Here is a 57,244-nt window from a genome sequence, read left to right on the forward strand (position 1 = left end):
CTGCGCGCGCTACCGACCGCGACCACTGTCGAACACTTCGAGGCCCTCCTGCCCTGGAATCTCAAGGCCGAGCATCTGATCACGGCGTAGCGAACCCGGGAAGAATGGGGTTTGTGGAGCGCTTACATTCAAATGGCGCTGGCGCGTGGTCACCGCTGGTTGGCGATGCTGGAATCCGGGGAGGCAGAAAGCCTGACGGAGGTTGCCGAGCGCGAGGGTATGGATCGGGCTTACGTGAGCCGGATGGTTAACCTCACTACGCTGGCGCCGGACATCGTGGCCGCCATCCTAGATGAAACGCTACCGTCAGAAGTGACGCTGTTTGATCTGGCATCGGGGACGCCGCTGCTATGGGATGAGCAGCGGGCGCAGATTCAGTCCGTGTGCCGCGTTGTCAGTCTCGCCGAGCCAGACGATTAATCTCATCTTGAATCGATGCGCAGCTCGCCATGACTGTTTCAAAGGTGGGCTGTTCAAAAGCCAGAAGTCCATCTTCCAGCATGGCTGCGTAGTCCTTCTCAAGCGCGTCCAGTGACGACCCCTGCGGGATCAACCGGAGATAACCCGAGGTCGCCTGGAAATAATCGACCTTGCCGCCGTCGACATCTTTCTCAGCGAAGAACATAGACTTGTGTTCGGCCACCTGCCGCGCCAACTGGTGATCGCTGGCCGCTGAAGCGAAGTGCGTCGTTTTGGCCAAAGCGGCGAGGTCATACCAGTGGCGTGAATAGCGATCTCCTCGCAGCCGCCCTTGCAGGCAGTACACGTGAGCCGCCGTCGCTTTCTCCCAAAAGGTACGCTCTGCCGCCATCACCAGGGGCTGCGCTGCCGGAACTGTCACCCCGTCAATGAGCGGGGCGATGTCGCAGGCCACGTGATGTCGCTGATGGGGTTCGCCGGTGGCTCGCGCACCAAACTCCAACTGGATCGTAGCTGCGGCGTAACCTGTTCCCTTCTTGGCCGCCGGATAAGTGATGATGAGCTTGTCACTGTCTTTGCCGGCCAAGCTCAGCTCGGCTTGCAGCCCGCTGGCCACCAACGCCTGCTCGATGACGGGTTGAACAGTTTGTTCAATCCATTGCGGCAAGCGGCTGCGCACCGCACTGGTGATCTTTTTCTCCTGGCTTGCTGACGCCGGGATGGGATTGCCATCGCGCAATAGATCCGACACCAGTTCGCGGATGTCGTAAGTCAGATCGATGTCTTCAGAGAAGCGGTCAATGACCTTGTACACCTTGGACAGCGACGTGCCGCCCTTGAAGGTCAGGCTATCGCCCAGCGGTGAGTCGTAGATTGCGGACAAGGCCCAGACGACCCAGATGTCTTTTTCCAGCAGGTGTGCTGGCCTGCCACTCCGACCTGCGGCCACCTCAAGGGCTTCGGACTGGTCTGCGGAACTGAGTTCAAACCAGGATTCAGGCATGTTCGCTGACCTCGCTCACCGCGCGTGCCATCCAACTGGGCAGGACGGCTCGAGCAGAGCGCATCGCAGCCCATTCCGCTGGCGGTAGCTTGGTGTGCAGCACCTTCAGTGCCGAGGATGCTTGCTCCGGGCCCAGCCAGGAAAGGGCACGGATCGCCATGCCGGCCGGACGCGCACCCAGAACCAGCTGCCACCGATTGCCATGCTTGAGTTCAACGGTACGATTGCCGAGCTGCAATTTGCGCGAGCGCCCCGAAGTCAGGAATACCTCACGGGTCGGCACCTGGGTGGTTAAACCCAGTGCGTTGGCTTCGGTGGCTCCGTTGGCAACGATCAACTCGCCGCTGGCCGACTCGATGGCCTTGACCACGGCTTCGGTCGAGGGGGGGCGTGCACCAAAGCGGCTGATCACCGGTGCGGCGTAGGCGCCTCGCCCAATGCGCATCAGCTTGCCTTCGCGTGTCAAACGGGTGAGGGTCTGATCCACCGCAGCTCTGGAGGCCAGATGCAGAAACTCTTTGGCTGACAGCAAGCCGCCTTCGGGCAAGGCTTGTGCAGCAGACAAGATGGTTTCAGCGAGATGGCTCATGGTCAGACTCCGTTTGTCAGAAGTGTATATCTACTTCTGACAAACTGCAAACAACAGATGAGTGCATGGCGGTGCTGGCCAAGGCCGAAATCACAGATTGCTTACCGATGCCAAAAAACAACCGTTTGATCAATCAACGCGCAAGCTGTTGATTTACATAGGTTGCTGGCGTGTCGCCTGCGGACTTCGGGCAGTTTTGAGCCGGACAGAAAGGAGAGAGGAATGGCCCGGAGAGAGCGCCATGTGGCCAGAGGGAAGCTGGCAGCCGGACTGTCGAAGTCCGCAAACCTACTCAGCGTTCCGCGCTAGTTCGCGGGGTCTGGCGGGAGCACATAAGAAAAAACCCCAACCGAGAGAGGTTGGGGTTTAAATATTGGTGGCCAGGGACGGAATCGAACCGCCGACACGCGGATTTTCAATCCGCTGCTCTACCGACTGAGCTACCTGGCCAAAGAGGTCTGCATTGTAGCTGCTGGCTTGGTTTCGTCAAGGCTCTTTTGCATTTTTTGCTCTTTTGCATTTTTCCTGCACGATTACGCCAGCGCATCATGCCTGCTTTCGATCGTCGCAGCGTGCAGCATGAACGCAAGCGAGATGGACGACGATGTGGGCCGTGCCGACCCGAATGCTGCGCTCCCGTGAAAAACTCGATAGGGCACTCGCGCAGGTCGTCACCCGGCAGGATGAAAGACCTGCATTGCACTTACGTTCAGACAACAAGCTGTTCAATGACAGATTGTGCGTGAGAAATGTCTGCTGACTCAGACCAGCGCGTCGACATCACCTTGCACCAGCGGCGGCGCCTGCAGGTGGCTACGCGGAAACACGATGCGCGCGAGCGTACCTTGCCCTGCGGGATTGGCATCGAGGGTGACGCTGGCGCGGTGCAGCTCGGCGATTTCGCGCACGATCGGCAGTCCGAGACCGGAGCCATCCACACCGCTCCCCAGCACCCGGTAAAAGCGCTCGAACACCAGCTCGCGATCAGACTCCGGGATGCCGGGCCCGCTATCTTCGATCTCGAGCACGGGCGAGCCGGCAAAACGCGTACGCACCGTCACATGGCCGCCCTGTGGCGTGTACTTGATGGCGTTGTCGACCAGATTTCTGACCAGCTCGCGCAGCAACACCGGATTGCCCTCCACCTGCAACTCGACCTCACCGCCTTCCGCACCAAGATCGATGTTCTTGGCCTGCGCGCGCGGAAACAGATCCAGTGCCACTTCGCGCACCACCGCGCCCAGGCTGACCGGCTCGACGGCGTAGAGCTTCTCGAAGCTCGCCTCGGCGCGTGCCAGCGACAGCAACTGGTTGATGAGGTGGGCAGCGCGCTCGGTGCTTTCGGCGATGTGGGCCAGGGACAGGCGCAGCTGCTCAGGATCGGTCTCGTGCAAGGCGAGCTCGGTCTGCATCTTGAGGCCGGTCAGCGGCGTACGCATCTGATGCGCGGCGTCGGCAATGAAGCGCTGCTGCGCCTGCAGGTTCTCCTCGAGCCGCATCATCATGTCGTTGAAGGCGATGATCAGCGGGCGCACCTCCTCCGGCACGCTCGCCGGCGGCACCGGCGACAGATCGGTGGGGCGCCGCCTGCGGATCAGGCTTTGCAGGCGGTTCAGGGGGGCGATGCCGCGCGACAGACCAACCCACACCAGCACGACCGCAAGCGGAATGATCGCGAACTGCGGCAAGAGCACGCCGGTGACCACTCGCGAGGCCAGGTCACTGCGCTTGTTGCGCGTCTCCGCCACCTGTACCAGCACCAGTGGCGAGCCCACGCCTTCGTCCGGACGCAGGAAGAGATAGGCGACGCGCGTCTCCTCGCCATGGATGATCTCATCGCGGAAGCGCACCTCCTCACCGGTGGCAAGGTAGGGCGGCATTGGCCGCGGGATGTCGGCGTCGCCGGTGATGGTGGTGCCGGCATCATCGGCGACCTGGAAATACAGCACATCGTCCTGGTCGGCGCGAAACAGCGCCCGTGGGGGCGCCGGGAACTGCACCACCACCTGCCCATCAGCCAGCGTCACCAGCCGCGACAGCGCGCGTACGCCATCGGCCAGCGCGAGGTCGTAGGGCTGGTTGGCGATGTTGTCGGCGACGTTATGGGTGACGATGATGGAGATCGGCCACAGAAACAGCAGTGGCGCGAGCATCCAGTCGAGGATCTCCCCGAACAGCGAGTTGGGTGGCCCGCTACGCCTTGCACCGACCGTTGTCTTCTCAGACTTTCGACGTCGGGGCAACATCCGAGCTTTCCAGGCAGTACCCCAGCCCGCGCACAGTCACGACGCGCACCCCGCTGTCTTCCAGCTTCTTGCGCAAGCGGTGGACGTACACCTCGATCGCATTGCTCGAGACTTCCTCGCCCCAGCCACACAAATGGTCCACCAGCTGGTCCTTGCTCACCAGCCGCCCGACGCGCAGCAGGAACACCTCGAGCAAGCCGATCTCACGCGCCGACAGCTCAAGCACCTGCTGGTCCACCTTCACCACGCGGTCAGCCTGGTCGTAGGACAGCCGCCCCAGCTCCAGACAGCGCGCCTGACCCGTACCGCGTCGGGTCAGCGCGCGTACGCGGGCTTCGAGCTCGGGCAGGGCGAAGGGCTTGGTCATGTAATCATCAGCACCGGCGTCCAGACCACGCACACGGTCATCGACGCCATCCTGTGCGGTCAGGATGAGCACGGGCATGCCCGACTTGCGTGCACGCAAGCGCTTGAGCACCTCGATACCGGGCAGTCGCGGCAGGCCGAGGTCGAGAATGAGCAAATCATAGGGCTGAGACGCCAGCGCGGCATCGGCATCGGCACCGTTGTCGACGTGATCAAGCGCATAGCCGCCGCGGCGCAGCGCGCGGCAGATGCCGTCGCCAATCACGGGATCATCTTCAGCGAGGAGGATTCGCATGTGACTCCGGACGTAAGTTGAATGTCAGCACACCTGCCTGGCGTCGGCCCTGCCATTGTTCTTGTGCTCGACCCTGGGCCACGCATCAGGGTCTGATTATCCCATGCTTTCCGCCCCCGTCGGCAGCACGCCGACCACCGGCGTAAACGATCAAGGCCCCGCTTCAGCGGGGCCTTGATCGTTTCATTCAGGCTGCAGCCGCGCTGTAGCGAGGCTGCAGGCAGGACATTACATGCCCATGCCGCCCATACCACCCATGCCGCCCATGCCACCCATGTCAGGCATGCCGCCCATCGGCTTGTCTTCAGCCAGTTCGGCGATCATGCAGTCGGTGGTCAGCATCAGACCCGCCACGGAAGCGGCGTTCTGCAGCGCGGTGCGGGTCACCTTGGTCGGGTCCAGCACGCCCATCTCAACCATGTCACCGTACTCGCCGGTGGCAGCGTTGAAGCCGTAGTTGCCCGACCCCTCGTTGACCTTGTTCACCACCACGCTCGGCTCGTCGCCCGCATTGGCGACGATCTCACGCAGCGGCTGCTCCATCGCGCGCAGCACGATCTTGATGCCGGCGTCCTGGTCATGGTTGTCACCCTTCAGGCCGCTCAGGGCAGCGCGCGCGCGCAGCAGTGCAACACCGCCGCCCGGGACGATGCCTTCTTCCACTGCAGCGCGGGTAGCGTGCAGGGCGTCCTCGACACGCGCTTTCTTTTCCTTCATCTCGACTTCGGTCGCAGCACCCACCTTGATCACTGCAACGCCGCCAGCCAGCTTGGCCACGCGCTCCTGCAGCTTTTCACGGTCGTAGTCGGAGGTGGTCTCCTCGATCTGCACGCGGATCTGCTTGACACGGGCCTCGATGCGCTCGCCCTGGCCAGCACCGTCGATGATGATGGTGTTTTCCTTGCCCACTTCGATACGTGCGGCTTGACCCAGATCTTCCAGGGTGGCCTTTTCCAGCGTCAGACCGACTTCCTCGGCGATGACCTGACCACCGGTGAGGATGGCGATGTCTTCCAGCATGGCCTTGCGACGGTCACCGAAGCCCGGAGCCTTGACGGCGCAGGTCTTGAGGATGCCGCGGATGTTATTGACCACCAGGGTGGCCAGCGCCTCGCCTTCGACGTCTTCAGCGATGATCAGCAGCGGACGGCCGGCCTTCGCGACTTGCTCGAGCACCGGCAGCAGATCACGGATGTTGGAGATCTTCTTGTCGAACAGCAGCACGAAGGGCTGCTCGAGGATGGCAACCTGCTTTTCCGGATTGTTGATGAAATAGGGCGACAGGTAGCCACGATCGAACTGCATGCCTTCGACGACGTCGAGTTCATTGTTCAGCGACTTGCCGTCTTCAACGGTAATCACGCCTTCCTTGCCGACCTTGCCCATCGCGTTGGCGATGATGTCGCCGATGTCGGCGTCGGAGTTGGCCGAGATCGAACCGACCTGGGCAATTTCCTTGTTGGTCGAGCACGGCTTGGAGAGCTTCTTCAGCTCTTCGATGGTGGCGACGACGGCCTTGTCGATGCCGCGCTTGAGGTCCATCGGGTTCATGCCGGCGGCGACGTACTTCATGCCTTCGCGCACGATCGACTGCGCCAGCACGGTGGCGGTGGTGGTGCCGTCACCGGCGATGTCGGAGGTCTTGGAAGCGACTTCCTTGACCATCTGCGCGCCCATGTTCTCGAACTTGTCCTTCAGCTCGATTTCCTTGGCGACGGAGACACCGTCCTTGGTCACGGTCGGAGCGCCGAACGAACGCTCGAGCACGACGTTGCGGCCCTTCGGGCCCAGGGTGACCTTGACTGCGTTGGCCAGGATGTTGATACCAGCGACCATGCGCTCGCGCGCGGAATCACCAAACTTGACTTCTTTAGCTGCCATTCTTCAGAACTCCAGAACTTGTTAGGTTAGCGTTTCAGGGTTGCAGGGAGGCTCAGGCCTCGACCACACCCATGATGTCTTCCTCGCGCATGACGAGGAGCTCGTCGCCTTCGACCTTGACGGCCTGGCCGGCATACTTGCCGAACAGAACCTTGTCGCCCACCTTGACGGCCATCGGACGCACCTTGCCGTCGTCGAGGATCTTGCCGTTGCCAACGGCCAGCACTTCGCCCTGGTCGGGCTTCTCACCGGCGGAGTCGGGGATCACGATACCGCTGGCGGTCTTGCGTTCGGCTTCCAGACGCTTGACGATCACGCGATCGTGCAGGGGACGAATCTTCATCGAGTGCTCTCCTATTTACAGATGAACGGATTGGGTTGCTTGGTGCGGGACAGGCCCGCTGAAAAAAATCGGGCTCCGGGCAGCGCTCTCGCCATCGCCCGAAGCTTGTTAGCACTCACTGTCGAGGAGTGCTAACACAGCGAGTACCAATAATAGGGACGGGGTAGGTGGATTTCAAGTGCGCAAACGATAAGTTTTTTTGCGGGACCCGAGCGCCACTACGTGCAGCCAATCAGGCCAGCGCCCAAAGCTGAAGCACAGAGGAAAAGTCCTGCGCTAACGCCTGATCGAAGAGCAAGGCCAGGCAGATTTTTCGGCACGAAACTCCGACCCCCTGCGAGTGGCCGAGGCCCGGATGCAGTCAAGTCTATGAATATTTCACTCGGAGTGTGCATTAATCACGCCAAAGAGCAGGTTTACCCCAGCCGGCTGGCTCGATTCCAGACGCATTTGAGCTCAAAATGGCGGGCTGTCCACTTTGGTGACAACCAGCGCTTCGCTTGACCCCATGCACGACGACCGCCGCCTGTTCTCCCCCTCCACCGAACGCAATCGAACGCACATCCTGCCTATCCTGCAGCGTGTGCTGCCCGCTGCCGCCGAAGTGCTGGAGGTTGGCAGCGGGACCGGAGAGCATGCGGTGTATTTTTGCGCCCACATCGCGGACCTGCGCTGGCAGCCCACTGACGCCGACCCTGCCGCGATCGACTCCATCCTGGCCTGGATCTCGCACTCCGCGCTCACCCGGATTGCCATGCCCCTCGAGCTCGAACTGCAAAGCACAAGCTGGCCGGTACAGCGCGCGGACGCAATCGTGGCCATCAACGTCCTGCACTACACCCCGTGGGCAAGCACGCCCGCGCTCTTTCGCGGTGCGGCACGCGTGCTGAGCGAGGATGGCATCGTGTTTTGCTACGGCCCCTATCTGCGTGACAACGTGCATACGGCGCCGTCCAACCTCGCTTTCGACAACTGGCTGCGCGAGATCGACCCGCGCTTCGGCGTACGCGACCTGGGCGCGGTTGAAGCCGAGGCACGCCAGCATGGCTTCTTTCTGGACGAGATCGTGGACATGCCTTCCCACAACTTCAGCCTGGTGTTTCGTCGCTCATCCTGATGTGCTCGGCCCGCCGTGCTGACCCAGGTTGTGCTGCCGCCAGAGGGCCACGAACACCCTCGCATCGGCCAGCCACGCACGGAAGTCCGCCTCGAAGGCGGTGATTTCCGCGCGTAGCTCGAGTTCCCCACCTGCCAGGGGATTCGGCCGCCGCACGCGCTGCGACATGCGCTCCAGCACCTCGCCAATGGCATCGATGTCCGCGTAGCGCTCCAACCAATGCTCGCGCGCCATCCACTCCAGCGCCGGGCGTGCGCGCTCAGGCAAGTCATCGCTACGATGATCGAGGTATTGATGGATGCGGGCGCAATAGTGCCCGAGCGCCTGCGGGTGATGCTGGCTCCAGTCACGAGCGAGCAGGTGGTCGTAGAAGATGTCCACCAGCACACCGGCGTAGCGTCGGCGGGCGAGCGACATGCGCGCACGGCTGGCGCAAAACGCAGGATGGGTCTCCGCGAAGACGTCGATCGCCCGGTGCAGGGCGACACCCTGCGCCAGGTCAGCCGGCAGCGCGCCGGGCAGCACCCCTTTTACCCAGTCGCCCACCACGCCGCCTACGATGAGGGCGGGCGTCTCTCCGGCGAGAAGGGCGTGGGCAAGAAAGTTCATGCGGTCGTCGCGGTGTGCAGGCGCGCGCTCAGAAGGCGATCGCTACGCCAAAATGCAGACGCAGGGCGCGCTCGCTGTGGCCCCAGGCGAGGTCAATCGCCAGCGGCCCGGCCGGACTGCGCCAGCGCGCACCGAGGCCGTAACCGGTACGCAAGTCGAAATCCTCACGCGAATCGGCTGCGTCACCGGCATCGACAAATACCGCCCCCCCCCATTGCGCGTCAAACCAGCGTACGTATTCCGCACTCATGGTGCCCAGATAACGTCCGCCCACGGTCGCCTCACCCTCGCTCACGCCCAGGCTCTGATAGGCATAACCGCGCACCGACTGCGCGCCACCGCTACGGAACAGGAAGTCCTGCGGTATGCCCTCACGTGCGTCCGATAGCGTCGCGCCAGCTTCAGCGCGCAGGATGAAGACATCGCGCTCGCCCACCGGCTGGTAGCGCACCGCACGCCCATACACGCGCACAAAGTCGCGATCGGCAAGGGCGATGGCAGCGCCCCCGCCGAGCTGGTACTCCAGCACGTAACCGCGCGTAGGATCGAGCAGGTCATCGACCGCGCGCTGGATCCAGGTCCAGTTGGCGGTGAGGGTGTTGTTCGAGCTGGACTGGGCGCCATCGGGCTGCACGCGCTCATGCTGCAGACGCAGCGCGAGCTGGGTTTCGATGTCGCCACGCACGACTTTTCGCGCCACCCCGAGCGCTTGCGCGGAGAGCTTGAGGCCTTCGAGATCGCTGCGGTCGATGAGGGCGCCAAAGCTGTCGCGGTGCCGTCCGGAGGGCGGCAGAAAGACGTCGGCGTAAGCGGACTGGCGGCGCTGTTCGAGACGCAGTCCGGTGCTGAGCTCCCAGCCACGCTGGCGTAGGTTGACGTCGCGGTAGCTGGCCTCGACGCGAAAGCCGGTGTTGGTGGACATACCGACGCCAAAGCCCGCACGCTTGGGCAGCGCCTCGCTGACCTGGACTTGCACCGGCACCGCTGCCGCCCGCGCTGGATCACGGTCGATGTCGACAATCACCGAGGCAAAATGCGGCGTGTTCTGCAGTCCGGTCTGAAAGGCGAGGAGCTTCTCGCGATCATAGGGCTCACCGACCTTCAGCTGGCTGTAGCGCTGGACCAGATCGGCGGGCAGCTCCTGCAGGCCGCTGACCTGAAGCTCACCAAGATAAAAAGCCGGGCCACTATCCACGGTGATGCTCAGGCGCGCTGAGGCCTTGTCGGGGTCGATCTCGGCCCGGCTGGCGACGATGCGTGCGGCGGCGTAGCGCTGCGCCGAAATCGCATCGAGCAGGTCCTGCTTGGCCGCGTCCCAGTCAGCCTGGCGAAAGGGCTTGCCGGTCGTGAGCTGCCAGCGTGCGCGCAGCAACTCGAGGTAGGCCTGCCCGCCCTCCTCCTGTGCGCTCGCGACCTCCCCTTCAAAAACGACCGAGACCGCATCAACGGTGGCGCGCGGCCCCGGCTCGACCTCCAGCACCCAGCGCCCCGGCGTGCTCCGATCGATGCGGATGCGCGGCGAGAAGTAACCCTCGGTCGCCAGCAGCTGTGCCATCTCACGCCGGGCGCGGCGCGCCAGCGCGCTGCGATCGGCAGCAGCCTCGGGCAGCACCACCGCCTCGCTGCGCAGCAGCCGCACATGACGCTCGAGCACCTCACGCACCTCCTCCGGGGCTTCGAGCTGCACGTCCAGCGTCGGCTGCTGCGCGAGCGCCGGTGGCGCAGCCTGCACTGCCACCACGAAGAGAAGGAAGACGAGACCGCGCCGAATCCGCATTGGGACTCGCACCGCGACGCGCTCAGGCCTCGCGGTAATAGTCGTTCACGCGCTCGACCTCTGCCCTTGAACCAAGTATCACCGGCACGCGCTGATGCAGCTTGTGGGGCTGCACATCGAGGATGCGCTCGCGACCGGTGCTCGCCGCACCCCCGGCCTGTTCGACCAGCATTGCCATCGGATTAGCCTCGTACATCAGGCGCAGCTTGCCACCCTGATGGCGGCACTTTTCGTCCATCGGGTACATGAAAATGCCGCCGCGGGTCAGCACACGATGCACATCGGCCACCATCGACGCCACCCAGCGCATATTGAAGTCGACCCCGCGCGGCCCAGCCTTGCCCTGTTGCAGCTCGTCGATATAGCGCTGCACGGGCTTCTCCCAGAAACGGGCGTTGGATGCGTTGATCGCAAATTCGCGCGTCTCTTCGGGGATCGTCATGAAGGGCTGGGTATAGATGAAGCTGCCCATCTCGCGATCGAGGGTGAAGGCATGCACGCCATGACCGATGGTGAGCACGAACATGGTCGAGGGGCCGAACAGCGCATAGCCGGCCGCGACCTGCTCGCGCCCCGGCTGCATGAAGCTCTCCTCGGTAGCACGCTGTTCGCTCGGCGGCATGCGCAACACCGAGAAGATCATGCCCACCGAAATATTGACGTCGATGTTCGATGAGCCGTCGAGCGGATCGAACAGCAGCAGGAAGCCCCCGGTCGGATAATCGAAGGGAATCTGGTGCACGGTCTCGACCTCTTCCGACGCCATCGCGGCAAGATGGCCGCCCCACTCGTTGGCCTGCAGCAGGATTTCGTTGGCGATGACATCGAGCTTTTTCTGTGCTTCACCCTGCACATTGTCGGTGCCTGCCTCGCCAAGCAGGCCAGCGAGCGCGCCCTTGGACACGTTGACGCTGATGGCCTTGGCCGCACGGGCAACAACCTCGAGCAACAGGCGCAGGTCTGCGGTCATGCGACCTGCGCGTTGCTGCTCGATGAGGAACTGGGTGAGGGTGACGCGACGCATGAGAAGCTCCATGAAGGCGATGAACGCTGGTGGACCGAATTATCCCGGTTCCGCGCGCTCGGTGCACGGCAAAAAGTCGAGCGGCGGTTTCACGTCACGCAGCGGGCCGTTATCATCGCCCCTCGGCGGCCGCGGAAAGCTCATCTTCGAGCCCTGCTCGTACCGTCGTTCTGTGAACACATCCCACCCCTATGCACGTCATGGTTCTGGGCGCCGGCGTCACCGGCGTCAGCACCGCCTGGTATCTGCAGCAGGCCGGTTTCGAAGTCAGTGTGGTCGATCGTCAGCCCGGTGCTGGGCTCGAAACGAGCTTCGCCAACGGTGGCCAGATCTCCATCAGTCATCCTGAGCCCTGGGCCAACCCGGCAGCGCCATGGCTGGTGCTGCGCTGGCTCGGACGCGACGATGCGCCGTTGAAGTTTCGCCCCACGCTTGATCCTGCGCAATGGCGGTGGGCGCTGGCCTTTCTGCGTGAGTGTCTGCCCGCACGCAGTCGCCGCAACACGGCGGCGATCGCCGCGCTCGCCGTGCACAGCGCACAGTGCCTGGCACGGCTGCGGGAGGCGAGCGGGCTCGAATACGAGCAGCGCACGCGCGGCATCCTGCATCTGTTCAACACCGCGGCGGAGTTCGCGCACGCACCGCAGCGTGTGGCACAGCTTGCGCAACTGGGTATCGAGGCCAGCGTGTGCTCGGCTGCGCAGTGCGTGGCAATCGAGCCCGCGCTCGCCGCGCGACAGCCTGCACTGGCCGGGGGCATGCATGCCGCCGGCGACGAATCGGGCAATGCGCACCTGTTCACACAGGCGCTTGCCGCGCGGCTGGAGCAAGCCGGCGCACGCTTTTACTGGAACACCCGCATTCAGAGCCTGCGCCGCACGGGCGCGCAGATCGAAGCCATCGAGGTGATCGACAGCACCGGGACCACGGCGAGCTTGCGTGCCGATGCCTACCTCGTCTGCCTCGGCAGCTACGGCACGCGCTTGCTGGCCGCGCTTGGGCTGCGTGTCCCCATCTATCCGGTGAAAGGCTATTCGATCACCGCGCCCATTGCCTGTGCCGAACGCGCGCCCGAGCTCAGCCTCACCGACGAATCCCGACGAATCGTGTGTTCGCGCCTGGGCAATCACCTGCGCGTGGCGGGAACGGCAGAGTTGAACGGTTTCGATACCGGCCTGCGCCCCGAGCGCATCCGACCGCTGACGGAATGGGCGCGCCTGAACTTTCCCGGCGCCATCGATGAGACGCGGGTCAGCGCCTGGGCCGGCCTGCGTCCGGCCACTCCCGGCAATCTGCCTTTGATCGGCAAGACGCCATGGCCGAATCTGTGGCTCAACACCGGCCATGGCACGCTGGGCTGGACCCTCGCCTGCGGCTCGGCCGCAGCCATTGCGGACCTGATGCGGGGTCAGCGCCCTGCGATCAGCTTTCCCTTCCGCGACTGAATACCGCCAGGGCCAGGCCGCATCCGGCTCAGGAGCAGGCGACCGGCTTCACCACGGCAGGGTCATGGTGTGCACCAAAACCGCCCGCGTCGACGTCATAGCCAACACTGTTGAGGTGAAATGCGAGCGCCGCATCCATGCCGTTTACATGATTGTCGAACCAGGCGGGCAGTTCTTCCACCAGGCGCTTGGCGAAAAAAAGATCGCCGCTCAGCACACGTTTGCGGATGTCGTGCAGCACGACGAGCACGCGCTCATGTTCGGCACGATGGCAGCCGGGGAAATCCACTGCTTCCATCCAGCGGTTTTCCAGGGTGAAGTGCGCTTCAGTGTGGGTGACGAAAGCGTCGTAAGCAGCGAGGAAGTCCTCTGCGTTGGCCTCGGCAACGCGGTTGTACAGATCGACAAACTCGCGGTGCGTGTCATCCATCTGCGCGAGGCCGTTTGCGAGCGTCTCGCTCCATTGCAGGCTGGGCATGATGTTCCCTATTTGACGACAGTCAGGTGCGAAGGGCGGGGGCGACGGGGCTTGCCCGCCTCATCGCGCGCAGGGGCGGTCTGCTCCCCCATCTCTTCAACGACGACAAGCTCGGCAGGAGAGCCCTCACGCGGCTCCGAGTCAAGGTCGGCAGCCTCACCCTCCTCGATCTCGAGCTCAGGCTCGAACGCCATGCCCTGCCCGTTCTCACTCGCATACAGGGCGACCACGTTCGCAACGGGAATCACCAGCGAATGCGCGACACCACCAAAACGGGCTTGAAAAGTGATGAAATCATTCGCCATCTGCATCTGACCGGTCGCATCCGGCGACAGGTTCAGCACGATCTGGCCATCGCGTGCGTAACCCGGAGGAATGCGGGTGTGCTCATCCACCAGGGCCGCGAGGTAAGGCGTGAATCCCTGATCGACACACCATTCCCAGATGGCGCGCAACAGGTAAGGCTTGGTCGATACGGTGCTCATGGGTCTTCCATCAGGCGATGCCAGGCGCAAGGCGCACGGCATCGCGGGTTTCACAATCAGCGACGCATCACCTTTTCAGAGGGGGTCAGGGCATCGATGAAGCCCTGCCGGCTAAAAATGCGTTCAGCGTACTTCATGAGCGGCGCTGCGGTTTTGGGCAGTTCGATGCCGTAGTGCTCAAGCCGCCACAGCAGGGGTGCGATGGCGACGTCTAGCATCGAGAACTCGTCACCGAGCATGAACTTCTGCTTGGTGAAGATCGGCGCGAGCTGGGTGAGTTGATCGCGCACATGCCCACGATTCTTGTCCACCCCCTTCTGATTGGCCTCGAGCGCCTCGAGATGAGCGAACAGTTCATGCTCGAAGGTGTGCAGCAACTGCCGCGCACGGGCACGCATGATGGGGTCGGGCGGCATCAGCTGCGGATGGGGGAAACGCTCGTCGATGTACTCGTTGATGATGTTCGACTCGTACAGGACGAGATCACGATCAACCAGGACCGGCACCCGGTTATAGGGGTTGATGACGGCGATGTCTTCGGGCTTGTTATAGAGATCGACGTCAATGACCTCGAAGTCCATACCCTTCTCGAACAGAACAATCCGGCAGCGATGGCTGAAGGGATCGGTCGTGCCGGAATACAGATTCATCATGGTGTTACCACTCCGGAGATACAAAAGCAAAAGCGCACCACGCGAAACCGCGTGGTGCGTCTGGGGTAGGACCGCTTCAACAGGCCTCGCGGCCAGTCGCGATTTCGATCAATGAATATCCTTCCAGTAATTCTTCTTCAGTGCGTACGCAAGAACGAAGAACCCGGCGAGGAAGATCAGCACAAACGTGCCGATCGACTTGCGCTTCTCGGCCACCGGCTCGCCCATCCAGACGAGGAAGGAGACCAGATCAGCGATCGACTTGTCGTACTCCTCGACCGACAGCTTGCCGGGCTTGGCGAGCGCCAGTTCGAAGTGCTTGGAGCCGTCAGCATTCTCGGTCACCGTGGCGACCTGCTCGCCCTGCAGTTCCCAGAGTGCGTGCGGCATGCCGACGTTCTCGAAGATGACGTTGTTCCAGCCCGTGGGGCGCGCGGGGTCGCGGTAGAACTGGCGCAGGTAGGTGTACAGCCAGTCAGCACCGCTGCCGTCGCCGGAGGCGCGCGCGCGCGCAATCACCGACAGATCAGGAGGCGGAGCACCGAACCAGGTCTTGCCATCGTCGCGCGTCATCGAGATCTTCATCAGATCGCCGACCTTGTCACCCGTGAACAGCAGGTTGTCGCGAATCATCTGCTCGGACAGACCGATTTTCTCGAGCTGGTTGTAGCGCACATAGGACGCACCGTGACAGTTCAGGCAGTAATTGACGAACAGCTTGGCACCGTGCTGAAGCGCCGCCGGCTCGGTACTCACCGGCGCCTTGTCCAGATGCAGCGTGGCTCCCGCACCGATGGCCAGCGCAGGCGCGAACAACAACACCGCCGCCGCGCGCTTGATGAAGTTGATCACTCGCATGTTCATTTGAAATTCACCCTTTCCGGTTCGGCCTTGCACTTGTCGATCTTGCTGTACCACGGCATCAACAGGAAGAACGCGAAATACAGCACTGAGCAAATCTGCGACACCAGCGTGCGGCCCGGGCTCACGGGCAGCACACCCAGGTAACCCAGGACGAAGAAGCAGATGACGAAGACGAACACCGCAAACTTGAAGATCGGGCCCTTGTAGCGCATCGACTTCACCGGGCTGCGGTCCAGCCAGGGCAGGAAGGCGATGATCACCACCGACGCACCCATTGCCACCACACCCCAGAACTTGGCATCCAGCCCGAACAGCGGATAGGTGACCGCGCGCAGGATGGAATAGAAGGGGGTGAAGTACCACACCGGCGCAATGTGCGGCGGGGTCTTCAGGGGATCAGCCGGGATGAAGTTGTTGTACTCGAGGAAGTAGCCCCCGCCTTCGGGCGCGAAGAACACCACCGCGCTGAAGAAGAACAGGAAGACCACCACGCCGACGATGTCCTTCACCGTGTAGTACGGATGGAAGGGGATGCCGTCGAGCGGGATGCCATTGGCGTCCTTCTTCTTCTTGATTTCCACGCCGTCGGGGTTGTTGGAGCCAACCTCGTGCAGCGCGATGATGTGCGCAGCAACAAGACCGATCAGCACCAGCGGCACGGCAATGACGTGGAAGGAGAAGAAGCGGTTCAGGGTTGCATCGGAGACCACGAAGTCGCCACGAATGATCAGCGACAGATCGGGACCGATGAGCGGAATCGCAGAGAACAGGTTCACGATGACTTGTGCGCCCCAGAACGACATCTGTCCCCAGGGCAACAAGTAGCCCATGAAGGCCTCCGCCATCAACGCGAGGAAGATCAGGGTGCCGAAGATCCAGATCAGTTCGCGCGGCTTGCGGTAGGAGCCATAGAGCAGGCCCCGGAACATGTGCAGGTACACGACGATGAAGAACGCCGATGCGCCGGTGGAGTGCAGGTAGCGGATCAGCCACCCACCCGGCACTTCACGCATGATGTACTCGACGCTGGCGAAAGCCACCGGCACGCCGGCGGCGTTCAGCGACGCGTCCGGCTTGTAGTGCATGACGAGGAAGATTCCGGTCAGGATCTGAATCACCAGCGCCAGCAGTGCCAGCGAGCCGAAGAAGTACCAGAAGTTGAAGTTCTTGGGTGCGTAATACTCAGTGAGGTGCCCCTTGATGGACGATGTGAGCGGAAAGCGCTCGTCGATCCAGTTGAGCACGGCCTGGGATTTGGTCGTCATCGCTTATGCCTTCCCGTCATCGCCAACAAGAATGGTGGTATCCGCGAGGTACTGGTGCGGCGGAATTTCGAGATTGGTCGGCGCCGGCATGCTCTTGTACACACGGCCCGCCAGATCGAACAGCGACCCATGGCAGGGGCAAAAGAAGCCACCCGGCCAGTCCGACCCCATGCCGCTCTCCGCACCGATCTTGAATTTCTCGGATGGGGAACAGCCCAGATGGGTACAGATGCCCACGGCAACCAGATACTCCGGGTTGATCGAACGATGCTTGTTCTTGGCGTAATCCGGCTGCTGCGGCTCCTCGGAGGCCGGATCGGTCACCTTGTCGTCGGTTTTTTCGAGCGAAGCCAGCATCTCTGGCGTCCGTCGCAGAACCCACACGGGTTTGCCACGCCACTCTGCCGTCATCATCTCGCCCGGAGCGAGCTTGCCCACATCCACCTCCACCGGCGCACCAGCTGCCTTGGCACGCTCTGACGGCGTCAGGCTGGCAACGAACGGCACTGCCGTTGCCACGGCGGCGGCACCGCCTACAGCGGACGTCGCCAGCAGCAGGGTGCGGCGGCCACTGTCCATCTTTTGATCAACGCTCATGACCCTCTTCCCAGAAAGGAAAACCAAAGACCCGGATACAAATAACCGGGAAATTATAGCGGAGACGCTGCAGCAGAGAAAGCGAAAAGGCCTGATCGCCAATTGGAACAAGGCTTTCCGCGTGCTGCAGACGCGGCGAAACGCAGCGCGGGGCGGCAGTTTTGCTGCATCGCATCAACGAAATCAGACTGTACGCCGCTCCACCAGAGCCTGCGCAATGGTGCCCGTATCCGTATGCTCGAGCTCGCCCCCCACCGGAACACCGCGCGACAAACGACTGACCTTGAGTCCACGCGCGGTGAGCAAACTGGCCACGGTGTGTGCGGTTGCCTCGCCTTCGTTGGTGAAATTGGTGGCGAGGATGACCTCCTGCACCTTGCCGTCGTGGGCACGTGCGATGAGCTTGTCCAGGCGCAGCTCGCGCGGGCCGACGCCATCGAGCGGAGACAGCCGCCCCATCAGCACATAGTACAGGCCGCTGTAGGACTGCGTCTGCTCGATCATCGCAAGATCGGCCGGCATCTCGACCACGCACAGCAGGGACGCATCACGGCGCGGGTTGGCGCAACGCTGACAGATCGTCTCTTCGCTGAAGGTGTTGCAACGCTCGCAATGGCGCAAGACCTCGAGCGCATGCGCAAGCGCCTGCCCCAGGCGTGCAGCGCCGCGCTGATCGCGCTGCAACAAATGGTAGGCCATGCGCTGCGCCGACTTCGGCCCGACGCTGGGCAGGCAGCGCAAGGCCTCGATCAGCTCATCGAGGCTGGACGGCAACATCCCCGCGCTTCCGTCAGAACGGCAGCTTCATGCCCGGCGGCAGGTTCAGGCCGGAGGTGAAGCCCGACATCTTCTCCTGGGTGGTGGCCTCGACCTTGCGCACAGCATCGTTGAGCGCTGCCGCAACCAGGTCCTCGAGCATTTCCTTGTCGTCCATCACCGAGTCGTCGATCGAGACACGGCGCACATCGTACTTGCATGTCATCTGCACCTTGACCATGCCGGCCCCGGCCTGACCCTCGACTTCGACCGAGGCGAGCTGATCCTGCATCGCCTTCATGTTTTCCTGCATCTGCTGAGCTTGTTTCATCAGCCCGGCGATTCCGCCTTTCATCATCTTGCTTGCTCCACTGAGGTTGATTGAATGGATTGGGAGAATACCAGTCGCCGCGCGCTCACAGCGGTTTCACGCTGCGCTCGGCGAGCGTTGCATCGAAGCGTTCGATGAGCTCGCGCACGAAGGGATCTGCTTCGAGTGCGGCCACGGCGTCAGCATGGCGCAGCTGGCGCTCGATCTCATCACGTGCCGCGGGCGTCTCACCGGCGATGTCGCCAATCGCGATATGAACACGGATCGGCTGCGCACAGGCGCTGCCGATCTGGTCCTGCAGACGATCAAGTGCACTGCGGTTCATGTCGAGCAGGTGGCGGTGTGCGCTGGACAGGCGCAGTTGCAGCTCGGCGCCATCGAGGTCCACCCACTCACAGTGCTGGGCGAGCTCGCGCACCATGCCCCCGAGCTCAAGCACGCGGATCAGCCCCCGCCAGTCGCCCATCGCCAGCAAGGCGGCCGCATCGGTGCTGCCCGCTGGCGCTGGCGGCGGCTTGTGCGCAGCGGCTGCAGCGGACGCAAGCGCCTCGACTTGCGCGGCCGGTTTGAGCCCTTGCGCCAACTCAGGCGCCGAACCGAGCTCGTCGGCAGCGGCTGCCTCCAGGTGATAGGCGTAAGCCTCGGCGGGCAGATCCTCCCACGGCGGCACGTCGTGATCACCGCCTGGCGCAGGCGGCTGCGCAGGTTTTTCCAGCACCGGGGATGAGGCGGGCGCGGCAGAAGCGCCGGCGAGTGCCTGCGGGTGCGCCACGGCGGGCGCAATTTCCGCCCCTGCGCGCCTGGGCGCAGGCTCGGCAGCAGGTGCGGCCCGGCGCGCGCTCGCAGCCGAAGAGTCGGAATGCTGGCCAGCACCTGGAGCGCCTGCCGGCACCACAGCCGTCATCCCGGGCCCCATGATCCTGGCCTGGCCACTGGCGGCGGGCGCCACTCCCGCACTGCCCAGCGCCGCCGGCGCCTCGGGGCGGAAGGCGTGCAGGCGCAGCAGGGTCATGCTGAAACCGGTGTATTCGTCAGGCGCCAGCGCGAGCTCGTCGCGCCCATGAATCACGATCTGATAGGCCAGTTGCAGGAACTCGGCATCGAAGGCAGCGGCGTAGCCGACGCTGCGCGCGCGCTCGAGTTCGTCGGCGATCGCCGTGGGCGCGTACTGCGCCAGCGCAATGCGATGGAACAGTGTCGCCAGCGCCTGCAGCGCCGCCTCGAAGGACAGGCTGCGGGCCTCCATGGCGTCAGCGACCGCGAGCAGTGCAGGCACATCGCCCGCGACGAGCGCATCGAGCACCGCATGCAGATGATCGTCACCGACCGTACCCAACATGTGGGTGACCTGCACCTCCTCGACTTTGCCCGCACCATGCGCGATCGACTGATCAAGCAGCGACAAGGCGTCGCGCATCGAACCGCCTGCGGCTTTTGCCAGGTGACGCAATGCGCCCGGCTCGAAGGACACGCCTTCCACCTGCAGGATGTGCGCGAGGTGGTCGACGATGAGGCTGGGCGGCATCTGCTTGAGGTTGAACTGCAGGCAGCGCGACAACACGGTCACCGGAATTTTCTGCGGGTCGGTGGTGGCGAGAATGAACTTGACGTGCTCGGGCGGCTCTTCCAGCGTCTTCAACATGGCGTTGAAGGCATGACCGCTCAGCATATGAACTTCGTCGATCATGTAGACCTTGTAACGCCCCTGCACCGGCGCGTACACCGCCTTGTCGAGCAGGGCCGCCATGTCATCCACACCGCGGTTCGACGCCGCGTCCATCTCCACATAGTCAGGGAAACGATCGGCGTCGATCGCGCGACAGGCGTCGCATGCGCCGCAAGGCTCGGGCGTGATGCCGGTCTCGCAATTGAGCGCCTTGGCCAGGATGCGGCTGATGGTGGTCTTGCCCACGCCACGGGTGCCGGTGAACAACCAGGCGTGATGCAGCCTGCCGGTCGCGAGCGCGTGCGTCAGCGCGCGCACGACGTGCTCCTGACCGATCAGCGTACCGAAGGACTTCGGCCGCCACTTGAGTGCAAGGACCTGATAGCTCATGGCGGGCGATTCTAGCAGAGCGATGCCCCTCATCCGCGGCGATCGAGTGCGTCGCCTCCAGGCTCTCACCACGCCTCGGCGCACGGTCGCAGACGAAAAAGCCGAAGGGCGCCCGATTCGAGCGCCCTTCGGCCTTGATCATTCAGTGTGGCGAGCCTGACCCCCGGCACTTGCAGGGAACGGCTGTGGCTGCTGCCTTCCGACCCTGACCAGATTCACCGCGCTGCAATGCGGGGAGACCCGCCACGGCCGGCATTGTAGCAGCATGCCGGCCGTGTGGGGCCCCTGATCAGCCCTGATCAGCCCTTGAGCTCGGGGAAGTCTTCCTCGAAGAACTCCAGCTCACCGCGCACAGCCTCACCTCGCGCCTCCTCCGCCTTGCGCAACTCGACGCGACGGATCTTGCCCGAGATGGTCTTGGGCAGATCGGCGAAGGACAGGCGACGGATGCGCTTGTACGGGGCCAGGCGTTCGCGGGTGAAGGCGAAGATGTCCTTCGCCAGCTCCTTGCTCGGCTGCTGACCCTCGACCAGGATCACGAAAGCCTTGGGCACCGCCAGACGCAGCGGGTCCGGGCTTGGCACCACCGCCGCCTCCGCCACCGCCGGGTGCTCGATCAGGACGCTCTCGAGTTCGAACGGGCTGATGCGGTAATCGGAGGCCTTGAACACGTCGTCGGCGCGACCAACATAGGTGATGTAACCGTCCTCGTCGATGCTGGCGACGTCACCCGTGCGGTAGTGACCGTCACGCATGACTTCCGCGGTCTTGCCCGGGTCGCCGGCGTAGCCGACCATCAGGCCAATCGGACGATGCTCGCCCATCACCAGCGAGATCTCGCCTTCGACCGTCGGCTTGCTGTCGACGTCGAGCAGGGCAATCCTGAAGCCGGGCAAGGGGCGCCCCATCGAGCCGGGCTTGAGCAGCTGCCCGGGAGTGTTGCCGATCTCTGCCGTGGTTTCGGTCTGACCAAAGCCGTCGCGGATGGTGATGCCCCAGGCGTTCTTGACCTGCTCGATCACCTCGGGGTTGAGCGGCTCTCCTGCGCCGATCAGCTCGCGCAGCTTGGTCTTCACGCTGGCGAGGTCTTGCTGGATCAGCATGCGCCACACCGTGGGCGGAGCGCACATGGTGGTGATCTCGTTCTTCACGATGACGTCGAGCAGCGCCTTGGCGTTGAAGCGATTGTAGTTGTACAGGAACACGCAGGCGCCGGCGTTCCACGGCGCAAAGAAGCAGCTCCACGCGTGCTTGGCCCAGCCCGGCGAGGAGATGTTGAGATGGCGGTCGTTGGGCTGGAGGCCGATCCAGTACATGGTCGACAGGTGGCCGATCGGGTAGGACTGGTGGGTGTGCAGCACCAGCTTGGGCTTGGAGGTCGTGCCCGAAGTGAAGTAAAGCAGCAAGGGATCATCAACCCGGGTCACCGCGTCGGGGGTGAACGCCTCGGACTCGGCGGCCGCCTCCTCGAACGCCTTCCAGCCCGCGGGCGCGCCGCCCACGGCGATGCGGGAATAGTTGCCCGCCAGACCCTCGAACTTGTCGGTATGGGCAGTGCCGATCACGATGTGCTTGACCTGGCCGCGGTCGATGCGGTCATCGAGGTCTTCCGGGGTGAGCAGCGTGGTGGCGGGGATCACGACCGCGCCGAGCTTGATCGCGGCCAGCATGGTCTCCCACAGCGGCACTTCATTGCCCAGCATGATCAGGATGCGCTCACCGCGCTTGACGCCCTGCTTGCGCAACCAGTTGGCGACGCGGTTGGAACGCGCTGACATTTCGGCGAAGCTCAGCTTCGATTCGCTGCCATCCTCCTCGACGATCCACAGCGCCGGGTTGTCGTTGCCCTTGGCCATGGTGTCGAAATGATCCAGAGCCCAGTTGAACTCCTTCAGCCTGGGCCACTTGAAACCCGCGTAAGCGGTGGCGTAATCGCTACGATGTTGCAGCAGGAAGTCGCGTGCAGCAATGAATTCGGCAACGGCACTCATGGTGTTCCCTCTCCTTGTCGTGATCAAAACCTGCGGCTCGCATCGAGGCACGAACCCAGCATCCGCTATATTAACGTTGACGTTAACGTAATTTCTGTATCTGGATCAAATTGACACACGAATCCTGGCCTGGAACCAGGCAGCCCAGACCATACCCCAGACCATACCCCAGCACTCAGCTTGCGCGAGATCAGCGAAGGCCTGCACAAGCCCAATATACTCACAACAATTACACCCTCGGAGTGATCAATGTCCCTTGCCCAGCAACGCCTGCGCGCACGCTACGGTGACGACGCGCATACGCCTGAAGCGGCGTGCACAGCGCTGATCGAACAGCTGCTGGATCATCGCTCGGTACGCGCCTACCTGCCCGACGCGGTGAGCGAGGAGATGCTGGCCGCCATCATCGCTGCTGCGCAGTCGGCCGCAAGTTCGTCCAACCTGCAGGCCTGGAGCGTGGTCGCGGTGCGGGAGGCGGCAACCCGTGCAGCGCTTGCCGAGTGCGCCGGCGACCAGGCGCACATGCGCGAGGCGCCGCTGCAGCTGGTGTGGCTCGCCGACCTCGCCCGCCTCGCCCGCCTCGGGGCGCAAACCGGACGTCCGGTCGAAGCGCTCGATTACACCGAGATGCTGCTCGTCGGCGTCATCGATGCCGCACTGGCGGCGCAGAACGCGGCGGCGGCGGCGGAGTCGCTCGGTCTGGGCACCGTATACATCGGCGGCTTGCGCAACCAGCCAGAAACGGTCGCCAGCCTGCTCGATCTGCCACCGGGCGTGATCGCGGTGTTCGGCATGTGTGTCGGCCATCCCGACCCCACCCGAGCCGCGGCGCTCAAGCCGCGCCCGCCACAGTCAGTGGTGCTGCACAGGGAAAAGTACTCGCTCAGCGCCCAGGATGAAGGCATCACCAGCTACAACACCACCATGGCCGAGTTCTACGCCGCACAGCAGATGAAGGTGCGCGGCACATGGGCCGAGCACTCGGCCAAGCGTATCGCTGGCCCGCATACCTTGTCGGGACGTGATCGTCTCGTCGACGCGCTGCACGAGCGCGGTTTCAAGCTCAAATAACGCCGATACGGCACTGCCCCGGGAGGAAATCGAACGATGCGCAAACGCGACGCCATTCTCAGCACCGACCAGAAGGCCCTGGAGCTCAACCTCGACAAATACAAATACGGCTCCATCGTCGAGATCGGCGCCGGACAAGAGGTCGCGCGCCGCTTTTTCCAGGTCGGCGCCGCCGCCGGCACCGTCGCCAAGACCATGTCGGCTTACGACATGGCGGTCAGCGATGACATCTATGGTCATGTCGACCGTTATGTGAGCCGCGCACGCCTGCTGCAGATGCTGGACAAGGAGTTCAACCAGGTGGTGGAACGGCTCAGCCACCTGCGCCCAAGAAACACCACCTTCTTTGCCTACGCCGCAACCGTGACCGCGCGCAGCTTTCAGCAAAACAAGGAATGCCATGGCTGGATCGGCATCCGCCTGCAACTCCATCCTGGCGCCGCCCCCAGTGACGTCATCATGCACGTGCGCATGCTCGACGACACCAACGCGCAACAGTCCGAGGCGCTCGGCGTGCTCGGCGTCAATCTCATCCATGGCGCCTTCTTTCATCACGACCATCCTGAGTGGGTGGTCGAGGGCCTGGGCGATGGCCTCACGCCCGAGCGCATCGAGGTCGACCTCATCCACTTCTCCGGCCCCTACTTCGAAGAAGTGGAGAACCGCTTGATGAACCTGCACCTGATCCGCAGCTGGCTGACGCGGGCGGTGGTGTTCAACCCGGACGGCGAAGTCGTGGTGCCGGGCGAGCGCTTCTATCGCAAACCAGTGATGGTGATGCGCGGCAGCTTCAAGCCGGTGACCTGCGTGAACGTGGACATGATGGCGGCCGCGCTCAAGCAGTTCAGCCAGCTCGCCGCCGTGGACGAGAGCAGCATCCTGCAGCTGGCCGAGATCACGATGAACTCACTGATCAGCGGCGACAACGTGGATGGGGCCGACTTCCTTGCCCGGGTTGACCTGCTCACCTCGCTGGGCTTCACGGTGATGATCTCCGACTACGTGCGTTTCTTCCGCCTGCGCGCCTACTTGCGGCGCTACACGCTCAAGCAGATCGGCATCGTCCTGTCGGTGCGCGACTTTGGCTTCCTGTTCGACGAGAAATATTACGAAGGCATGGAAGGCGGCATTCTCGAAGCCTTTGGCAAACTGTTTCCGGACAACACCCATGTGTATGTCTACCCCTCACGCCCCAGACACGCCGACGCTTCCGAACTGGTCACCCTGGCCAATGTCAAAGTGCCGGCAAACCTGGAGCACCTGCTCGCGCATCTGATCAGCAACGACAAGCTGGTGGCGGTACAGCCGGACGACAACAGCCACCTCCACATCGATGCCACCGAAGTCTGGCAAGGCCTGCGGCGCGGTCGTGGCGAATGGGAGAAGGATGTGCCCGACTCGGTCGCGCAGCGCATCATCGACAGCCGGCTGCTGGGCTTTGATACCGAGTGAGGACGGCTGCGCCCGGACACGGTCACCCTCGAGCGGCGGCGCACGCGCCCATGCGTACGCTGCTCCGACGCGGCGCGTCCTTACGGCCGCTCGAGGATCAGCCCCATCCTTGCCCCATGACTGACTGCCGGAGGACGTGATGAGCACGGAGCAGCTTCTGATCCTGAGCATCCTCGTCGGCACCATCGCCGCCTTCCTCTGGGGGCGCTGGCGACATGACATGGTCGCCATCGCCGCCTTGCTGGCCTGCGTGCTCAGCGGCCTGGTGCAGCCCGGGGACGCCTTTGCCGGCTTTGGTCATCCCGCGGTGGTGACCGTCGCCTGCGTGCTGGTGCTCAGCCGCGCACTGCAGACCTCGGGCGCGGTTGATGCATTGACGCAAGCCGTCCTGCCTGCCGGCGCTGGCCCGACCCTGAGCATCGGTGCACTTACCCTGTTGGCCGCCGTACTGTCGGCGTTCATGAACAATGTCGGCGCGCTCGCGCTGCTGATGCCAGTGGCACTGCAACTCTCGAACCGGCTCGAACTGCCGCCGGGCAAGCTGCTGATGCCGCTGGCCGCAGCCTCCATCCTTGGCGGCACCACCACCCTGATCGGCACGCCACCCAACCTCATCGTGTCAGGGTTTCGTGCCAACCAGCCGGGGATGAGCGGCTTTGGCATGTTCGAGTTCACTGCGGTCGGCCTTCCGCTCACGTTGGTGGGCATAGGCTTCATCGTCGTGCTCGGCTGGCGGCTGGTGCCGGCCCGCTCGCAAGCCGCCGGAGGGCGCTTCGATACCGGCGCCTACATCACCGAAGCCCGCGTGCTGCCCGACAGCCGCGTCGCGGGCATGCGCTTGCGCGAGCTTGAAGGCGATCTGGACGAAGCTGACGCTCAGGTCGTCGGCCTCGTCCGCAACGACGTGCGCATGATTGCCCCCAGCGGCGGCCGCCTGATCCGGGCGGGCGACATTCTGGTGATCGAAGCCGACATCGAGGCGCTCGCAAAGCTGGTGTCACGACTCGGACTGGAACTCGAGGAGGCCAAGGCACCGGAAAAGAAGAGCGAGGATGCCGCCACGCTGCCATCCACGCAGAACGACACGCACGCGCACGACGGGAGCATGCAGCCGCCCACCCCAGCCTCAGCCGAGCTTGTCGTCGCTGAGGAGGCCGCCGCTGTGGTGGGCAAATCGCCAGCAAGGGATTCAGCGCCCACGCCTGAGTCCGATGCCGCTCCCGCTGAAAAGGCTGCCACTGAAGATGCTGGTGAGGCGCGCACCGATGACATCATCCTGATGGAGCTCGTTGTGCGCCCGGAGTCGGCGCTCAATGGGCGCTCGGCGAGCGACATCCTGCTGCGCTCGCGCTACGGGCTCAACCTGCTTGCGATGTCACGCGCAGGCGCGCGCACGCGCGTGCGCCTGCGCACCCTGAAGCTGCGTCCGGGCGATCTGCTGCTGATGCAGGGCCCGTCAGACACCCTCGTCGATTTTTCCGCCGATTTCGGCTGTGTCCCGCTGGCCAGGCGCGATCTGCATATTCCCGACCGCCGTCGGGCGGTGACCGCGACCATGATCATGCTGGCAGCGGTCACCGTCGCCGCGCTCGGCTGGCTGCCTGCGGCGGTGTCCTTTGCGGCCGCCGTGCTCGCATCGATGGCCTTGCGCACGGTGTCGCCGCGCGCGGTGTACGAGGCGGTGGACTGGCCGGTCGTTGTCCTCCTTGCCGCGCTGCTTCCGGTGGCAGGCGCGATGCAGGCCACCGGCGCCGCCGAACTGATTGCACGCCTGCTGCTGGAAGGTTTGGCAAACGGCGACGCGATCATCGGCCTGGCCGTCATCCTGGTGACCACGATCGTGCTCACCGACCTGATGAACAACGCCGCCACCGCCGCGGTGATGGCGCCCATCGGGCTGGGTGCGGCGCTGCAACTCGGCGTCAATCCCGACACCTTCCTGATGGCGGTGGCGCTGGGCTCATCCTGCGCCTTCCTCACCCCCATCGGCCATCAGAACAACACCCTCATTCTCGGCCCTGGCGGTTTTCGCTTTGGCGATTACTGGCGTATGGGGCTGCCACTCGATCTCATCGTCATTGCGCTGGGCATACCGGTGCTGCTGTGGGCATGGCCTTTGTAGGGCACGGATGAGCGCAGGCCAAACTCAAAAAGCTGGCCAATGTGATCTACTCGCTACAAACACGAAAATTGACGAACACTGAGTCCCCATATTGGGGCATATTGTCATTCGCGTTTTCGGCACTTACCTTTTGACGGAGTTCGGACCACCGTAGACCTCATGCGAACGATGATCCGCAACTCGCTCAATCTGCGACTCTGGCTGACGGTCGCCATTGCCGTCGTCCCGATCTTCCTGTTCATGCTGCTCGACTATAGCGAGCGCCGTGAACAGGCGGTCGCGGACATCCATGCCGAAATCTCGGATCGACTGGCGGACGCGAACCGCGAAGCCAAGGCGGCACACCGCGCCGTCGGGCTGGCGCTGCGCATCATGGCGCGCTCCAATGAGCTGCAGTCAGTGGACAACGAGCAATGCAATGCGCTCGCAGGGCGGCTGCTGGAGTCGCTCGAAGGCTTCTCCAACCTCGGCCTTGCCCTGCCCGATGGCAAGGTGGTGTGCAGCTCCCGACCCAGCGCCGAGGCAATCAACGTCTCCGACCGCGCCTGGTTCCAAAACAGCATGCAGGCCGATGGCGTGTCACCAGGCGAATTCGTCACCGGGCGCATCTCGCAGAGATCCGTCATGGTGTTCGGCTACCGTCTCACCAACGCCGCGGGCGAGGTACGTGGCGTCATCTTCGCGGCGATGACGCTTGACTGGTTCGATCGCCTCATCGAGCACTTCAGGCTCCCGCCCAACTGGGAAGCCAGCCTGGTCAGCAGCGCCGGAGCGCTGCTATCGCACCACCCTGACCCGGTGCGCTGGCGCGACCACGTGCTCGCGCCTGAAATGCTGCACACCATGGCCGAGGTGGTGGGGCGCGGCGACGGCATCGCACAATTTACCGGGCTGGACGGCAAGATGCGCCTGTACGGCGTATCCGAGCCCAGCTTCGCGCGTGGCAGCGGCTTCGTGATGATAGGAGCGCCACTCGAACAATCGCTGAACGCCATGGAGCGACGCTTCCAGTTGAGCATGGCCTTGCTCGCCACCCTCGCCCTGGCCTCTGCGCTGGTGGCGCGCTTTCACATCTACCGCTTGATCGAGGTATGGGCGTCCCAGGTGGGCAAGGTCGTGGCCAGCATCGCTGCGGGAAAGCTGGACGCACGCATCGGCCGCGAGGTCAACGTGCGCGAACTCGACGCACTCGCGCACGGCATTGACGACATGGCGGCCGAGATCGAAAGACGCGATGCCGAGCTGGGGCGTTTGTCGATGGCGATCGAGCAGAGCCCGGAGTCCGTCGTCATTGCCGACATGGATGCGCACATCGTCTATGTCAATGCAGCCTTCGAGCGCACGACGGGCTACACGCGCGAAGAAATGCTCGGTCAGAATCCACGTGTGCTCAACACCGGCCTGACGCCGCCATCGACCTACAAGGACATGTGGGCGACGCTTGTCAGTGGCGAGGTGTGGCGTGGCGAGTTTCACAACACACGCAAGGATGGGTCGACCTATCTCGAACTGGCGACCATCGCCCCGATCAAGACACCGGACGGCGTCATCACGCATTACGTCGCAGTGAAGGAGGACATCACCCAGCGCAAGCAGTCCGAGGCCTTGCTGCACCGCCTGGCCTATTACGACGCACTCACCGCGCTGCCCAATCGGGCCTTGCTGCACGACCGCCTTGCCCAGGCCATCCGCAGCAGCAGTCGCGGCGACACCTACGGCATGCTGATGCTGCTCGACATCGACCGCTTCCAGCTCGTGAACGACACCCAGGGCCATGCCGCCGGAGACCAGTTGTTGCGCGCAGTGGCGAAACGTTTGAGTGCGAGTGTGCGCGAAGACGACACCGTCGCGCGTCACGGCGACGACGACTTCGCCATCCTGACCGAGAACATCGGCACCACCGAAGCCGAAGCCCTCGTCCATGCCGAACACATCGCACGCAAACTGCAGCATGCGCTCAGCGCGCCCTACGTGCTCGGTGACGACGACGAGGTGCTGCATCACTCCACCCTGAGTTTTGGTATCAGCCTGTTCCAGGGCAAGGCGCTCGCGCTTGGCAGTGTGCTCAAACAGGCCGAGGTTGCGCTGTACAGGGCGAAAGAGGACGGCCGCAACAATATCCGCTTCTTCAACCCCGCGATGCAGGCGGTGGTGGACGCGAACGCGCGCATGGAGGCACGCCTGCACGAGGCCATCGAGAGCACAGCTTTCCGCCTCTTCTTCCAGCCCCAGGTCGACCGCCAGGGCAAACTCACGGGCGCGGAGGCGCTGATCCGCTGGCCGGTTGCCGAGGGGCAAATGGTGTCGCCGGCCGAATTCATCCCGCTCGCCGAAGACACCGGGCAGATCGTGCCCATCGGCTTGTGGGTATTGCGTACCGCATGCGCACAACTCGCGCTGTGGCAAAGCCAGGCCCAGACCCGGCACCTGACCATGGCCGTCAATGTCAGCGCCCGCCAGTTTCATCAACCCGACTTTGTCGCCAGCGTGAAAAAATGCGTCTCCGCTGCCGGAATCGACCCCAGCAGGCTCAAGCTCGAACTGACCGAAGGCGTGATTCTCGGCGACAGCAACGAAGTCGTCGCCCGCATGAATCAGTTGCGCGAACTGGGCATCCACTTTGCACTGGATGATTTCGGCACCGGCTACTCCTCGCTGTCCTGCCTCAAGCGCCTGCCCTTCGACGAACTCAAGATCGATCAATCCTTCATTCGCGACATGGCCAGCAACGAAAGCAGCGAAGCCATCGTGCTCGCCATCCTGTCGATGTCGCAGGCGCTCGACCTGGAAGTCCTCGCCGAGGGCGTCGAAACGCCCATCCAGCGCGAGTTCCTGCGCCTGCATGGCTGCGAGCGCTATCAGGGCTACCTGTTCGGCAAACCTCAGCCGATCGAGAATTGGGCCGACTTTCTCGCCATGACCTGAACCCCTTGCTCGCTCCCTGCGCGCGGCGTCTCCGCCTGCGCCGAGCGCTGCGGTACAGAATCTTTACGCCATCTTTACGCCGCCAAGTCCAGACTTGCGTTCATGGCGTAGCGCTGCGCCATCCCACATCGCATCAGGATGAAGCGCATGCATGCTCGTCGCAAAGCCCTTCCCGCCCTCACCCTCGCCGCCAGCGGCGTCGTCTTCGGTGACATCGGCACCAGTCCGCTTTACGCGCTGAAGGAAATCTTCAACGGCCATCACCCCATCGCCGTCACCCCCGACAATGTGCTCGGCGTGCTGTCCATGGTGTTCTGGTCGATCATGGTGCTGGTGACGCTGAAGTACGTGCTGATCATGATGCGCGCCGACAACCGCGGCGAAGGCGGCTCGCTCGCCTTGCTGGCACTGATCCTGGAGCGCGCGCGCAGCCACCGCCTGGCCTGGCTGGTGTCGATGCTGGGCATCTTCGCCGCCGCCCTGTTCTTCGGTGACAGCATGATCACGCCGGCGATCTCCGTGCTGTCAGCGGTGGAGGGGATCGGCATCCTCACGCCGGACCTGGACGAGTACGTGGTGCCGCTGACGCTCGCCATCCTCACCGCGCTGTTCATGATCCAGCGTCGCGGCACCGCCGCGGTGGGACTGTTCTTCGGCCCGGTGATGCTGTGCTGGTTCGCCGTTCTCGCGCTTCTGGGCATCCTCGAGATCTCCCGTCACCCCGACGTGCTGGTCGCCTTGAATCCCGCCTATGCGGTGAATTTCACCAGCGAACATACGCTGCTCGCCTTTCTTGCGCTGGGCTCGGTGGTGCTGGCCGTCACCGGAGGCGAGGCGCTGTACACCGACATGGGCCACTTCGGCCCGCTCCCCATCCGCCTGGCCTGGTTCGGCTTCGTCATGCCGGCACTGGTGCTGAACTACTTTGGCCAGGGCGCGCTGCTGCTGCATGATGGCGCCGCGCTCGAGAGCCCCTTCTTTCATCTCGGCCCGAGCTGGGCCCTGGCACCTTTGCTCGTTCTGGCCACGCTGGCAACGGTGATCGCCTCACAGGCGGTGATCTCGGGTGCGTTCTCGGTTGCCCGCCAGGCGGTGCAGATGGGACTACTGCCGCGCATGCTGATCGTTCACACCTCGGGACACGAGCAAGGGCAGATCTACGTGCCCTTCACCAACTGGACGCTCTACCTCGCCGTCAGCGGGCTGGTGCTGGGCTTTCAGAACTCGTCGAACCTCGCCGCCGCCTATGGCATCGCCGTGACCGGCACGATGCTGATCGACACCGTGCTGATCGCCTTCGTCATGGTGCTGCTGTGGCGCTGGAACAAGCTTGTGGTTGCCTTGTTGATTGGCGCACTGATTGCCGTCGATCTCGCATTCTTTGCCGCCAATGCGATCAAGATTCCTCAGGGCGGCTGGTTTCCGATCGTGGTCGGCATCCTCAGCTTCACCCTGCTCACGACCTGGCGCCACGGCCGCGCACTGGTCATGGAGGAGGTCTCTCGTGAGGGTCTGCCGCTCGACGACTTCCTCGACATGGTCGACGAGGTGCATCGGGTAAAGGGCACGGCGATCTTCATGACCAGCTCGAAGAACGGCGTACCGTCCGCCTTGCTGCATAACCTCAAGCACAACCAGGTGCTGCACGACCGCGTCGTCCTGCTCACAGTACAGACCGCCGACACCCCCTACGTAAGCGAACTCGAGCGCATCTACCTGCATCCACTCAGGCAGGGCTTCATGCGCGTGGTGCTGCGCTACGGCTTCATGGAAGACCCCGACGTCCCCAGCGCGCTCTTGCAATGCAGTCGCTTTGGAGAAAGCTTCGACATGATGGAAACGAGTTTTTACCTGTCTCGTGAATCGGTGATTCCCAGGCTGAGCCGAGGTCGTATCACACGCTGGCGCGGCAAGCTGTTCGCGTTGATGTCGAAGAACGCCACCAGCGCCACGGACTTCTTCCGCATTCCCGCCAATCGCGTGGTCGAGCTCGGCACGCAACTGGTGATCTGAGGCCTGCCATTTCAGCGCAACAAGCGATAGCCGACGCCTGACTCGGTCAGGATATGGCAAGGCCTGGCCGGGTCGACTTCGAGCTTGCGCCGCAAGCCCGCCATGTAGACGCGCAGATAATGCACATGCTCGACATGGTTCTGCCCCCACACCCCCGCCAGCAGCTGACGCTGGGTGAGGATCTTCCCGCCCGCCTGCAGCAGCAGGCCGAGAAGCTTGAACTCGGTTGGCGTGAGATGCACGTCCGCGCCGGCACGGCGTACGCTTCGGCATTCGAGATCGACCTCGATATCACCGAAGTGCACTTTTGCCCCCTCAGCGACGCGCTGGCTGCGACGCAGCAGGGCACGCACGCGCGCCAGCAGTTCGGCCACGCCAAAGGGCTTGCTCAGGTAATCGTCCGCCCCTGCATTGAGCGCACGGACCTTGTCGGTCTCATCGCCGCGCGCCGACAGCACCAGCACCGGCACATGGCTCCAGTCACGCAGCTCTGCCAGCAGCGTCATGCCGTCGCCATCGGGGAGACCGAGGTCCAGCACCACCACATCCGGTCGGCGGATCGACACCGCAATGCGCCCGCGCGCCAGCGTCTCGCCCTCGAACACGCTGTAGCCGGCGGACGCCAGTGCGGTGCGGACAAACTGCCGGATCCCCGCCTCGTCCTCAATCAGCACGATGATCGGCGCGCTGCGTGAGGACGCGCGTGCGCATAACGCGCTGCCGGAAGCGGCGCTCACTCGAGCTCCGGGAGCAAGGGCTGAGGCTCGAGCGGCAGACGCACCGTGAAGCAGGCGCCCCCTTGCTCGCGGTTGCTGGCCTCGACCGTCCCGCCATGCGCCTCGACGATTGAGCGCACGATGGCCAGCCCGAGTCCGCTGCCGTCATCGCCTGCATGCCCTGGCCCCGGCAAGGCGGAATCACCACCGCGCACGAAGCGCTCGAAGATCGCCTGCTCACGCCCTGCGGGCAAGCCACAACCGCTATCGCAGACCGAGAGCTGAAGCCATCCGGCGGACGCACTGGCGCCCACCGCTGCACAGCGTTCCACGCTCGCCGCCAGGCTGAGGCTGCCGCCGGCGGGCGTGTGTGCGAGGGCGTTGTCGATGAGGTTGCACAGCACGCGCTCCATCAGCACCGCATCAACCCGCAGCAGCGGCAAGTCGTCCTCGAGCGCCATCCTGAGCTGCAAGGCCTGCAGGGCATGCTCGCGCGCCTGCACGGCGCTGGCAACCAACTCATCAACCGGCACCCACTCCCGTGCAAGCGTCACCGTCTCACCCTGAAGCCGCGCCAGATCGAGCAGATCACGCGCCAGCGCGTGCGTGCGCAAGGCCTCGCGCCGGATCGCTTCGGCGAGCGCGGCCTGCGCGGGGGGCAAACGCGGCCCGGCCAGGGGAAGTGACTCCGCCAGGCCCGCGAGCGCAGTCAGCGGCGAGCGCAGGTCGTGCGAGAGCGAGGCCAGCAGCGTGTTGCGCAGGCGCTCCGAGTCCACGGCCAGGCGTGCCTGCGCGGCCTCGCCTGCCCTCGCTGCGGCGGTGTCGCGTTCACGTCGCAGTCGGGCGACGAGCTCGGCAGCAATCAGCGCCACGCTGAGCAGCACAGCAAACGTGAGCAGGTACTGCAGATCCTCGATGGCGAAGGTGAAATGCGGCTTGACGAAGAAAAAATCCAGCAGCGCCACTGACAGCAGGGCGGCCAGCACCGCCGGCCCACGCCCCAGCCACAGCGCGGCGAACAACACCGCAAGCGGGAACAGCATGGCAATGTTGGCCAGCTCGAGGTGACCCAGCAGCGGCGCGCCGAGCAGCGCCACACCGAGCACGATCAGCACCGCGCCACCATAAGGGCGCGCCTGCGTCAGGATGGAGCTCAAAGCCCGCGGCCGCCCGCGCACGCGCCACTCAGGCGCGCTGGCGCCGCGCCTCGAACAGGCAGATGCCGCTCGCGACCGAGACATTGAGGCTGTCGACGCTGCCATACATGGGGATACGCGCGAGCTCGTCGCAGGTCTCGCGCGTGAGCCGGCGCAAGCCGTCGCCCTCTGCCCCCAGCACCCAGGCCAGCGGCACTTTCTGGTCAATGTCATGCACCGACCGGGCGGCCTCGCCTGCGGCGCCCACCACCCACACGCCTGCGTCCTGCATCTCGCGCAGTGCGCGCGCGAGATTGGTGACGGTGATGTAGGGCACGGTATCAGCCGCCCCGCTGGCCACCTTGATCGCGGTGGCATTGAGCCCCACCGCGCGGTCCCTGGGCGCGACCACCGCATGGGCGCCAGCGGCGTCCGCGACACGCAGACAGGCACCGAGGTTGTGCGGATCCTGCACGCCGTCCAGCACCAGAATGAGCGCGTTCTCTTCCAGGCTGTCGAGCACATCGGCAAGCTTGATGTCGCGCCGCGTGGCGTCGACCTTGGCCACCACGCCCTGGTGCCGGCGCGTCCCCACCAGCGCATCGAGCTTGTCACTGTCACTGTTGAGCATGCGCGTGCCGGCGGCCTCGGCCTGGGCGATGAACTTCTTCACGCGGGCGTCCTTGCGATCGCCTGACAGGTGGATCTCCAGCACCGCATCCGGCGCGTGGCGCAGCTTGGCCGAGATGGCATGAAAACCGTAGATGAGTCGCGTAGAGGCGGTTTCGGGTGCTTTAGCCACGTTTGGTGTCCTTTGCGGAAGACTTGGCGGCAGGTTTCGGCGCCGCTTTGGAGGCGCGCGATTTTACCGGCTTGGCCTCAAGCTTGGGGGCCGGCTTCGCCTTGGACTCAGGCTCCACTTTGGCAGCACTCTTCTTCGCTTTCTTCGCCTTTTTCTCCGCCTGATCCGATTCTTCCGTCGCCCCTGCACTCTCCTTGGCCTTGGCCCTGGGCTTTTTCTTCGCTAGCTCGGGCGCTGGCGCGGGCTCCTGCACAGGGGCAGAAGCCGACGCCGGCTTGGCGGCTGCCAATGGCCCTTCGATGAAGCGGAAGTCGATCTTGTTGGTCGCCATGTCGACCCGGACCAGCTGCACCTTGACCCGATCAGAGAGGCGGAACTGCTTGCCGCTGCGCTCGCCCAGCAGGGCGTGGCGGGTCTCGTCGTAATGGAAATAGTCGCTGCCAAGATCGGAAATGTGCAGCAGCCCCTCGATGAAGATGTCGTCGAGCGCGATGAACAGGCCGAACGGCACCACCGCCGAGACGCTGCCGGTGAACATCTCGCCAACCCGATCCTGCATGAAAAAGCACTTGAGGAAGGCGACGACGTCGCGCGTGGCCTCGTCGGCGCGACGCTCGGTCATCGAACAATGCAGGCCGATCTGCTCCCAATCGCCCGGACGATACTCCTCGCCGGCCAGCGCCGCCTTGATGCCACGGTGGATGAGCAGATCGGGATAGCGCCGGATCGGCGAGGTGAAGTGGGTGTAGGACTCGTAGGCGAGACCGAAGTGGCCGACGTTGTCCGGGCTGTACATGGCCTGCTTGAGCGAACGCAGCATCACGGTCTGCAGCAACTGCGCGTCGGGACGGCTCTTGATCTGCTCGATCAGCTTTGCGTAGTCGGTGGCGCGCGGCTCGTCTCCGCCACCGATGCCGAGGCCGAATTCCTTCAGGAACTCGCGCAGCTTGGCGAGCTTGTCCTCGGACGGCGAGTCGTGGACGCGGTACAAGGCCGGATGTTCGCGCTTGGCGAGGAAGTCGGACGCGCAGACGTTGGCAGCCAGCATGCATTCCTCGATCAGGCGATGAGCGTCATTACGCACCTCGGGCACGATCTGCGCAATCTTGCCGTTGTCGTCAAAGATCATGCGCGTTTCGGTGGTCTCGAAGTCGATCGCACCGCGCTTGGCGCGCGCCTTGAGCAGCACGCGAAAGAGCTTGTCGAGGTTCTCGAGATGCGGGATCAGCGAGTCCAGCTCGGTGCGCACGGCCACATCCTTATCGTAGAGCGCGGCCGCAACCTGGGTGTAGGTCAGACGTGCATGCGACCAGATCACCGCCGGGTAGAAACGATAGGACTTGATCTCGCCGCTGGTCGAGATGTTCATGTCGGCCACCATGGTCAGGCGTTCGACCTGGGGGTTGAGCGAGCACAGCCCGTTGGACAGCTTCTCCGGCAGCATGGGAATCACGCGCCGCGGAAAGTACACCGAGTTGCCACGATCGAAAGCGTCCTTGTCGAGCGCGTTGCCGGCAACAACGTAATGCGACACGTCCGCGATCGCCACGATCAGCCGGAAGCCCTTGCCCTGACGTTCGCAATACACCGCGTCGTCGAAGTCCTTGGCGGTCTCGCCATCGATGGTGACCAGCGGCAGCTGGGTCAGATCCTCGCGCCCAGCCCAGTCCTTCTTGCGCACTACGGCGGGCAGCTTGCGCGTATCGGCCTTGGCCGCAGACGAAAAATCAAACGGCAGGTCGTGCTTGCGCAGGGCAATCTCGATCTCCATGCCGGGGTCGGCATAGTTGCCAAGCACCTCGACGATGCGGCCGATGGGCTGCGACGAGCGCGTGGGCTGTTCGATGAGTTCGACGGTGACGATCTGGCCTGGCTCGGGCTTCTTGCGCCCGCCTGCGGCGATCAGGATGTCCTGCGCCAGGCGACGGTTCTCGGGCGCGACGATCATCACCCCATGCTCGCTGATCACGCGGCCAACGACACGGCTGTTGGCGCGCTCGAGCACGCTGACCACCTTGCCTTCAGGGCGACCACGACGATCCTGGCCCGCGATGCGGACCATGACGCGGTCGCCGTGCAGCACGGCGCGCATTTCCTTTGGCCCCAGGAAGATGTCCGGGCCAGCGTCATCACGCCGCACAAAGCCGAAGCCGTCGGGGTGGCCCTCGACGCGGCCCTGGATCAGATCGGCCTTGGCAGGCAACAGATAGGCATCGCCGCGGTTATGCACGATCTGGCCATCGCGCACCATGGCGCGCAGGCGGCGCTCGAAGTGCTCGTGCTCGTGGGCCTGAATGTCCAGCGCCGCAACCAGCTCATCAAACCACATCGGTACGCCGCGATCCGCCAGCACCTGCAGCACATATTCGCGGCTGGGCAAGGGCTGCTCGTACTGCTGCAATTCGCGCTCATGGAAAGGGTCAGCCTGACGGATGGCGCTGCTGTGTGTCACCGCGGCCGCGGCTGATGCCTTGCGTGCCGCACGGCTGCGCCCCGACGTGGGCGCAGCGCCATCATCGGTGCGGCGAGGATCGGGTTTGCGCGCGGCAGGCTTGCGCGCGCCGGGCGTGGTGGGTGTTTGTGTATCTTTCGTTTTTCGAGTCATTGACAATCTTCTTTCAGTACTTATAATTCGCGTCTTCCTGCCCAGATGGCGGAATTGGTAGACGCACTAGTTTCAGGTACTAGCGCTGCAAGGCGTGGAGGTTCGAGTCCTCTTCTGGGCACCAGTTTCACGAGAAAGCCGCTCTTCGGAGCGGCTTTTTTCGTCCACACCTTTCTCGCCTGCGATGGCAATGTGATCGCGCTCGTCATCACCCCTGATGCGGGCCGCCGATGCGGCGTCCATTCCAGCGCCTGTTGCGCCAGCCGCCCCGACACCTGGGCCTGGATCGCTTCCGCCCGCCTCCCGCATTGAAGCGAAGAAAGGCTTTGCAAGGCCGAAAGCGTTTGCTATTATGCGCCTCCCTGCCCAGATGGCGGAATTGGTAGACGCACTAGTTTCAGGTACTAGCGCTGCAAGGCGTGGAGGTTCGAGTCCTCTTCTGGGCACCAGTTTCAGGGAAAAGCCGGCTTTCAGCCGGCTTTTTTCGTTGACCACGGCATCGCTGACAACGCGTTCGCCGTGTCCACGGCCAGCTCGGGAAGGAAGCTGAGGCCGACCCGCACATCCGAGGCGAGGCGCGCAGGCAAAAAAAAGCGCTGCGGCGTCGACAGTACGCGCGCTCAAGACAGCCGCACATGCAGACCACGCCGCTTGCTTGCGGAGACCGCGTCGACCGCAGCGCGGCCCCCGCAGCCCCCCATCACCGCATTCAGGCGCCAAACGGATGACGACGCAGAATCGTTTCGTCGCGCTCGGGCCCGGTCGAAATCACGTCGATCGGAATTTCACAGATCTCCTCGATCCGATGCAGGTAGGCGCGCGCCTCATGCGGCAGCGCGTCCCAGCCTTGAGCACCTACGGTGGTGCCACTCCAGCCTGACATGCTCTCGTAGATCGGCTCGCAGCGGGTGACCTCTTCCGAGCCCATCGGCAGCAGATCGATGCGCTTGCCGTCAAGCATGTAGCCGGTGCACAGCATCAGCTCCTGCAGCCCATCGAGCACATCGAGCTTGGTGATGCACAGGCCGGTCACGCCGTTGATGATGATGGAGCGCTTGAGCGCGGCAAGATCGAGCCAGCCGCAGCGCCGCTTGCGCCCGGTGACGGTGCCGAACTCACGGCCCTTGGTCGACATCTGTTCACCGGGCACGCCGACGGTGTCGATATCGAGCTCGGTCGGGAAAGGTCCGCCGCCAACACGAGTGCAGTAGGCCTTGGTGATGCCCAGCACGTAGTGCAGGCGACTGGGGCCGACACCCGAACCGGCAGCAGCCTGACCGGCAACGCAGTTGCTCGAGGTGACGAAGGGATAGGTGCCGTGGTCGATATCGAGCAAGGTGCCCTGCGCGCCCTCGAACAACAGCGAACCGCCCGCCTTGTTGACCGCATAGAGCTCGGCCGACACGTCCGCCACCATCGGCAGCAACTCCTCGGCGTCCTTCATCGCCTGATCGAAAACCGGCTGGAATTCGACCGCCTCGGCGCCCAGATGCTGGGTCAGCACGAAGTTGTGATATTCGAGGTTGGCCTTGAGCTTGGCGGCAAAGCGCTCGCGGTCGAAGAGGTCGTAGACGCGCAAGGCGCGGCGCGCAACCTTGTCCTCGTAGGTCGGGCCGATGCCCTTGCCGGTGGTGCCGATCTTGTCGTCGGCAGACTTCGAGGCCTCGCGCGCGCGATCCAGTGCGCTGTGATAACCGAGGATCAGCGGACAACCCGGGCTGATGCGCAGGCGCTCACGGACCTTGATGGCGCCCGCCTCCAGGGTACGGATCTCGGCGAGCAGATGGTGGGCGTCGAGCACCACGCCATTGCCGATGTAACAGGCCACGCCTTCACGCACGATGCCCGAGGGCACGAGGTTGAGCTTGTATTCAGTCTGCCCGATGACCAAGGTGTGGCCGGCATTGTGGCCACCCTGAAAACGCACCACGCCCTTGGCATGGTCGGTCAGCCAATCAACGATCTTGCCCTTGCCTTCGTCACCCCACTGGGTGCCGACGACGACGACGTTCTTTGCCATTTTCCTACTCTCCCTGTAAGGGCACGATCGCCCAGCGATCGCCCCGCCTTACCAGTTGCCGGTCGCAGCCGGCCTCGTTCCACGTGTTTTCATGTCCGGGCAGCGCGCTCACGACGATCTCGCCACGCGCGCGCAGGGCCGCCACCTCAGTTGCCAGATCCGTGCTGTCCGAGTACGGCGCCAGCACGCTGCCCGCACTTGGCGCAGGTGACGGCAGGCGCCACACCAGTTCGCGCAGATCAAGGCTGAAGCCCGTCGCCGGTCGCGCACGGCCGAAGGCTTCGCCCACCCGATCATAGCGGCCGCCGAGCGCCAGCGCTGCTGGCGACTCGGCGCCATAGGCGGCAAAAACGATGCCGCTGTGATAGTTGTAACCACGCAGGTCCGACAGATCGAAGTTGATTGGCAGATCTGCAAGCGAGCCCGCCAGCTTACGCAACTCGCCGAGCAAGGCGTCGATCTCGGCGTCCTGCGGGAAGCAGGCCGCGGCACGGTCCAGCACCTCCGCTCCCCCATACAGGCCGGGCAAAGCCAGCAAGGCCGAGCGCACAGGTTCGGCGACATCAGCCAGCACGGTCCGCAGCGCAGCCACGTCCTTCGCCTGCAGCAGCGCGAAGAGCTCCTGCTCCTGCTCGGGCACAAGTCCTACGCGGGCCGCCAGAACCCGGAACAGTCCGACGTGACCGATGTAGATGCGCGAAGCGGGCACCTCGGCCAGGCGCAGGACCTCGGCCAGCAGGCGCAAGATCTCCACATCCGCTTCGATGCCCGCATGGCCATAGAGCTCGGCGCCCAATTGCAGCGGCTCACGGGTCGCCGTCAGGGTGGACGGCAGGGTGTGCAGCACACTGCCGCAATAGCACAGGCGCGATACGCCCTGGCGATTGAGCAGATGGGCGTCGATGCGGGTGACCTGCGGCGTCATGTCGGCACGCACGCCCATGCTGCGACCGGACAACTGGTCGATCAGTTTGAAGGTGCGCAGCGTCAGATCCTGTCCCGCTCCGGTGGTGAGCGAATCGAGGTACTCGAGCAGGGGCGGCATCACCAGCTGATAGCCGCGCACCCGGAATGCATCAAGCAGCCGACGACGCAAGGTCTCGAGCTGACGGGCTTCGGACGGCAAGGCGTCCTGGATGTGATCGGGCAATACCCAGCGCATGAGGGGTTCAGCTCAAGACAAAAAGAAGGATCACGCCCGCCAGCATCGAGCTCAGTCCGATAAAGCGGATCTGACCATCAGCCATGCTGGCGAGACGCAAAAAAGTCTGTCGCCAGGCTGCTGGCGAGACGAAAGGAAAGATGCCCTCGATGATCAACATCAGCGCGAGGGCAGTCAATAACGTGGGCCCCATGGGAAGCTCAGTTCCTTGGTGCGCCTCCGGCGTCCTTCATGAAACGAAAGAAGTCGGAACTCGGATCCACCACCAGCACGTTGGACTTGCCGGCAAAGCTCGCGCGGTAAGCCTCCAGGCTGCGGTAGAAGGAATAGAACTCCGGGCTCTTGCCGAAGGCGTCAGCATAGGTGGAGGTCGCTTTCGCATCGCCTTCACCCTTGATCTGCTGCGACGTGCGGTAGGCCTCGGCCACGATCACCTCGCGCTGGCGATCGGCATCGGCACGAATCTTCTCGGCCTCCGCTGCGCCTTGCGAGCGCAGCTCGTTGGCAACGCGCTTGCGCTCCGCCTCCATGCGGCGATAGACCGACTCGGAGACCTCGTTGGGCAGATCCACGCGCTTGAGGCGCACGTCCACAATCTGCACGCCTATGGTTCTGGCATCGCGGTCAGCGCGCTCGCGCATCTGATCCATGATGAGATCGCGCTCGCCGGACACGACATCGTGCACGGTGCGACGACCGAACTCTTCACGCAGGCCAGAATTCACTGTCTGCGCGAGTCGGGTGCGCGCACGCGCCTCGTCACCTGCGACCGAGACGTAATACAGCCGCGGATCGACGATACGCCACTTGACGAAGTGGTCCACCAGCACGTTCTTCTTCTCGGACGTGATGAAGCGCTCGGGCTCTGCGGTATCCATGGTCAGGATGCGCTTGTCGAAATAGCGCACGTTCTGAATCAAGGGCAGCTTGAAGTTCAGACCAGGTTCGGCAATGACCTCCTTGATCTCACCGAGCTGGAACACGATTGCATACTGGCGCTGATCGACGGTAAACAGCGACGCCGAGGCGACGACCACGGCGAAGACCAAGGCTCCGCCAAATAGAGAAAACTTGTCACGCATCAACGCTCTCCCCGCTCACGGCTACGCATCAGATCGCGATTACGCGGATCGGAATCCAGCGTAGGCGCATTCGAACCCAAGGCAGCAGCCGACTGCGACTCCGGTGAATCAGCAGCAGCCTTCGATGACGCCCCGGCCTGCTGCATCAGCTTGTCGAGCGGCAGCAGCATGAGGTTGCCGCTGTCCTTCGCATCGATCATGACCTTGGAGGTATTGGACATCACTTCCTGCATGGTCTCGATGTACATCCGCTCGCGGGTCACCTCGGGCGCACGACTGAATTCGGCATACACCTGATCAAAGCGACTGGCCTCACCTTCGGCATTGGCCATCACCCGTTCGCGGTAGGCGTTCGCCTCCTCGATCAGGCGCGAGGCCGTACCACGCGCCCGCGGGATGACATCGTTGGCATAGGCCTCACCCTCGTTCTTCTGCCGCTCCCTATCCTGGCCAGCTTTCACGGCGTCATCAAACGCGGCCTGCACCTGTTCGGGTGGCTGTGCGTTCTGCATCGTGACGCGGCTGATCTGGATGCCGGTATCGTAGCGATCGAGAACACGCTGCATCAACTCATGCGCAGTCGCGGCAATCTCTTCGCGCCCCTCGTAGAGCACGAAGTCCATGCGGCTCTTGCCCACGATCTCGCGCATCGCGGTTTCGGCGACCTGGGCAACCGACTCGTCCGGGAAACGGTTGTTGAAGATGTAGTTTTCCGGGCTGTTGAGCACGTACTGGACGGCAAACTGGATGTTGATGATGTTTTCGTCATCGGTCAGCATCAAGGACTCGCGCAGCATCTTGTTGCGTTCCGAGCCGCGGTAACCGACCTCGACCGTACGCACCCCGGTCAGATCCACGAGCTCATGCGATTCGAAGGGGTAGGGCAAGCGCCAGCGCAGACCAGGTTCGGTGGTCCCGACGAACTCTCCCAGACGCAGCACCACACCGCGCTGGTTGGCGTCGACAGTGTAGAAACCGCTCGCCGCCCACACTACCGCAACGAGCGCGAACAGCACACCGAGCCCGCCACCGAACTGCTTGAACGAGAAGTTTGGCAGCTGTGGGCCGCCCCCGCCTCCGCTGCCGCCTGGCCCGCGACTCTGGCGTTTGCCGCCGAACATGCCCGAGAGGCGTTGATTGAACTCGCGCCAGACTTCCTCCAGATCGGGAGGTCCCTGGTTATTGCCGCGATTGCCTTCGCGCTGACCGTCACTGCGGTCGCGGTCGCGGTCGCCATCGCCGCTCTGGCCGCTTTGGCCGCCCCAACGGGGGTCGTTAAGTGACATTCGAATGCCCATAATCAGGATTGAAAGGAAGCTCTACCGCCGTACCGGAATCCCGGTCGGCATCTTCGTGGAAGGCCTCTTGTGCCAACTCGGCGAGGACCTCGCGAAGCAGATCAAGACCTTCGCCCGTTCTGGCGCTCAAAAAAACGCGCCGAATGCTACCACAGTCATCGCGCTCGACCGCGGGCTCGGCCGGCGTGAGGTCGATCTTGTTCCACACCAGAATCTGCCGCACCTGCGCTGCGCCAATCTCGGCCAGAACCTTATCGACCGCTTCAATCTGCGCGTCGCGATCCGCACTGGCCGAATCGACCACATGCAGCACCACATCAGCCTGCACCGTCTCTTCCAGTGTCGCCCGAAAGGCAGCAACCAGCGCATGCGGCAGGTCGCGGATGAAGCCCACCGTATCTGACAACACCACGTTCGCGCCACCGACATAAAGCCGGCGTGAAGTCGTGTCCAGCGTGGCGAAGAGCTGATCGGCCGCATAGGCCCCGGCCTTCGTCAGCGCATTGAACAAGGTCGACTTGCCCGCATTGGTGTAGCCGACCAGAGAGACCGACAGAACATCACGACGTTCCCGGGCGCGACGACGAACCTTGCGCTGCTTCTCCATCTGCACGAGACGCTGCTTGAGCATCTTCACCCGATTACCCAGCAGACGGCGGTCGGTCTCGAGCTGCTTTTCACCCGGACCGCGCAAGCCGATGCCGCCCTTCTGACGCTCAAGGTGAGTCCAGCCCCTCACCAGCCGGGTGGACAGGTGTTCGAGCTGGGCGAGTTCAACCTGCAGCTTGCCCTCATGGCTGCGCGCACGTTGAGCGAAGATGTCGAGGATCAGCGCCGTGCGGTCGATCACCATGCACTCCAGCACGCGCTCGAGGTTGCGTTGCTGACCGGGCGCCAGGGCATGGTTGAAGATCACGATATCGGCCTCGTGGGCACGCAAGGCTTCGCCGATTTCCTGGACCTTTCCGCTGCCGGCAAAAAGCTTGGCATCGGGCGCGGAGCGCTTGCCTTGCACCACGGCCTCGACACTCGCACCGGCGCTCAGCACCAGCAGCTTGAACTCGGACAGGCGCTCGTCGATGAGGTCCTGCCCAAGGTCAAGCTGGACCAGAACGGCACGCTCTCCGGATGCGGGGCGCTCAAACATGGACACCCCCGATGGCCGAACTCAGTCGGCCACGAACGATCAGCACGGAACTCAGTTGCCTTCTTCCTGCTGTTGAATCACCACCGGACGTGCGGGGACCACGGTGGAGATGGCGTGCTTGTAGACCATCTGCGTGACCGTGTTCTTCAGCAACACGACGTATTGATCAAAGGATTCGACCTGCCCCTGGAGCTTGATGCCATTGACCAGGTAGATCGACACCGGAATGTGTTCGCGGCGCAGCGTGTTCAGAAACGGGTCTTGTAGAAGTTGCCCTTTGTTACTCATGTGTGAACCTCTTTATTTTCTGTTTATAAGAATGTAACGGATTTGATGCTGCACTGCCACATCGCAGTATGCATCCAAACCCTGGTGTGGAAACGGGTTCTTGAACTGCGCGCCATCAATCCCGCGCGGCGTAAGGGTTGTGTGCGGTACGGAACTGGATGCGCAAGGGCGTGCCCTGGAGCTTGAATGCTTCCATGAAGCAACGCTCGAGATAGCGCACATAGGACGCGGGAATCGACTCGAGCGCATTGCCGTGAATCACGATCACCGGCGGGTTCATGCCGCCCTGGTGGGCGTAACGCATCTTTGGCCGTGCCATGCCATGCCGAGGCGGAGTCTGGCGTGCAACCGCCTGCTGCAAGGTGCGCGTCAACTGCGGCGTCGGCAGATTGGCGGTCGCGGCAGCGTAGGCGGCATCGACCGACTTCAGCAGACCCGCGATGCCCTGCGACTTGAGCGCCGAGATCTGATGAAAGCGCGCAAAGCCCAGGAAGGCGAGCTTGCGCGCGATCTCCAGCTTCAGGCGCTCGCGCTGGTAGTCGTCCACCGCGTCCCACTTGTTGATACCCACCACCAGCGCACGTCCGGCCTCGAGCGCAAAGCCGGCGATATGTGCGTCCTGATCGGAGATGTCCTGCGCGGCGTCGAGCACCAGGACGATCACGTTCGCCTCCTGGATCGCCTGCAGGGTCTTGATCACGGAGAACTTTTCCACCGCCTCGAACACCTTGCCGCGGCGACGCAGACCCGCAGTGTCGATCAGGGTGTAACGCTTGCCGCCGCGCTCGAAGGGAATCGAGATCGCATCACGCGTCGTCCCCGGCAAATCAAAGGCAATCACGCGCTCTTCACCGAGCAAGGTATTGACCAGCGTCGATTTACCGACATTGGGCCGGCCCACGATCGCGACCTTGGGGCCTTCGTCTTCAGTCGGCTCCTTGTCGCCATCGGGCGGCAGGGTATCGAGCACGATCTCGATCAGCTGCTTGATGCCATCACCATGGGCGGCGGACACCGGCAAGGGGTCGCCCAGGCCAAGGGCGTGAAAATCCGCCGCAACGATCGCACGGTCCAGGCCTTCGGCCTTGTTGACCACCAGGTGCACCGGCCGCCCTGCACGCCGCAGGCGGGTGGCGATGTGCTCGTCATGAGGTGTGCGACCGGCGCGGCCATCGACCAGAAACAGCAGCACGTCGGCCTCGGCAATGGCCTGCTCGGCCTGCCGCGCCATCTCGTGCATGATGCCTTCCTTGGCGACCGGGTCGAAACCGGCGGTATCGACGACCAGATAGTCACGATCACCCACACGGCCGATGCCGTAGTGCCGATCGCGCGTCAGGCCGGGCTGATCGGCGACCAGAGCGTCGCGCGAGCGCGTGAGGCGGTTGAACAGGGTCGACTTGCCGACATTGGGCCGGCCGACGAGGACGATGGTAGGTTTCACTAAAGGGTTTCTGCCTTAACGTAGTTCATAGGCGGTGATCTCGCCGTCGCGTCCCTGCACGACGAAACCGCGCCCGTAGGCACGCGGCGGCGCCGACAAGGGACCGTCGCCCGCACGCTGACGCGCAGCAAAAGCCCCGGACTCGCGGTTCAGCACGTGCACATAGCCTTGGAGATCGCCGACCACGACATGATCGCCAACGATCAGCGGCCGCGACAGCGCGCGTCTGGCCATCGCATCCTGCTTCCACACGCTGGCGCCGCTATAGATGTCGAGCGCGTGCACCGCATCACGGTCGTCGGTGAGCACCGCGAAGCGCGCATCGCGATCCATGCCGACGCTGCTGGAAAACTCACGCGACCACAGCGCGTTGCCGTTGCTGGTATCGAAACACGCGGCACGCCCCTGATAGGTCACCGCGCACACTTCGCGCCGACCGACGACCGGGGTGCCAGCCACATCGGCGACGCGCTCGAGCTCGGTCGATCCACGCGGCGCCGCCACTGACAGTTCGGTGATCGCACCGCCATTGGCGGCATTGATCACGACCAGCTTGCCGCCCGGAAATCCGGCCAGCACGAGATTAGCCTCAAGCACGACGCCCGAGAAATTGCGCAAGGCCAGCGGCGGGTTGGCGCGCTGGTAGACCCAGCGCCGGCTGCCATCGCCCGCATTGAGTGCGATCAGACGATTGTCCGAGGCGCGCAAGACCACGAGATCACCCGCGACCGCGGGCTGGGCAAGCACCTCGGCGCCGATCGTCGACCGCCAGCGCTCACTGCCGCTGTCGGCATCGTAAGCGATCGCGATGCCGCTCGCAGTGACCACCACGGCAAGGCTGCGGTCCGCGCCGACGCCGGCCGAGAGCCCGGTATCGGCATCCACGCGCCAGACTTCACGGCCGCCCTCGAAGCGTGCGACATCGCCATCCTCGCCGGCGGCATAGATGCTGTCGCCCACCACCGCAGGCTCGAACAGGTAGGAGCCGGCCTCACCAATATCGGCTCGCCACAGCGCAACCAGCTCAACGCTGGGCTGAAAGTCCACCAGCTCGGCAGGCTTGGGCTTGCTGCTGGCAAAGGGGTTCAGGGACGCGCAACCCGTGGCCAGCAGCAGCGCGGCCAGGAGCGGTACAACACGCAGGGAAGCAAGCTTCATCGGTCAGCCTTCGAGAGATTCGAGTTTCACGCGCACCACTTCACGCAGGGTCGTGGCCTGTTCGCCAGCGCTGGACAGCACATCAACGGCGGCCTGATAAGCGGTGCGCGCCTCAGCCATCTTGCCTTGAGCCGCATAGGCATCCCCACGCAGGTCGGCAAAACGCGCCCTGTACATTGTCGTCGGTTCGGCCTGGAGGCGCATCAGCGCGGAGTCGAACTCGCCCTTTTGCAGCAACACGGTTGCCAGACGCAGGCGCGCGAGGTCGCGCAGAGCCGGATCCTTACCCTTGTCCGCCGCCCATTCGAGCTGGGATTGGGCGTTGTCGAGGTCACCGGCGCGGAACTGGGCGCCGGCCGACAGCAAGGCGCCGAGTTGGGCGTAGGCGCTTCCAGGATGCTCACCGATCAGGCGACCGGCGGCGTCGCGCGTCTTTTGCGCCTGCTGCTGCTCGGCGGCCTGCTGCACCGCGAAATAAAGCGCACCGGCTTCGGCCGCATTCCGGTTCTGATACCACTGCCAGCCTTGCCAGCCGACCGAAGCCAAGGCCGCAATCACGGCGATCGTCGTCACCAAGTTGCCGTACTGCGCCCACCAGGCCTTGAGCTCGGAGATCTGTTCCTGCTCTTCAAGGTCATACACCGCCATCACTCAACCCCTTCGTCATCATCGCCGTAAAGCAGCCCGGCCATTGCCTCGGTCAGCGCCGCGAGCGCCACGCGCTGCTGAGCGCCCGGACCGCGCAGCGGCTTGAGCCCCACCTCGCCCGCCTTCGCCTCGTCTTCCCCGATCACGACCGCCACCGACGCGCCGCTGCCGTCAGCCTTCTTCATCTGCGACTTGAAGCTGCCGCCGCCGCAATGCAGGATTGCGGCAAAGCCGTGTTCGCGCAAGGCCTCGGCCGCGCGGAAAGCCAGCCGCCCCGCGGCCTCGCCCATATGCACGACGTAGGCGTCCGCCACCGGCCGTTCGGCCACACCCCCGCCGGCCTGCCACAACAGCAGCAGGCGCTCGATGCCGATCGCAAAGCCAGCCGCAGGCTGGGGCTTGCCGCCGAGTTGCTCGACCAGACCATCGTAACGGCCGCCAGCGCAGATTGTGCCCTGCGCCCCGAGGCGCGTCGTCACCCACTCGAACACGGTGTGGTTGTAATAATCCAGCCCGCGCACCAGACGGTGGTTGATACGGTGGGGAATTCCAGCGTCCTTGAGGAAGACCTGCAGGGTCTGGAAGTGAGCGCGCGAAGCCTCTCCGAGGTAATCGACAAGCCGGGGCGCAGCCTCGACCACCGCCTGCAGCTCGGGATTCTTGGTGTCGAGGATACGCAGTGGGTTGGTGTGCAGGCGACGCCTGGCGTCCTCGTCGAGCTTGTCCTGATGCTGCTCAAGATAGGCGATGAGCGCGGCGCGGTGCTGTGCCCGCTCTTCCGGCACGCCGAGCGAGTTGATCTCGAGGGCGACATCGTCCACCCCGAGATCTTCCCACAGCCGGGCGCACATCATGATCAACTCGGCGTCGGTGTCCGCGCCGGCAAAGCCCAGCGCCTCCACCCCGATCTGGTGAAACTGACGATAACGCCCTTTCTGCGGCCGCTCGTGGCGGAACATCGGGCCATAGTAGTACAGGCGTTGCGGACCGCCCGATGCGACCAGGTTATGCTGGATCGCGGCACGCACGCAGGACGCCGTGCCTTCGGGGCGCAGCGTCAGCTGCTCACCGTTGAGCGCGTCCACGAAGGAGTACATCTCCTTCTCGACGATATCGGTCACTTCGCCGATCGCGCGTTTGAACAAGGGCGTCGGCTCGACGATGGGCATGCGGATCGGGCGATAGCCGTAGCTTTGCAGCCAGTCGCGCACGATGTCTTCGAAGTATTCCCAGGTTTCGGCCTCGTCGGGCAGGATGTCGTTCATCCCGCGCACGGCCTGCAAGCTTTGACTCATGAGTGCGTGGTCTTGTCGTTATCGCGTCGGTACGCTGTAGTTGTGCATTGCTGGCGTGATCAGACCCGGCCTTCAGCCGCTCTTCTTCACGTACTTGGTCGCCACGTAGTCATCCACGATGGCCTTGAACTCTGCGCCGATGTTGTCACCGCGCAGGGTGACGAACTTCTCGCCATCCACATAGACCGGCGCAGCGGGGGTCTCACCGGTGCCGGGCAGCGAAATGCCGATGTTGGCATGCTTGGACTCGCCGGGTCCGTTCACCACGCAGCCCATCACCGCCAGCGTCATGTTCTCGACGCCGTCGTACTGATCGCGCCACACCGGCATCTGTTTGCGCACGTAATCCTGAATGCCCGAGGCCAGCTCCTGGAAGAAGGTGCTGGTGGTGCGACCGCAACCCGGGCAGGCGGTGACCATGGGGGTGAACGCGCGCAAACCCATGGTCTGCAGGATCTCCTGCGCGACCACCACCTCCTGGGTGCGACTGCCACCGGGCTCAGGGGTGAGCGAGATGCGGATGGTGTCGCCTATGCCTTCCTGCAGCAACACGGCGAGCGCGGCCGTGGACGCGACAATGCCCTTGCTACCCATCCCTGCTTCGGTCAGCCCCAGATGCAGGGCATAGTCGCTGCGGTTGGCCAGATCGCGATACACCGCGATCAAGTCCTGCACGCTCGACACCTTGGCCGACAGGATGATGCGGTTTCCTGCCAGGCCGTACTCCTCGGCCTTGGCTGCGGACTCCAGCGCCGACACCACCAGCGCCTCGCGCATCACCGCGCCGGCGTCACGCGGCTCGGCTCGGCCTGCATTCTCGTCCATGATGCGCGCCAGCACCGACGGATCGAGGCTACCCCAGTTCACCCCGATGCGGACCGGCTTGTCGTAGCGGCAGGCGAGTTCGACGATGGCCGCGAACTGCGGATCGCGCTTGGCGCCCGAGCCTACATTGCCGGGGTTGATGCGAAACTTGGCTAGCGCCTCGGCGCAGGCGGGGAAATCGGTCAGCAGCTTGTGACCGTTGTAGTGGAAATCGCCCACCAGGGGCACGTCCATGTTCAGCGCCAGCAGACGATCACGGATATGCGGCACCGCACGCGCGGCAGCCTCATTGTTTACCGTGATTCGCACCAGCTCGGAGCCGGCGCGCGCGAGCTCGGCAACCTGCATCGCCGTGCCAAGCACGTCGGCGGTGTCGGTGTTGGTCATCGACTGCACCACGACCGGGACACCGCCACCGACATGAACGCGGCCGACGGTGACGGCACGCGTCAGGCGCCGTGCGCGCGGACGGGCATCGATGGGGTCAAGGCAAGAGGGCGAGCTGTTCTGGGTCATCTTCATCAATATCATTACTGGACGGTGAGGCGCGCCACCGAGACCTTGGTGTGGGCAGCCAGCTCCACCGGCTTGCCCTCGAATTCGAGGCTTACGTTTGCCGCGTTGCCAATCACCAGCGCAAACGGTGGCCGGCCCTGAACCATGCGTGTCGAGCCCGCGCGGTTGACACCGGAGTAGATGATCGCACCGCTGGCATCGCGAACCTCAATCCAGGACTCAGCGCCAAAGCGAAAGGCGAGCTGGCGCTCGGCACCAACCGGCGAGCGCACTTCCTCGGCGGCAGCTGCCACTGGCAAATCATTGACCGTCGGCGCCGCCTGAACCACGGGCTCAAGCGCGGGCGCGGAGGCTTCGCGTGCAGCAGGCAGCGTGTCCTGTGGCAGGGGCTCGGTGGCAGCCGAGCTCGTGGCGCCAGCCGCGCTGGCGGCGACCGTGGCTGCATCCTCGATCACGCGAGCCTGCGCCATCTCGTCGCCGGAGACGCGCTCCGCGCTTTGTATCGGCACGCCATCGATCGGCTCCGCCGGCACACCGTCCATGAGCGGCGTATCAAGCGCGCTTTCGATGCGCTGCGGCTGGGTACGGAACCAGTCGAAGTACCAACCCGCCAGAACCAGAAGTGAAAGCAGCACCACGATCCAGCCCACCGGCGCTGACCCCAGACGCTGCCCTCTGCCCGAGGGCAGTTCCCCTTCCGCATTCTTGATGGGCGACAGATCGACTGCGCTCTCGCCGGCGAGGCGCTGCACAGCGTCGAGCAAAGGCGCGGGATCGAGTGCGAGATAACGCGCGTAGTTACGCAAGAAGCCGCGCACGAAGGGCATGCCGGGCAAGGCGACGAAATCGTCCGACTCCAGCGCCACAACCTGGCGGGGGCTCAGCTTGAGCGCAAACGCCACCTCCCCCACCGACTCACCACGCAGCTCGCGGGCCTGGCGCAACTGGGCTCCAGGAGAGGGCAAGGCAGGGTCAGGCATCGACACTGCAAGCTCGGGGGACTGATCACGGCTCACTCGTACTTCCCTTGCATCATCATCTTGTATTCTTCCGCGCTGCCGAAGCGACTGCCGAGCTGTGCAGCGTAGCTGGCCTCGGCATCGTGGTTGCCAAGGCGACGCTCGGTGCGCAGACCGAGCCAGACCGAGGCAGCGCTGGGCTCGCTTTGCTGATGCAAGCGGATCAGATGGCTACGTGTCTGTTCGTAACGCCCGCCGCGATAGGCAATGTCGGCAAGCTGATAAAGCGCCTGACGATTCGACGGATCCGCCTGCACGGCCGCAAGGAACTGGCCCTCGGCCGCAGCATCATCCTTGAGGCGCAAATGGCACAGCCCCGCATTGGTATAGGGCCGGGTGGCGTGGCGGTAATAGGGGTTGCGCGCCGACTGCGCCAGACGCTCCAGGCCACGCAGTTCTTCACCCTGGGTGCAGAGAAACCAGCCATAGCTGTTGTTGAATTCGGGATCACCCGGCGCATGGCGCAAGGCCTGCTCGAAGCTCTGCCGTGCGGGCGCATGCTGCTCGATAAGCATGTAGGCCAGCCCCAGCAGGTGATAAGCGGGGGCGTAATCCGGGCTGTCGTTGAGCGCGATGCGGGCTTCGTCGAGCGCCACGTCGTAGCGCCCGATCTCGAAATAAGCCATGCCCAGATCGACGTGCACCCGGGCACGGGATTCGGCGGGCGTGGACGGCGACACGTCCGACAGCGGACGACTGATCGCGGCGCTGCCGGCGTCGCCAGCCCCCGGCAGCGTGGCGCAGGCGCTGACGAACAGGGCCGCAAGCAACAAGCTGATCCGTGCGGCGTGATGTTTCATGAACCTTCCTCCCTGATCTGCTGCAGACGCACCGTACGCCGGGTCTTGTCCTGAACCTGGCCCGCAAGCTGGCCACAGGCCGCATCGACATCGTCACCGCGCGTCTTGCGCGTGGTGGTCACGATGCCGGCATCGATCAGGATACTGGCAAAGCGGCGGATGCGTTCCGCCGGTGAGCGCATGAAACCGGAGTTCGGGAAGGGGTTGAACGGAATGAGGTTGAACTTGCACGGCGTGTCGCGTACCAGGGCGACAAGCTCGCGCGCTTGCGCCTCGCTGTCGTTCACGCCATCGAGCATGACGTATTCGAAGGTGACGAAATCGCGCGGCGCACGTTCGAGATAGCGCTGGCAAGCTCGCATCAGCTCGCGCAAGGGGTACTTCTGGTTGATCGGCACCAGCCGATCGCGCAAGGCATCGTTGGAGGCATGCAGCGACACCGCGAGCGCGACCGGGCATTCGTCGCGCAGGCGATCCATCGCCGGCACGATGCCGGAGGTCGACACCGTCACCCGCCGCCGCGACAGCCCGTAGGCATGGTCATCCAGCATCAGGTGCAAGGCGGTGACGACGTTGTCGAAATTGGCCAGCGGCTCGCCCATGCCCATCATCACCACGTTGCTGATGATGCGCCCGTTGTCCGACTCCTCGGCGTCGGTCTCCGCCGACACTTCCTCACCATCGCCGTGCTTGAGCGCATCGGTGCGCGCAGCACCGAGGAGCTTGTTCGCAAGCCACAACTGGCCAATGATCTCGCCTGCGGACAGGTTGCGATTGAAGCCCTGCTTGCCGGTCGAGCAAAATGCGCAGTCGAGCGCGCAGCCCGCCTGCGAGGACACACACAGGGTACCGCGCCGGGTTTCAGGGATGAACACGGTCTCGACCGCGTTTGCATTGCCTACATCGAGCAGCCATTTGCGCGTCCCATCGCTCGAAACCGAGTCGCGCACGGCCAGCGGCGGTCGAATCAGCGCGCGCTCCTTGAGCTTCGCGCGCAGGGACTTGGCAACGTCGGTCATCGCATCGAAGTCGTCGCAGCCTTCGCGATGCATCCACCGCATCACCTGGCGGGCGCGAAACGGCTTCTCGCCCAGCCCGGCAAACCAGGCGACGAGACCGTCGACGTCGAAATCGAGCAAATTGACCGGAGCTGCGGGGGGAGTGCTCATTCCTGAAACTTCAATCCTGAAAAGCGCGAGCTTTCAAACAATTTTTCCTGATGCAAGCGGCCAGCGCCCGCGTAGCGCAGTGCTGGAGCACTGCGCTACGCGCCTGGCGGACCGTAGGGACAGACCACTCAGCGTGAATGAACGTTCATTCCCGCGAAGAAGAACGCAATTTCCACCGCAGCGGTTTCCGCAGCGTCCGAGCCGTGCACCGCGTTGGCGTCGATGCTGTCGGCGAAGTCGGCACGGATGGTGCCCTTGTCGGCCTTTTTCGGATCGGTGGCGCCCATCAGCTCGCGATTCCTGGCGATGGCGTTCTCGCCCTCGAGGGCCTGGATCATCACCGGACCGGAAGTCATGAAGGACACCAGATCCTTGAAGAAAGGACGCTCCTTGTGCACGGCATAGAACTGGCCCGCTTGTTGCTCGGACAGATGCACCATGCGGGCGGCGATGACCTTCAGGCCAGCAGCTTCAAAGCGCGAATAGATCTGGCCGATGACGTTCTTGGCGACGGCGTCGGGCTTGATGATGGACAGGGTGCGTTCAATTGCCATGAAAAACTCCGGGACTGTGTTTGGAAAAAAGCGTGAAATTTTAACAGGTTTCGGCTGCCGCCGACGCGCCCGCCCACCATCGGACTGTAAGCGCAGGCAAGCCGGGCCGGAAAAAAAACGATCCCCGCCCGGCGACATCGCCTTGCGGGGATCGGATCGACCTCAGCACCCAGCCCGGCGCGCTGCCGGGCCGTGAGCGCTCACATCATGCCCAGCGCCCTGGGCAGGAAGGTGGAGATGCTCGGGATGTAGGTGATCAGCATCAGGAACACCAGCATTGTATACAGCCAGGGCATGACCGCCTTGCTCATCTCGGTCAGGCCGGCATTGGTGATGCCGCTGGCGACAAACAGGTTCAGCCCGACCGGCGGCGTGATCATGCCGATCTCCATGTTCACCACGATCATCACACCGAAGTGGATCGGATCGATGCCGAGCGCCACCGCCACCGGGAACAGGATGGGCGCCAGGATGAGGATGATGGACGACGGCTCCATCAGCGCACCGGCCACCAGCAGCAGCAGGTTCACCACGATGAGAAAGCCGATCGTGCCCATGCCGCTGCCGACGATGGCGTCAGCCATGCGCTGCGGGATCTGCTCACTGGTGAGGATGAAGGAGAACAGCACGGCACTGGCAATGATGAACAGCAGCATCGCGCTCATGTTCGCCGAGTCGAGCAAGACCTTGGGGATCTGCTTGAAGCTGAGGTCCTTATACACGAACACCGCGATGAAGAAGGCGTACACCGCACTCATCGCCGCCGCCTCGGTCGGGGTGAACATGCCCGAGTAGATGCCGCCCATCACCACCACGATCAGCATCAAACCCCAGAACGCGGTGCGAAAGGACTTGAAGCGCTCGCCCCAACTGACACGCTCCAGCGTCGGATAGTTGTTCTTGCGTGCCACATACCAGGTGCATAGCCCCAGCATGAAAGCCAGCAGCAGGCCAGGGAACACTCCCGCCATGAACAGCGCCCCGACCGAGGTGTTGGTCGTCACCGAGTACATCACCATGACGATGGAGGGCGGGATCAGGATGCCCAGGCCACCCGCCGATGCCACCACGCCGGCGCCAAAGCGCAGCGGATAGCCCTGCTTGACCATCGCTGGAATCAGGATCGAGCCGATCGCCACCACCGTCGCCGGACTCGAGCCCGACACTGCGGCAAACAGTGCGCAGGCCAGCACCGCCGACATGCCCAGGCCACCACGCAGGTGACCGACCATGGCGGTGGCGAAATTGATCATGCGCCGCGCCACGCCGCCGTGGGTGAGGAAGTTGCCGGCGAGGATGAAGAAGGGGATCGCCATGATCTCGAACTTCTCTATGCCGGTGAACATCTTGAGCGCCACGGATTCGAGCGGCACGTCAGTGAAGATGAACATGAAGCTCAGCACCGTGAGGCCGAGCGCCACGCCCACCGGCATGCCGATCGCCATGAGGACGACGAGCAGGCCGAAAATTGCAATTGTGTTGGTCATTGTCGTCGCCCCTGTCAGTTCTTCGCGTCCGGGCGCTTGGGATGGGTCTTCGCCCACTCCGCGTCGCTCTGGCCGGCGTGGCTGTGTTCGATGTCCTCCCCAAGCTCGATCGCCTCACCCACCAGCAGCGGCTCGGCCTCGTCATCGAGCCCTTCGACATGACCATGGTTGTGCACGGGGAGCTCGCCGGTGCGGGCGAACGTCACCATCACCTGCAGGAAGCGGTAGCACATCAGGAAAGAGCCGAGCGGCACCGCCAGATAGACCACCCAGGTCGACCACTCCAGATCCGGCGTGGTCGGGCCTTCGAAGTACTCACCGGCATCCAGGCCGAACAGCATCAGGGTGTCGTAGGCCATGCCGTTCTCCCATACGAACAGCGCACCGAAAATGCCGATGAGGCCGGTAAACACCACGCCGCACACCAGGCCCAGCTGGATCAGCAGCGCGCGCGGCCGATCGGTGAGCTTGTTGATCAGGATGTCGACACCAACGTGGATGCCGGTGCGCACGCCATAGGCAGCGCCAAACTTGGCCATCCACACAAAGAGGATGATGCAGAACTCCTGCGCCCAGCCCACGTTCATGTCGAGCAGCCAGTCCTGCAGCACGGGAATCTCGTAGCCGGACGCATATCGATGCACCACCGAGATGAAGATCACCACCGTCGCCACCGCCATCAGGCCGGCGATGATGACCTCCTCGATGCGGTCGAGAAGCTTGTTCATGTATGTATTCCCCCGAAAAAACGCCCGTCGGTTCACTTGAGCCAGACGGGCGTTTTGGGCATGGAGACTGACGGATTACAGCGCGGCCGGATCGAAGCCGGTTTCCTTGTAGATGGACTGGATCAGCTCGGCGCCGATACGCGACTCCATCTTCTTGTGCACCGGGAGCAAGGCCTTCTTAAACGCGGCCTTTTCCTCTGCGGTCGGCGTGTGGATCTCGGTCTTGCCCGAAGCCCGCACCGCTTCCAGCGCCTTGTCGTTCTCTTCCTTGGCGATCTGGTTGGCGTAGACGGTGGATTCCTTCATCGCCTTGTCGAGCTCGGTGCGCACCTCGGCCGGCAGGCCATCCCAGAACTTCTTGTTGGTGATCACGGCGTAGCCCAGATAGCCATGATCAGTGAGCGTCATGTGCTTCTGCACCTCATGCATCTTCTGCGTATAGAGGTTGGAGTGCGGGTTCTCGGTGCCGTCCACCACGCCCGTCTGCAGCGCCTGGTAGACCTCGGAGAACGCCATCACCTGGGGCAGCGACTTGAGCTCGCGCATCTGCTCTTCGAGCACCTTGGACGACTGGATGCGCATCTTCTTGCCACGCAGGTCTTCGGGCTGCTTGATCGGGCTATTGGCGGAGAAGGACTTGAAGCCGTTATCCCAGTAGGCCAGACCGCGAATGCCCTTGGCTTCCAGCTTGGACAGCAGCTGCGCACCGACCGCACCCTGGGTGATCTTGTTGAGCGCCTCGTAGCCGTCAAAAATGTAGGGCAGATCGAAGACTTCGAACTCACGCACGCCCAGCGGGCCGAACTTGGCCAGCGAAGGTGCCAGCAGCTGCACCGCGCCAAGCTGCAGCGCCTCCATCTCTTCCTTGTCCTTGTACAGGGTGCTGTTCGGGTAAACTTCGACCTTGACCGCACCCTTGGTGTATTGCTCGGCCAGTTCCCTGAATTTTTCGGCAGCCTTGCCCTTGGGCGTGTCCTGGGCCACGACGTGGCTGAACTTGATCACGATCGGCTCTGCTGCGATCGCCGTTGCCGACAGGCCAACAGCCACCAGACCAACCAGAAGTGCACGCATCTTCATGAATCCTTCTCCCGCGAATGAGTCGCGTCCCTGGGGACGCATGGATTGATTCCGTCGCCGCACAGCCTTGGCCGCGACCGGCACACCACAC

50 protein-coding genes, 3 tRNA genes and 1 other RNA gene are annotated in these 57,244 nt (G+C 63.8%); 10 read left to right on the forward strand and 44 right to left on the reverse strand.

Going from position 1 to position 57,244, the window contains the following annotated elements; translation table 11 throughout:
- Positions 1–132: 132 nt before the first annotated feature.
- Positions 133–420, forward strand: coding sequence for a ParB/RepB/Spo0J family partition protein (locus tag M622_RS0120320; RefSeq protein ID WP_021249563.1), 288 nt, complete (start codon positions 133–135; stop codon positions 418–420).
- Here M622_RS0120320 and M622_RS31065 read toward each other — a convergent pair.
- From M622_RS31065 to groES, 7 genes are all read right to left on the reverse strand, one after another.
- The gene (locus tag M622_RS31065; RefSeq protein ID WP_021249564.1) at positions 395–1,423 is read right to left on the reverse strand and encodes a nucleotidyl transferase AbiEii/AbiGii toxin family protein; all 1,029 of its coding nucleotides are present in this window, start codon (positions 1,421–1,423) and stop codon (positions 395–397) included. The two genes, M622_RS0120320 and M622_RS31065, sit on opposite strands and share 26 nt — an antisense overlap.
- Entirely contained in the window at positions 1,416–2,012 is a 597-nt protein-coding gene (locus M622_RS31070) for a DUF6088 family protein (protein WP_021249565.1), read from the reverse strand. The genes M622_RS31065 and M622_RS31070 overlap by 8 nt, the downstream gene beginning before the upstream one ends.
- Before the next feature lie 374 nt (positions 2,013–2,386).
- Positions 2,387–2,462 (reverse strand) — tRNA-Phe (locus M622_RS31075).
- A gap of 311 nt (positions 2,463–2,773) precedes the next feature.
- Positions 2,774–4,258, reverse strand: a complete 1,485-nt coding sequence (locus M622_RS31080; protein WP_031346938.1) for a sensor histidine kinase — start codon at positions 4,256–4,258, stop codon at positions 2,774–2,776.
- On the reverse strand, positions 4,233–4,919 hold the full coding sequence (locus M622_RS31085; RefSeq protein ID WP_021249567.1) for a response regulator transcription factor: 687 nt from the start codon (positions 4,917–4,919) through the stop codon (positions 4,233–4,235). The genes M622_RS31080 and M622_RS31085 overlap by 26 nt, the downstream gene beginning before the upstream one ends.
- Positions 4,920–5,147: 228 nt before the next feature.
- On the reverse strand, positions 5,148–6,800 hold the full coding sequence (gene groL, locus M622_RS31090; RefSeq protein WP_021249568.1) for a chaperonin GroEL: 1,653 nt from the start codon (positions 6,798–6,800) through the stop codon (positions 5,148–5,150).
- A gap of 52 nt (positions 6,801–6,852) precedes the next feature.
- Positions 6,853–7,143: a co-chaperone GroES gene (groES, locus tag M622_RS31095; RefSeq protein ID WP_021249569.1), complete on the reverse strand. Its 291-nt coding sequence runs from the start codon at positions 7,141–7,143 to the stop codon at positions 6,853–6,855.
- Between the two features lie 508 nt (positions 7,144–7,651).
- Here groES and M622_RS31100 point away from each other — a divergent pair.
- A complete protein-coding gene (locus M622_RS31100) occupies positions 7,652–8,260 on the forward strand; it encodes a DUF938 domain-containing protein (protein ID WP_021249570.1) in 609 nt (202 codons plus the stop codon).
- Here M622_RS31100 and M622_RS31105 read toward each other — a convergent pair.
- Genes M622_RS31105 through M622_RS31115 form a run of 3 tightly spaced genes read right to left on the reverse strand, consistent with a single transcriptional unit; the run spans position 8,252 to position 11,670 of the window.
- Positions 8,252–8,869, reverse strand: coding sequence for an acyl carrier protein phosphodiesterase (locus M622_RS31105; protein WP_021249571.1), 618 nt, complete (start codon positions 8,867–8,869; stop codon positions 8,252–8,254). The two genes, M622_RS31100 and M622_RS31105, sit on opposite strands and share 9 nt — an antisense overlap.
- 28 nt (positions 8,870–8,897) lie before the next feature.
- Positions 8,898–10,646, reverse strand: a complete 1,749-nt coding sequence (locus M622_RS31110; protein WP_021249572.1) for an autotransporter assembly complex protein TamA — start codon at positions 10,644–10,646, stop codon at positions 8,898–8,900.
- A gap of 22 nt (positions 10,647–10,668) precedes the next feature.
- Entirely contained in the window at positions 10,669–11,670 is a 1,002-nt protein-coding gene (locus tag M622_RS31115) for a class 1 fructose-bisphosphatase (protein ID WP_021249573.1), read from the reverse strand.
- A 191-nt stretch (positions 11,671–11,861) separates the two neighbouring features.
- Here M622_RS31115 and M622_RS31120 point away from each other — a divergent pair, with 191 nt between their 5' ends.
- A complete protein-coding gene (locus M622_RS31120; RefSeq protein WP_021249574.1) occupies positions 11,862–13,115 on the forward strand; it encodes a D-amino acid dehydrogenase in 1,254 nt (417 codons plus the stop codon).
- A gap of 28 nt (positions 13,116–13,143) precedes the next feature.
- Here M622_RS31120 and M622_RS31125 read toward each other — a convergent pair whose 3' ends face one another.
- The 11 genes from M622_RS31125 to M622_RS31170 form a co-directional block, all read right to left on the reverse strand.
- A complete protein-coding gene (locus M622_RS31125; RefSeq protein ID WP_021249575.1) occupies positions 13,144–13,593 on the reverse strand; it encodes a hemerythrin domain-containing protein in 450 nt (149 codons plus the stop codon).
- A gap of 8 nt (positions 13,594–13,601) precedes the next feature.
- Positions 13,602–14,078, reverse strand: a complete 477-nt coding sequence (locus M622_RS31130) for a ClpXP protease specificity-enhancing factor (protein ID WP_021249576.1) — start codon at positions 14,076–14,078, stop codon at positions 13,602–13,604.
- A 56-nt stretch (positions 14,079–14,134) separates the two neighbouring features.
- Positions 14,135–14,731 carry a glutathione S-transferase N-terminal domain-containing protein gene (locus tag M622_RS31135; protein WP_021249577.1) on the reverse strand — a complete coding sequence of 199 codons (597 nt, stop codon included), beginning with the start codon at positions 14,729–14,731 and terminating at the stop codon, positions 14,135–14,137.
- Positions 14,732–14,839: 108 nt separating this feature from the next.
- Positions 14,840–15,595 (reverse strand): cytochrome c1, encoded by a 756-nt coding sequence (locus M622_RS31140; RefSeq protein ID WP_021249578.1) that lies wholly within the window; start codon positions 15,593–15,595, stop codon positions 14,840–14,842.
- Positions 15,592–16,860 (reverse strand): cytochrome b, encoded by a 1,269-nt coding sequence (locus M622_RS31145; RefSeq protein ID WP_021249579.1) that lies wholly within the window; start codon positions 16,858–16,860, stop codon positions 15,592–15,594. Before M622_RS31145 ends, M622_RS31140 begins: the two co-directional genes overlap by 4 nt.
- Before the next feature lie 3 nt (positions 16,861–16,863).
- Positions 16,864–17,457, reverse strand: a complete 594-nt coding sequence (gene petA, locus M622_RS31150) for a ubiquinol-cytochrome c reductase iron-sulfur subunit (protein ID WP_031346939.1) — start codon at positions 17,455–17,457, stop codon at positions 16,864–16,866.
- 183 nt (positions 17,458–17,640) lie between these two features.
- Positions 17,641–18,234: a recombination mediator RecR gene (recR, locus tag M622_RS31155; protein WP_021249581.1), complete on the reverse strand. Its 594-nt coding sequence runs from the start codon at positions 18,232–18,234 to the stop codon at positions 17,641–17,643.
- A 13-nt stretch (positions 18,235–18,247) separates the two neighbouring features.
- The gene (locus M622_RS31160; RefSeq protein WP_021249582.1) at positions 18,248–18,571 is read right to left on the reverse strand and encodes a YbaB/EbfC family nucleoid-associated protein; all 324 of its coding nucleotides are present in this window, start codon (positions 18,569–18,571) and stop codon (positions 18,248–18,250) included.
- Positions 18,572–18,629: 58 nt separating this feature from the next.
- The gene (gene dnaX, locus M622_RS31165; RefSeq protein ID WP_021249583.1) at positions 18,630–20,600 is read right to left on the reverse strand and encodes a DNA polymerase III subunit gamma/tau; all 1,971 of its coding nucleotides are present in this window, start codon (positions 20,598–20,600) and stop codon (positions 18,630–18,632) included.
- 146 nt (positions 20,601–20,746) lie between these two features.
- Positions 20,747–20,845: signal recognition particle sRNA small type (gene ffs / locus M622_RS39710), an RNA gene on the reverse strand.
- A gap of 54 nt (positions 20,846–20,899) precedes the next feature.
- Positions 20,900–22,591, reverse strand: coding sequence for an AMP-binding protein (locus tag M622_RS31170; protein WP_021249584.1), 1,692 nt, complete (start codon positions 22,589–22,591; stop codon positions 20,900–20,902).
- Positions 22,592–22,840: 249 nt separating this feature from the next.
- Here M622_RS31170 and M622_RS31175 point away from each other — a divergent pair, with 249 nt between their 5' ends.
- The 5 genes from M622_RS31175 (at position 22,841) to M622_RS31195 (ending at position 32,174) form a co-directional block, all read left to right on the forward strand.
- The gene (locus tag M622_RS31175; RefSeq protein ID WP_021249585.1) at positions 22,841–23,662 is read left to right on the forward strand and encodes a nitroreductase family protein; all 822 of its coding nucleotides are present in this window, start codon (positions 22,841–22,843) and stop codon (positions 23,660–23,662) included.
- A 36-nt stretch (positions 23,663–23,698) separates the two neighbouring features.
- Positions 23,699–25,114: a hypothetical protein gene (locus M622_RS31180; protein WP_021249586.1), complete on the forward strand. Its 1,416-nt coding sequence runs from the start codon at positions 23,699–23,701 to the stop codon at positions 25,112–25,114.
- A 139-nt stretch (positions 25,115–25,253) separates the two neighbouring features.
- Complete coding sequence (locus tag M622_RS31185; protein WP_021249587.1) at positions 25,254–27,236, forward strand: SLC13 family permease; 1,983 nt, start codon at positions 25,254–25,256, stop codon at positions 27,234–27,236.
- A gap of 168 nt (positions 27,237–27,404) precedes the next feature.
- Positions 27,405–30,161: a bifunctional diguanylate cyclase/phosphodiesterase gene (locus M622_RS31190; RefSeq protein ID WP_021249588.1), complete on the forward strand. Its 2,757-nt coding sequence runs from the start codon at positions 27,405–27,407 to the stop codon at positions 30,159–30,161.
- 147 nt (positions 30,162–30,308) lie between these two features.
- On the forward strand, positions 30,309–32,174 hold the full coding sequence (locus M622_RS31195; protein WP_031346940.1) for a potassium transporter Kup: 1,866 nt from the start codon (positions 30,309–30,311) through the stop codon (positions 32,172–32,174).
- A gap of 11 nt (positions 32,175–32,185) precedes the next feature.
- Here M622_RS31195 and M622_RS31200 read toward each other — a convergent pair whose 3' ends face one another.
- From M622_RS31200 to rnr, 4 genes are read right to left on the reverse strand one after another with little or no spacing between them, the layout of a single operon-like run.
- Complete coding sequence (locus M622_RS31200) at positions 32,186–32,854, reverse strand: response regulator (protein ID WP_031346941.1); 669 nt, start codon at positions 32,852–32,854, stop codon at positions 32,186–32,188.
- 53 nt (positions 32,855–32,907) lie between these two features.
- Positions 32,908–34,047: a DUF4118 domain-containing protein gene (locus M622_RS31205; protein ID WP_021249591.1), complete on the reverse strand. Its 1,140-nt coding sequence runs from the start codon at positions 34,045–34,047 to the stop codon at positions 32,908–32,910.
- A gap of 28 nt (positions 34,048–34,075) precedes the next feature.
- Positions 34,076–34,828 carry a 23S rRNA (guanosine(2251)-2'-O)-methyltransferase RlmB gene (gene rlmB, locus M622_RS31210; RefSeq protein WP_021249592.1) on the reverse strand — a complete coding sequence of 251 codons (753 nt, stop codon included), beginning with the start codon at positions 34,826–34,828 and terminating at the stop codon, positions 34,076–34,078.
- Complete coding sequence (gene rnr / locus M622_RS31215) at positions 34,821–37,433, reverse strand: ribonuclease R (RefSeq protein WP_021249593.1); 2,613 nt, start codon at positions 37,431–37,433, stop codon at positions 34,821–34,823. Before rnr ends, rlmB begins: the two co-directional genes overlap by 8 nt.
- A gap of 39 nt (positions 37,434–37,472) precedes the next feature.
- Between rnr and M622_RS31220 the strand changes: the two genes are divergently transcribed.
- Both M622_RS31220 and M622_RS31225 read left to right on the forward strand, forming a co-directional pair.
- Positions 37,473–37,557 (forward strand) — tRNA-Leu (locus tag M622_RS31220).
- 240 nt (positions 37,558–37,797) lie between these two features.
- Positions 37,798–37,882, forward strand: a tRNA-Leu gene (locus tag M622_RS31225).
- A 260-nt stretch (positions 37,883–38,142) separates the two neighbouring features.
- On the opposite strand, the gene M622_RS31230 is transcribed toward M622_RS31225, so the two are convergent.
- From M622_RS31230 to M622_RS31320, 19 genes are all read right to left on the reverse strand, one after another.
- A complete protein-coding gene (locus M622_RS31230) occupies positions 38,143–39,453 on the reverse strand; it encodes an adenylosuccinate synthase (protein ID WP_021249594.1) in 1,311 nt (436 codons plus the stop codon).
- A gap of 4 nt (positions 39,454–39,457) precedes the next feature.
- The gene (locus M622_RS31235; RefSeq protein WP_021249595.1) at positions 39,458–40,615 is read right to left on the reverse strand and encodes an ATP phosphoribosyltransferase regulatory subunit; all 1,158 of its coding nucleotides are present in this window, start codon (positions 40,613–40,615) and stop codon (positions 39,458–39,460) included.
- A 7-nt stretch (positions 40,616–40,622) separates the two neighbouring features.
- The gene (locus M622_RS31240; RefSeq protein WP_021249596.1) at positions 40,623–40,808 is read right to left on the reverse strand and encodes a DUF2065 domain-containing protein; all 186 of its coding nucleotides are present in this window, start codon (positions 40,806–40,808) and stop codon (positions 40,623–40,625) included.
- A gap of 7 nt (positions 40,809–40,815) precedes the next feature.
- Complete coding sequence (hflC, locus tag M622_RS31245; protein WP_021249597.1) at positions 40,816–41,697, reverse strand: protease modulator HflC; 882 nt, start codon at positions 41,695–41,697, stop codon at positions 40,816–40,818.
- Positions 41,697–42,983, reverse strand: a complete 1,287-nt coding sequence (gene hflK, locus M622_RS31250) for an FtsH protease activity modulator HflK (protein ID WP_021249598.1) — start codon at positions 42,981–42,983, stop codon at positions 41,697–41,699. Before hflK ends, hflC begins: the two co-directional genes overlap by 1 nt.
- Positions 42,973–44,142, reverse strand: a complete 1,170-nt coding sequence (gene hflX, locus M622_RS31255; RefSeq protein ID WP_021249599.1) for a ribosome rescue GTPase HflX — start codon at positions 44,140–44,142, stop codon at positions 42,973–42,975. Before hflX ends, hflK begins: the two co-directional genes overlap by 11 nt.
- A 51-nt stretch (positions 44,143–44,193) precedes the next feature.
- On the reverse strand, positions 44,194–44,430 hold the full coding sequence (gene hfq / locus M622_RS31260) for an RNA chaperone Hfq (protein WP_004342183.1): 237 nt from the start codon (positions 44,428–44,430) through the stop codon (positions 44,194–44,196).
- Positions 44,431–44,545: 115 nt separating this feature from the next.
- Positions 44,546–45,874, reverse strand: a complete 1,329-nt coding sequence (gene der, locus M622_RS31265) for a ribosome biogenesis GTPase Der (RefSeq protein ID WP_021249600.1) — start codon at positions 45,872–45,874, stop codon at positions 44,546–44,548.
- 15 nt (positions 45,875–45,889) lie between these two features.
- Positions 45,890–47,032, reverse strand: coding sequence for an outer membrane protein assembly factor BamB (gene bamB, locus M622_RS31270; protein WP_021249601.1), 1,143 nt, complete (start codon positions 47,030–47,032; stop codon positions 45,890–45,892).
- A 3-nt stretch (positions 47,033–47,035) separates the two neighbouring features.
- Entirely contained in the window at positions 47,036–47,680 is a 645-nt protein-coding gene (locus M622_RS31275; protein ID WP_021249602.1) for a tetratricopeptide repeat protein, read from the reverse strand.
- A complete protein-coding gene (hisS, locus tag M622_RS31280; RefSeq protein ID WP_031346946.1) occupies positions 47,680–48,975 on the reverse strand; it encodes a histidine--tRNA ligase in 1,296 nt (431 codons plus the stop codon). Before hisS ends, M622_RS31275 begins: the two co-directional genes overlap by 1 nt.
- Positions 48,976–49,047: 72 nt before the next feature.
- Positions 49,048–50,316, reverse strand: coding sequence for a flavodoxin-dependent (E)-4-hydroxy-3-methylbut-2-enyl-diphosphate synthase (gene ispG / locus M622_RS31285; protein WP_031346947.1), 1,269 nt, complete (start codon positions 50,314–50,316; stop codon positions 49,048–49,050).
- Between the two features lie 14 nt (positions 50,317–50,330).
- Complete coding sequence (locus tag M622_RS31290) at positions 50,331–51,296, reverse strand: helix-turn-helix domain-containing protein (RefSeq protein ID WP_031346949.1); 966 nt, start codon at positions 51,294–51,296, stop codon at positions 50,331–50,333.
- A 32-nt stretch (positions 51,297–51,328) separates the two neighbouring features.
- Entirely contained in the window at positions 51,329–52,135 is an 807-nt protein-coding gene (pilW, locus tag M622_RS31295; protein ID WP_021249606.1) for a type IV pilus biogenesis/stability protein PilW, read from the reverse strand.
- On the reverse strand, positions 52,132–53,304 hold the full coding sequence (rlmN, locus tag M622_RS31300) for a dual-specificity RNA methyltransferase RlmN (RefSeq protein WP_021249607.1): 1,173 nt from the start codon (positions 53,302–53,304) through the stop codon (positions 52,132–52,134). Before rlmN ends, pilW begins: the two co-directional genes overlap by 4 nt.
- Positions 53,305–53,432: 128 nt before the next feature.
- Positions 53,433–53,858: a nucleoside-diphosphate kinase gene (gene ndk, locus M622_RS31305; protein ID WP_021249608.1), complete on the reverse strand. Its 426-nt coding sequence runs from the start codon at positions 53,856–53,858 to the stop codon at positions 53,433–53,435.
- A 200-nt stretch (positions 53,859–54,058) separates the two neighbouring features.
- A complete protein-coding gene (locus M622_RS31310; protein WP_021249609.1) occupies positions 54,059–55,345 on the reverse strand; it encodes a TRAP transporter large permease in 1,287 nt (428 codons plus the stop codon).
- A gap of 14 nt (positions 55,346–55,359) precedes the next feature.
- The gene (locus tag M622_RS31315; protein ID WP_021249610.1) at positions 55,360–56,073 is read right to left on the reverse strand and encodes a TRAP transporter small permease; all 714 of its coding nucleotides are present in this window, start codon (positions 56,071–56,073) and stop codon (positions 55,360–55,362) included.
- Positions 56,074–56,148: 75 nt separating this feature from the next.
- On the reverse strand, positions 56,149–57,153 hold the full coding sequence (locus tag M622_RS31320; RefSeq protein ID WP_021249611.1) for a TRAP transporter substrate-binding protein: 1,005 nt from the start codon (positions 57,151–57,153) through the stop codon (positions 56,149–56,151).
- Positions 57,154–57,244: the final 91 nt, after the last annotated feature.

The organism is Thauera terpenica 58Eu (assembly GCF_000443165.1).
Classification (GTDB): Bacteria; Pseudomonadota; Gammaproteobacteria; order Burkholderiales; family Rhodocyclaceae; genus Thauera; species Thauera terpenica.

What these genes read in the sequence shown, in the direction of transcription:
- hflC (WP_021249597.1), bottom strand. Translation starts at nt 41,697, where the DNA reads ATGCGTGACAAGTTTTCTCTATTTGGCGGAGCCTTGGTCTTCGCCGTG.
- M622_RS31140 (WP_021249578.1), bottom strand. Translation starts at nt 15,595, where the DNA reads ATGAACATGCGAGTGATCAACTTCATCAAGCGCGCGGCGGCGGTGTTG.
- M622_RS31180 (WP_021249586.1), top strand. Translation starts at nt 23,699, where the DNA reads ATGCGCAAACGCGACGCCATTCTCAGCACCGACCAGAAGGCCCTGGAG.
- M622_RS31080 (WP_031346938.1), bottom strand. Translation starts at nt 4,258, where the DNA reads ATGTTGCCCCGACGTCGAAAGTCTGAGAAGACAACGGTCGGTGCAAGG.
- M622_RS31110 (WP_021249572.1), bottom strand. Translation starts at nt 10,646, where the DNA reads ATGCGGATTCGGCGCGGTCTCGTCTTCCTTCTCTTCGTGGTGGCAGTG.
- M622_RS31290 (WP_031346949.1), bottom strand. Translation starts at nt 51,296, where the DNA reads ATGCCTGACCCTGCCTTGCCCTCTCCTGGAGCCCAGTTGCGCCAGGCC.
- M622_RS31185 (WP_021249587.1), top strand. Translation starts at nt 25,254, where the DNA reads ATGAGCACGGAGCAGCTTCTGATCCTGAGCATCCTCGTCGGCACCATC.
- M622_RS31065 (WP_021249564.1), bottom strand. Translation starts at nt 1,423, where the DNA reads ATGCCTGAATCCTGGTTTGAACTCAGTTCCGCAGACCAGTCCGAAGCC.
- groL (WP_021249568.1), bottom strand. Translation starts at nt 6,800, where the DNA reads ATGGCAGCTAAAGAAGTCAAGTTTGGTGATTCCGCGCGCGAGCGCATG.
- M622_RS31125 (WP_021249575.1), bottom strand. Translation starts at nt 13,593, where the DNA reads ATGCCCAGCCTGCAATGGAGCGAGACGCTCGCAAACGGCCTCGCGCAG.
- recR (WP_021249581.1), bottom strand. Translation starts at nt 18,234, where the DNA reads ATGTTGCCGTCCAGCCTCGATGAGCTGATCGAGGCCTTGCGCTGCCTG.
- M622_RS31085 (WP_021249567.1), bottom strand. Translation starts at nt 4,919, where the DNA reads ATGCGAATCCTCCTCGCTGAAGATGATCCCGTGATTGGCGACGGCATC.
- M622_RS31190 (WP_021249588.1), top strand. Translation starts at nt 27,405, where the DNA reads ATGATCCGCAACTCGCTCAATCTGCGACTCTGGCTGACGGTCGCCATT.
- M622_RS31120 (WP_021249574.1), top strand. Translation starts at nt 11,862, where the DNA reads ATGCACGTCATGGTTCTGGGCGCCGGCGTCACCGGCGTCAGCACCGCC.
- M622_RS31195 (WP_031346940.1), top strand. Translation starts at nt 30,309, where the DNA reads ATGCATGCTCGTCGCAAAGCCCTTCCCGCCCTCACCCTCGCCGCCAGC.
- M622_RS31170 (WP_021249584.1), bottom strand. Translation starts at nt 22,591, where the DNA reads ATGAGTGCCGTTGCCGAATTCATTGCTGCACGCGACTTCCTGCTGCAA.
- petA (WP_031346939.1), bottom strand. Translation starts at nt 17,457, where the DNA reads ATGAGCGTTGATCAAAAGATGGACAGTGGCCGCCGCACCCTGCTGCTG.
- M622_RS31105 (WP_021249571.1), bottom strand. Translation starts at nt 8,869, where the DNA reads ATGAACTTTCTTGCCCACGCCCTTCTCGCCGGAGAGACGCCCGCCCTC.
- bamB (WP_021249601.1), bottom strand. Translation starts at nt 47,032, where the DNA reads ATGAAGCTTGCTTCCCTGCGTGTTGTACCGCTCCTGGCCGCGCTGCTG.
- dnaX (WP_021249583.1), bottom strand. Translation starts at nt 20,600, where the DNA reads ATGAGCTATCAGGTCCTTGCACTCAAGTGGCGGCCGAAGTCCTTCGGT.
- M622_RS31160 (WP_021249582.1), bottom strand. Translation starts at nt 18,571, where the DNA reads ATGATGAAAGGCGGAATCGCCGGGCTGATGAAACAAGCTCAGCAGATG.
- M622_RS31235 (WP_021249595.1), bottom strand. Translation starts at nt 40,615, where the DNA reads ATGCGCTGGGTATTGCCCGATCACATCCAGGACGCCTTGCCGTCCGAA.
- pilW (WP_021249606.1), bottom strand. Translation starts at nt 52,135, where the DNA reads ATGAAACATCACGCCGCACGGATCAGCTTGTTGCTTGCGGCCCTGTTC.
- rlmN (WP_021249607.1), bottom strand. Translation starts at nt 53,304, where the DNA reads ATGAGCACTCCCCCCGCAGCTCCGGTCAATTTGCTCGATTTCGACGTC.
- hisS (WP_031346946.1), bottom strand. Translation starts at nt 48,975, where the DNA reads ATGAGTCAAAGCTTGCAGGCCGTGCGCGGGATGAACGACATCCTGCCC.
- M622_RS31315 (WP_021249610.1), bottom strand. Translation starts at nt 56,073, where the DNA reads ATGAACAAGCTTCTCGACCGCATCGAGGAGGTCATCATCGCCGGCCTG.
- M622_RS31135 (WP_021249577.1), bottom strand. Translation starts at nt 14,731, where the DNA reads ATGATGAATCTGTATTCCGGCACGACCGATCCCTTCAGCCATCGCTGC.
- groES (WP_021249569.1), bottom strand. Translation starts at nt 7,143, where the DNA reads ATGAAGATTCGTCCCCTGCACGATCGCGTGATCGTCAAGCGTCTGGAA.
- ndk (WP_021249608.1), bottom strand. Translation starts at nt 53,858, where the DNA reads ATGGCAATTGAACGCACCCTGTCCATCATCAAGCCCGACGCCGTCGCC.
- ispG (WP_031346947.1), bottom strand. Translation starts at nt 50,316, where the DNA reads ATGACCCAGAACAGCTCGCCCTCTTGCCTTGACCCCATCGATGCCCGT.
- M622_RS31145 (WP_021249579.1), bottom strand. Translation starts at nt 16,860, where the DNA reads ATGACGACCAAATCCCAGGCCGTGCTCAACTGGATCGACGAGCGCTTT.
- M622_RS31100 (WP_021249570.1), top strand. Translation starts at nt 7,652, where the DNA reads ATGCACGACGACCGCCGCCTGTTCTCCCCCTCCACCGAACGCAATCGA.
- rnr (WP_021249593.1), bottom strand. Translation starts at nt 37,433, where the DNA reads ATGACTCGAAAAACGAAAGATACACAAACACCCACCACGCCCGGCGCG.
- hflK (WP_021249598.1), bottom strand. Translation starts at nt 42,983, where the DNA reads ATGTCACTTAACGACCCCCGTTGGGGCGGCCAAAGCGGCCAGAGCGGC.
- M622_RS31115 (WP_021249573.1), bottom strand. Translation starts at nt 11,670, where the DNA reads ATGCGTCGCGTCACCCTCACCCAGTTCCTCATCGAGCAGCAACGCGCA.
- M622_RS31275 (WP_021249602.1), bottom strand. Translation starts at nt 47,680, where the DNA reads ATGGCGGTGTATGACCTTGAAGAGCAGGAACAGATCTCCGAGCTCAAG.
- M622_RS31320 (WP_021249611.1), bottom strand. Translation starts at nt 57,153, where the DNA reads ATGAAGATGCGTGCACTTCTGGTTGGTCTGGTGGCTGTTGGCCTGTCG.
- M622_RS31230 (WP_021249594.1), bottom strand. Translation starts at nt 39,453, where the DNA reads ATGGCAAAGAACGTCGTCGTCGTCGGCACCCAGTGGGGTGACGAAGGC.
- hflX (WP_021249599.1), bottom strand. Translation starts at nt 44,142, where the DNA reads ATGTTTGAGCGCCCCGCATCCGGAGAGCGTGCCGTTCTGGTCCAGCTT.
- M622_RS31175 (WP_021249585.1), top strand. Translation starts at nt 22,841, where the DNA reads ATGTCCCTTGCCCAGCAACGCCTGCGCGCACGCTACGGTGACGACGCG.
- M622_RS31070 (WP_021249565.1), bottom strand. Translation starts at nt 2,012, where the DNA reads ATGAGCCATCTCGCTGAAACCATCTTGTCTGCTGCACAAGCCTTGCCC.
- M622_RS31310 (WP_021249609.1), bottom strand. Translation starts at nt 55,345, where the DNA reads ATGACCAACACAATTGCAATTTTCGGCCTGCTCGTCGTCCTCATGGCG.
- M622_RS31240 (WP_021249596.1), bottom strand. Translation starts at nt 40,808, where the DNA reads ATGGGGCCCACGTTATTGACTGCCCTCGCGCTGATGTTGATCATCGAG.
- M622_RS31130 (WP_021249576.1), bottom strand. Translation starts at nt 14,078, where the DNA reads ATGAGCACCGTATCGACCAAGCCTTACCTGTTGCGCGCCATCTGGGAA.
- hfq (WP_004342183.1), bottom strand. Translation starts at nt 44,430, where the DNA reads ATGAGTAACAAAGGGCAACTTCTACAAGACCCGTTTCTGAACACGCTG.
- M622_RS0120320 (WP_021249563.1), top strand. Translation starts at nt 133, where the DNA reads ATGGCGCTGGCGCGTGGTCACCGCTGGTTGGCGATGCTGGAATCCGGG.